Origin of the sequence: Nostoc sp. XA010, from assembly GCF_020829625.1 — a bacterium.
GTDB lineage: Bacteria > Cyanobacteriota > Cyanobacteriia > Cyanobacteriales > Nostocaceae > Nostoc.
This window is the reverse complement of sequence record NZ_JAIVFX010000011.1, coordinates 173015-230685: the sequence shown is the minus strand read 5'-3', so window position 1 is coordinate 230685 and position 57671 is coordinate 173015. Positions and strand designations below refer to the sequence as shown.

At 42.2% G+C, this 57671-nt stretch carries 48 protein-coding genes and 2 pseudogenes (1 of these 50 cut by a window edge); 23 read left to right on the top strand and 27 right to left on the bottom strand.

All coding sequences use genetic code 11. From position 1 onward, the window contains the following. A protein-coding gene (locus tag LC608_RS18400; protein WP_229554893.1) for an ATP-binding protein crosses the window boundary here: on the bottom strand, window positions 1–1415 show its 5' portion. Its footprint begins 1222 nt before the window's first position; only the first 1415 of its 2637 coding nucleotides appear in the window; its start codon is at window positions 1413–1415; its stop codon lies beyond the left edge, outside the window. Window positions 1416–1831: 416 nt separating this feature from the next. Then, entirely contained in the window at window positions 1832–3190 is a 1359-nt protein-coding gene (locus tag LC608_RS18395) for a sensor histidine kinase (RefSeq protein ID WP_229554892.1), read from the bottom strand. Between the two features lie 189 nt (window positions 3191–3379). Between LC608_RS18395 and LC608_RS18390 the strand changes: the two are divergent. The 3 genes and pseudogenes from LC608_RS18390 to LC608_RS18380 form a co-directional block, all read left to right on the top strand. Next, window positions 3380–3463 (top strand): annotated as a pseudogene (locus LC608_RS18390) (Uma2 family endonuclease); the annotation flags it as partial. 268 nt (window positions 3464–3731) lie between these two features. Further along, window positions 3732–4886 (top strand): S-layer homology domain-containing protein, encoded by a 1155-nt coding sequence (locus LC608_RS18385; RefSeq protein ID WP_229554891.1) that lies wholly within the window; start codon window positions 3732–3734, stop codon window positions 4884–4886. A 92-nt stretch (window positions 4887–4978) separates the two neighbouring features. Beyond that, a pseudogene (locus LC608_RS18380) lies at window positions 4979–5599 on the top strand (aldo/keto reductase); the annotation flags it as partial. A gap of 256 nt (window positions 5600–5855) precedes the next feature. Here the strand turns inward: LC608_RS18380 and LC608_RS18375 are convergent. From LC608_RS18375 to purC, 7 genes are all read right to left on the bottom strand, one after another. Then, complete coding sequence (locus LC608_RS18375; RefSeq protein ID WP_374108411.1) at window positions 5856–7109, bottom strand: DNA cytosine methyltransferase; 1254 nt, start codon at window positions 7107–7109, stop codon at window positions 5856–5858. Window positions 7110–7191: 82 nt separating this feature from the next. Then, window positions 7192–8361 (bottom strand): lipid-A-disaccharide synthase, encoded by a 1170-nt coding sequence (gene lpxB / locus LC608_RS18370; protein ID WP_229554908.1) that lies wholly within the window; start codon window positions 8359–8361, stop codon window positions 7192–7194. 162 nt (window positions 8362–8523) lie between these two features. After that, on the bottom strand, window positions 8524–9342 hold the full coding sequence (gene lpxA / locus LC608_RS18365) for an acyl-ACP--UDP-N-acetylglucosamine O-acyltransferase (protein ID WP_229554889.1): 819 nt from the start codon (window positions 9340–9342) through the stop codon (window positions 8524–8526). Window positions 9343–9655: 313 nt separating this feature from the next. Then, window positions 9656–10177, bottom strand: a complete 522-nt coding sequence (gene fabZ, locus LC608_RS18360) for a 3-hydroxyacyl-ACP dehydratase FabZ (RefSeq protein ID WP_229554888.1) — start codon at window positions 10175–10177, stop codon at window positions 9656–9658. A gap of 99 nt (window positions 10178–10276) precedes the next feature. Beyond that, complete coding sequence (gene lpxC / locus LC608_RS18355) at window positions 10277–11125, bottom strand: UDP-3-O-acyl-N-acetylglucosamine deacetylase (RefSeq protein ID WP_229554887.1); 849 nt, start codon at window positions 11123–11125, stop codon at window positions 10277–10279. Window positions 11126–11329: 204 nt separating this feature from the next. Then, on the bottom strand, window positions 11330–13906 hold the full coding sequence (locus LC608_RS18350; RefSeq protein WP_229554886.1) for a BamA/TamA family outer membrane protein: 2577 nt from the start codon (window positions 13904–13906) through the stop codon (window positions 11330–11332). Window positions 13907–14049: 143 nt separating this feature from the next. Beyond that, window positions 14050–14787, bottom strand: coding sequence for a phosphoribosylaminoimidazolesuccinocarboxamide synthase (gene purC, locus LC608_RS18345; RefSeq protein ID WP_229554885.1), 738 nt, complete (start codon window positions 14785–14787; stop codon window positions 14050–14052). 683 nt (window positions 14788–15470) lie between these two features. Between purC and LC608_RS18340 the strand changes: the two genes are divergently transcribed. Further along, window positions 15471–15746, top strand: a complete 276-nt coding sequence (locus tag LC608_RS18340) for a hypothetical protein (RefSeq protein WP_229554907.1) — start codon at window positions 15471–15473, stop codon at window positions 15744–15746. An 88-nt stretch (window positions 15747–15834) separates the two neighbouring features. On the opposite strand, the gene LC608_RS18335 is transcribed toward LC608_RS18340, so the two are convergent. The 3 genes from LC608_RS18335 to tnpA form a co-directional block, all read right to left on the bottom strand. After that, the gene (locus LC608_RS18335; protein WP_229554884.1) at window positions 15835–18432 is read right to left on the bottom strand and encodes an adenylate/guanylate cyclase domain-containing protein; all 2598 of its coding nucleotides are present in this window, start codon (window positions 18430–18432) and stop codon (window positions 15835–15837) included. A gap of 171 nt (window positions 18433–18603) precedes the next feature. Next, window positions 18604–19749, bottom strand: a complete 1146-nt coding sequence (locus LC608_RS18330; protein WP_229554883.1) for a glycosyltransferase family 1 protein — start codon at window positions 19747–19749, stop codon at window positions 18604–18606. A gap of 277 nt (window positions 19750–20026) precedes the next feature. Continuing rightward, window positions 20027–20437: an IS200/IS605 family transposase gene (tnpA, locus tag LC608_RS18325; RefSeq protein ID WP_229554882.1), complete on the bottom strand. Its 411-nt coding sequence runs from the start codon at window positions 20435–20437 to the stop codon at window positions 20027–20029. Between the two features lie 74 nt (window positions 20438–20511). On the opposite strand from tnpA, the gene LC608_RS18320 reads away from it, so the two are divergent. Next, on the top strand, window positions 20512–21939 hold the full coding sequence (locus tag LC608_RS18320) for a transposase (RefSeq protein ID WP_229554881.1): 1428 nt from the start codon (window positions 20512–20514) through the stop codon (window positions 21937–21939). Window positions 21940–22046: 107 nt separating this feature from the next. Here LC608_RS18320 and LC608_RS18315 read toward each other — a convergent pair whose 3' ends face one another. Both LC608_RS18315 and LC608_RS18310 read right to left on the bottom strand, forming a co-directional pair. Continuing rightward, window positions 22047–23201, bottom strand: coding sequence for an NAD-dependent epimerase/dehydratase family protein (locus tag LC608_RS18315; protein WP_100899423.1), 1155 nt, complete (start codon window positions 23199–23201; stop codon window positions 22047–22049). Window positions 23202–23350: 149 nt separating this feature from the next. After that, window positions 23351–23881 (bottom strand): hypothetical protein, encoded by a 531-nt coding sequence (locus LC608_RS18310; protein ID WP_229554880.1) that lies wholly within the window; start codon window positions 23879–23881, stop codon window positions 23351–23353. Window positions 23882–24217: 336 nt separating this feature from the next. Between LC608_RS18310 and LC608_RS18305 the strand changes: the two genes are divergently transcribed. The 4 genes from LC608_RS18305 (at window position 24218) to LC608_RS18290 (ending at window position 27174) form a co-directional block, all read left to right on the top strand. Continuing rightward, a complete protein-coding gene (locus tag LC608_RS18305; protein WP_229554879.1) occupies window positions 24218–24511 on the top strand; it encodes a hypothetical protein in 294 nt (97 codons plus the stop codon). A 226-nt stretch (window positions 24512–24737) separates the two neighbouring features. After that, window positions 24738–25091 carry a hypothetical protein gene (locus LC608_RS18300; protein WP_229554878.1) on the top strand — a complete coding sequence of 118 codons (354 nt, stop codon included), beginning with the start codon at window positions 24738–24740 and terminating at the stop codon, window positions 25089–25091. Between the two features lie 78 nt (window positions 25092–25169). Then, a complete protein-coding gene (locus tag LC608_RS18295) occupies window positions 25170–26684 on the top strand; it encodes an AAA family ATPase (protein WP_229554877.1) in 1515 nt (504 codons plus the stop codon). Window positions 26685–26823: 139 nt separating this feature from the next. Further along, window positions 26824–27174, top strand: coding sequence for a DUF1257 domain-containing protein (locus tag LC608_RS18290; RefSeq protein ID WP_012407317.1), 351 nt, complete (start codon window positions 26824–26826; stop codon window positions 27172–27174). A gap of 141 nt (window positions 27175–27315) precedes the next feature. On the opposite strand, the gene LC608_RS18285 is transcribed toward LC608_RS18290, so the two are convergent. The 7 genes from LC608_RS18285 to LC608_RS18255 form a co-directional block, all read right to left on the bottom strand. Continuing rightward, window positions 27316–27483 (bottom strand): element excision factor XisH family protein, encoded by a 168-nt coding sequence (locus tag LC608_RS18285; protein WP_374108410.1) that lies wholly within the window; start codon window positions 27481–27483, stop codon window positions 27316–27318. A 46-nt stretch (window positions 27484–27529) separates the two neighbouring features. Beyond that, window positions 27530–28135, bottom strand: a complete 606-nt coding sequence (locus LC608_RS18280) for a Uma2 family endonuclease (RefSeq protein WP_229554876.1) — start codon at window positions 28133–28135, stop codon at window positions 27530–27532. A 130-nt stretch (window positions 28136–28265) separates the two neighbouring features. Beyond that, complete coding sequence (locus tag LC608_RS18275; RefSeq protein WP_229554875.1) at window positions 28266–29879, bottom strand: NAD(P)H-quinone oxidoreductase subunit 4; 1614 nt, start codon at window positions 29877–29879, stop codon at window positions 28266–28268. Window positions 29880–30196: 317 nt separating this feature from the next. Further along, a complete protein-coding gene (locus LC608_RS18270; RefSeq protein ID WP_229554874.1) occupies window positions 30197–31078 on the bottom strand; it encodes a hypothetical protein in 882 nt (293 codons plus the stop codon). Window positions 31079–31359: 281 nt separating this feature from the next. Beyond that, the gene (locus tag LC608_RS18265; protein WP_229554873.1) at window positions 31360–31869 is read right to left on the bottom strand and encodes a hypothetical protein; all 510 of its coding nucleotides are present in this window, start codon (window positions 31867–31869) and stop codon (window positions 31360–31362) included. 42 nt (window positions 31870–31911) lie between these two features. Beyond that, window positions 31912–32826, bottom strand: coding sequence for a homoserine kinase (gene thrB, locus LC608_RS18260; RefSeq protein WP_229554872.1), 915 nt, complete (start codon window positions 32824–32826; stop codon window positions 31912–31914). Between the two features lie 125 nt (window positions 32827–32951). Next, complete coding sequence (locus LC608_RS18255) at window positions 32952–33749, bottom strand: serine protease (RefSeq protein WP_229554871.1); 798 nt, start codon at window positions 33747–33749, stop codon at window positions 32952–32954. Window positions 33750–34063: 314 nt separating this feature from the next. Here LC608_RS18255 and LC608_RS18250 point away from each other — a divergent pair, with 314 nt between their 5' ends. Continuing rightward, window positions 34064–34369 carry a hypothetical protein gene (locus LC608_RS18250; protein WP_229554870.1) on the top strand — a complete coding sequence of 102 codons (306 nt, stop codon included), beginning with the start codon at window positions 34064–34066 and terminating at the stop codon, window positions 34367–34369. A 112-nt stretch (window positions 34370–34481) separates the two neighbouring features. Here the strand turns inward: LC608_RS18250 and LC608_RS18245 are convergent, their stop codons facing one another. Both LC608_RS18245 and LC608_RS18240 read right to left on the bottom strand, forming a co-directional pair. Further along, entirely contained in the window at window positions 34482–36170 is a 1689-nt protein-coding gene (locus tag LC608_RS18245; RefSeq protein ID WP_229554869.1) for an NAD(P)H-quinone oxidoreductase subunit 4, read from the bottom strand. Between the two features lie 179 nt (window positions 36171–36349). Continuing rightward, window positions 36350–37069 carry a response regulator transcription factor gene (locus LC608_RS18240; RefSeq protein ID WP_229554868.1) on the bottom strand — a complete coding sequence of 240 codons (720 nt, stop codon included), beginning with the start codon at window positions 37067–37069 and terminating at the stop codon, window positions 36350–36352. Window positions 37070–37649: 580 nt separating this feature from the next. Between LC608_RS18240 and LC608_RS18235 the strand changes: the two genes are divergently transcribed. After that, complete coding sequence (locus tag LC608_RS18235; protein WP_229554867.1) at window positions 37650–38744, top strand: hybrid sensor histidine kinase/response regulator; 1095 nt, start codon at window positions 37650–37652, stop codon at window positions 38742–38744. Window positions 38745–39237: 493 nt separating this feature from the next. Here the strand turns inward: LC608_RS18235 and LC608_RS18230 are convergent, their stop codons facing one another. Next, window positions 39238–39420: a CsbD family protein gene (locus tag LC608_RS18230; RefSeq protein WP_229554866.1), complete on the bottom strand. Its 183-nt coding sequence runs from the start codon at window positions 39418–39420 to the stop codon at window positions 39238–39240. Window positions 39421–39866: 446 nt separating this feature from the next. Here LC608_RS18230 and LC608_RS18225 point away from each other — a divergent pair, with 446 nt between their 5' ends. The 8 genes from LC608_RS18225 (at window position 39867) to glp (ending at window position 47185) form a co-directional block, all read left to right on the top strand. Continuing rightward, window positions 39867–40037: a hypothetical protein gene (locus tag LC608_RS18225; protein WP_229554865.1), complete on the top strand. Its 171-nt coding sequence runs from the start codon at window positions 39867–39869 to the stop codon at window positions 40035–40037. A gap of 189 nt (window positions 40038–40226) precedes the next feature. Further along, the gene (locus LC608_RS18220; protein ID WP_229554864.1) at window positions 40227–40628 is read left to right on the top strand and encodes a hypothetical protein; all 402 of its coding nucleotides are present in this window, start codon (window positions 40227–40229) and stop codon (window positions 40626–40628) included. A 97-nt stretch (window positions 40629–40725) separates the two neighbouring features. Further along, a complete protein-coding gene (locus tag LC608_RS18215) occupies window positions 40726–42378 on the top strand; it encodes a hypothetical protein (RefSeq protein WP_229554863.1) in 1653 nt (550 codons plus the stop codon). Window positions 42379–42593: 215 nt separating this feature from the next. Continuing rightward, window positions 42594–42767, top strand: a complete 174-nt coding sequence (locus tag LC608_RS18210; RefSeq protein ID WP_229554862.1) for a hypothetical protein — start codon at window positions 42594–42596, stop codon at window positions 42765–42767. Window positions 42768–42946: 179 nt separating this feature from the next. Further along, window positions 42947–43270 (top strand): RNA-binding protein, encoded by a 324-nt coding sequence (locus LC608_RS18205; protein WP_229554861.1) that lies wholly within the window; start codon window positions 42947–42949, stop codon window positions 43268–43270. Window positions 43271–43386: 116 nt separating this feature from the next. Then, complete coding sequence (rpsU, locus tag LC608_RS18200; RefSeq protein WP_012407716.1) at window positions 43387–43575, top strand: 30S ribosomal protein S21; 189 nt, start codon at window positions 43387–43389, stop codon at window positions 43573–43575. Between the two features lie 249 nt (window positions 43576–43824). Then, window positions 43825–45585, top strand: a complete 1761-nt coding sequence (locus LC608_RS18195) for a serine/threonine-protein kinase (protein WP_229554860.1) — start codon at window positions 43825–43827, stop codon at window positions 45583–45585. A 337-nt stretch (window positions 45586–45922) separates the two neighbouring features. Further along, a complete protein-coding gene (gene glp, locus LC608_RS18190) occupies window positions 45923–47185 on the top strand; it encodes a gephyrin-like molybdotransferase Glp (RefSeq protein WP_229554859.1) in 1263 nt (420 codons plus the stop codon). Here the strand turns inward: glp and LC608_RS18185 are convergent. Next, entirely contained in the window at window positions 47182–48414 is a 1233-nt protein-coding gene (locus LC608_RS18185) for a cysteine desulfurase-like protein (protein WP_229554858.1), read from the bottom strand. The two genes, glp and LC608_RS18185, sit on opposite strands and share 4 nt — an antisense overlap. A 458-nt stretch (window positions 48415–48872) precedes the next feature. Here LC608_RS18185 and LC608_RS18180 point away from each other — a divergent pair, with 458 nt between their 5' ends. Further along, window positions 48873–49094 (top strand): DUF4327 family protein, encoded by a 222-nt coding sequence (locus tag LC608_RS18180; protein WP_229554857.1) that lies wholly within the window; start codon window positions 48873–48875, stop codon window positions 49092–49094. Window positions 49095–49503: 409 nt separating this feature from the next. Here the strand turns inward: LC608_RS18180 and LC608_RS18175 are convergent, their stop codons facing one another. Continuing rightward, window positions 49504–49755 carry a hypothetical protein gene (locus LC608_RS18175; RefSeq protein WP_229554856.1) on the bottom strand — a complete coding sequence of 84 codons (252 nt, stop codon included), beginning with the start codon at window positions 49753–49755 and terminating at the stop codon, window positions 49504–49506. A 205-nt stretch (window positions 49756–49960) separates the two neighbouring features. Between LC608_RS18175 and LC608_RS18170 the strand changes: the two genes are divergently transcribed. After that, the gene (locus tag LC608_RS18170) at window positions 49961–50140 is read left to right on the top strand and encodes a hypothetical protein (protein ID WP_229554855.1); all 180 of its coding nucleotides are present in this window, start codon (window positions 49961–49963) and stop codon (window positions 50138–50140) included. A 435-nt stretch (window positions 50141–50575) separates the two neighbouring features. Here LC608_RS18170 and LC608_RS18165 read toward each other — a convergent pair whose 3' ends face one another. Further along, a complete protein-coding gene (locus LC608_RS18165; protein WP_229554854.1) occupies window positions 50576–50737 on the bottom strand; it encodes a hypothetical protein in 162 nt (53 codons plus the stop codon). 347 nt (window positions 50738–51084) lie between these two features. On the opposite strand from LC608_RS18165, the gene LC608_RS18160 reads away from it, so the two are divergent. Both LC608_RS18160 and LC608_RS18155 read left to right on the top strand, forming a co-directional pair. Further along, window positions 51085–54936, top strand: a complete 3852-nt coding sequence (locus LC608_RS18160; RefSeq protein ID WP_229554853.1) for a PAS domain S-box protein — start codon at window positions 51085–51087, stop codon at window positions 54934–54936. 278 nt (window positions 54937–55214) lie between these two features. Further along, window positions 55215–57626, top strand: coding sequence for a sucrose synthase (locus LC608_RS18155; protein WP_229554852.1), 2412 nt, complete (start codon window positions 55215–55217; stop codon window positions 57624–57626). Window positions 57627–57671 lie beyond the last annotated feature (45 nt).

The following is a 57671-nucleotide window of genomic DNA, read 5'->3' as shown; positions in this document are numbered from 1 at the left end:
GCCAGTTCTGCCAACACCTGATGATGCTTTTCCAGTTTTTGCTCACTGTTAATCCGTACTTGAATCTCTTGCTGTAATTCTTGAGTTCGCTGCTTAACTTGCAATTCTAACTCTTCATTTTTGGTTATCTGTGCAGTAAAGGTTTTCCGTAACTGCTGCATCATCTCGTTAAAAGATGCACCCAGCACCTCTAGTTCTTTAATACCCTGTACTATTACCATTGAGTCTTTGCCATTAGTCAAATCTGCTAAATCTTTTGTCGCCATGCTGAAGTCCAAAATTGGCTGAGTTATCCAACGGGCGGTGATAATTCCCAGTAAAGTAGCTAATCCTAATGCTCCCAGACAGAGAAAAATTGTGGTTTGAGTGTTGCGCTCAATTTGTCCCATAAAGTCTGCTTCTGGAACAGCCACTACTATTAACCAATTGACATTTAGTTCATCCTCTAAAGGTCTAATTTCTAAAAATTGTCGTTTGCCGTCAAAGGAAAAATCTAGTTGCTGTAAACTTTGAATCTGGTCAAAATTACTAAATTTAGTTGCTAAATATTTAGTGCTTGCTTGAGTCAAAGAATTCCCGCTCTGGGAAGCTGGCAACCTAATGGGTTTACCATTTTGTAAGCGGAATGGTTCTTTGGTTGTGGAACTTGCGACTAATAGCCCCGATCGCTCGATAATAAAAACTTGTCCAGACTTGCCAACTTTAATATTTTGCAGCAAATCTCCAATTTCTGATATATGAGTTAGAGCGCTGTTGACACCGAGTAACTGACCTTGGGAATTATATATAGGTTGAGATGCGCTAATGAGAAGTGTTGGTTCGGTGAGGGGTGTAAAAATCTGACTAAAGCTGAATTTTTTGGCGGTAACTGCTGCTTGATAATCAGGACGCGATCGCGCATCATAGTTTTTGATCACCTCTGGAAGTTGGGTACGTTGACCAAGAGAGTCAATCTTGTAAGTGTAGAGGTCGTACCCAGTTGACTTGTCGGCTTTTCTGAGTAAAAATTGGCGATCGTTGAGCTTTTCCACCGCTAAGTGTTCTTGCTGTTCATTGCTTGCCGTCAAAGCGATGGCATCAGGAAAAATCTCTAACTGCTTTATTAAGTATGACTCCCAGGTTGCCAAATTTTCCATCTTCAGCAACCCGATGTCAATGATATTTTGATTACCGCGCAGTTCTTGACGCAAAGTTGAGAAATAAGTCTGTAACTTCTGCTCTACTCCATTAGCGACTTCATAACGCAATTCGCTAGCTACCTCATTGACTGCCTTTTGCCCATTGTGAATCGATAAATATCCAGTTAATCCTACAGTTAGCAAGATTTGCAGCAGAAACAAGGCTACCAAAATGCGACGTAAGGGTATGCCTTTAAACAAAGAAAAAACACCACTTTGCCCAGTATTTTTGTTCATCTGCCCACTCCCCTTGCCTGTCCTGTAGTACTAAGTACAACACCTCGACTTTGCTGTTCTGTGGGCTTATACATAGTTTGTACTCGGTCGGGGTCAAGAGCCAATATAGCACTTCTGGTAAAACAACAAAACGTTAGTTAACTGCACTGGTAGATTTTACCAGCCAAATATTACAATCTTCAAAAGAACTAGTACAGCACGCCATAAATAAACCTACTATTTCATTACAGGCAGAAAGCCCAAAATTAAAGCTTTTTGACTTCCCCGAACGCGAATTTATGTTGAGCGGAATCTAAACACAGCGTCTCCAAGAGTTGGGGCTGACTTTTGCAAAAGACTCCATGAGTTGCACTCACAAGGAGCAATGAAAATTTCTTGTTCCTACTCCCTACTCCCTATTTTCAAGACAGGTCTAATCAAACTAAAGGCAATAAGATTTCAAATTTTGTACCTATACCAGCCTGTGAATGAAAACTTAATTTACCACCATGTCTGACTGTTATAATTCGATAACTTACTGCTAAACTAGTATTTTTACTATTCTTTGTTTCAAGAGAAAAGGATTCTATAATTTGCTGTTGCAATTCTTGAGACATTCCAGGGCCATTGTCAGAAATGCGAATTAATATCCAGCGAGAATCTGGTGCATTTGGGCTGCTTGCTTCCTGAGAAATTACTTCTGTAGTAATCTCAATTCGGGGTTTTTGAACAGCTTTTATATCTTCTCGATTTAACTGCTGTCGCACTGCTTCATTGAGTAAAGTATCCACAACTTCGCTAAAAATATTCATCAAAACCTGGTTTAATTGCCCCATAAAGCAATACACTGGGGGTAATTGCCCGTAATATTTTACAATTTCAATTTCTCCTTGAAGACGGCTATTAATTAATAAAATAATACTATCTATACAAGCGTGTAAATCCACTGGCTTGGGATAAAGTTCATCGATATGACAGAAGTTTTGTAAACTGGTGACAAGTTTTTTTAATCTTTCCGCTCCATTGCGGATACTAGCAAGCGAACGCGACAAATCTTGTTCTAAAAAATCAAATTCAATCTCTTCTTTAATATCATTAATTGCTTGAGAAACTGATGGTAACTCTTTTTCATAAGCAGCTATCAGCTTGAGCAAATCTTGGCTGTAGCTTGAAACGTAAGTTATATTACCCCAAATAAAACCTACTGGGTCTAAAATTTCGTGCGCTACACCGTCTACCAAACGTCCCAAATTTGCCATTTTATCATTTTGAATCATTTGGGCTTGGCTGCGTTCATATCGTACCAGATTGTCAATTCCTCGAATTTGCCAAGAAATAATATTCAATTCTTGGACATCTAACAATCTATAAGCACCAGATTCTGTTTCTACTACAATTGGTTCTGCTAATAATTCTGGCGATCGCTTTAAGCTAAGTTGCATCGCAGTTAAAATCGATGCTGTATCAGCAAGCAGCAACATCGGTATCCGCGCATAGCTGTAGAGAACGGCTAATGGTTGCTGAACAAATAACTCTTGTCCGAATGGGCGAATCAAAAATTCCAGCAGTCGCCGCCGCGAAATCATCCCAAAAAACTTTCCCTGTTCTACCAAAATTACTCCTGGTAGCTGCGGGTATTTTTCCAAAAAACTAGCTACTTCCATACCAGTGTGATTGATTTCCACTGGGAAGTTGTACATTGGTAGTTCTTGAAGGGTTGAATTTAAATCGAGATCGCGATCGCTACCAAGAGACACAAATGGCGTTGAGATTTGGCAACTGAATTCTTCTGGCACTATACACCCTGATTTTTAGAAATATTAGGTAAACGATAAGTTAATATTTTACATTTTGTCACCCTCTAAATCCGATTTCGGTTTGGGTATCTACCGCAAGGCGGAAGTCCATCTTAAGCCAGTGCGCCTTTGCGACTCATCGCAAGCTACAGTAAAAACAACCTTTACAAAAAGTGCAAAAGTAGCATTATGACCTCTGCAACCAATCCATCCACCGCCCTCACTCCTTTCCCTGACCATACCCAGCTTCCAGAGTCTGATGGTACCTTCGTGGGATTTACAAGGTAATTTGTTGTTGAGTGGCGATGAAAGGGCTGAACAAGAACTTCAAAGAGCCGATAGCCTAGCTAGCTGCCCAATTGCGTAGACGCAAAGCAGCTTGTCGTTAGACATCGCTCGGCGTTGAACCAGAACCCTAATATTTTGCTCCGAATTACGAATTACGAATTACGAATTACGAATTAAAAAGGGGTGGTGTAAAAGAGTCATCTGTGGCTTAATTTGTTTAGACACAAATTTTACTCCTACCAGGGTAATCACGATGACAAATAGACCTCCTTCTGAACCGGAGTCATCCCAAAAAACTGCTCTTGGCTTTGATGAATTTATAGCCATACTGGTTGCCTTCGCCACTATTGGAGCGATTCTTTTTTGGTCATTGTCCCGCAGGGATTCTAGTTGGAATTTAAACGGGTTACTGTCGCCTTCGTCTACTCCCTCTAGAAGTGTTCAACCAAATCAAGTATTGCCCTTCCCTACTCCCAAGGTAGAACCAAATGTAGCCCCAAACAACGTTTTGCCGTCATCTCCACCAGAGGCTGTTGTTGAACCCAAGACACCTGCATTCCCAACTAACAGTGCAACTTCTTCTCGCGCAGTGTTACCATCTGCTCAGGTAATTCCAACTCAATCCCCACAACCACAGACACCTGTATCCTCTTCAACAGGGCTTGAGTCATCAATTACATTATCAGCTTTGCCTTTAGTAACTCCGGCAAAACAAAAATCTATTATTCCGCCACCAATTGCATTTAATGATGTGCCCAATAACTTTTGGGGTCGGCGTTTTATAGATGTTCTTTCTTCCCGTGGTATTCTCAAGGGGTTTCCTGATTATTCTTTTAGACCAAATCAGCCTGTAAACCGCGCTGAATTTGCTGCTATCCTGCAAAAAGCCTTTGAGCAAGAACCCTCTAAGACTGCGATCGCATTTCAAGATATACCAGCAAAATTTTGGGCTACTTCAGCAATTGACCAAGCCATCACTGCCGGATTTCTCAAAGGCTACCCGAAAAAAACCTTCAAACCACAACAAAATATTACGCGAGTGCAAGTTTTAGTTGCCCTTGTTAGTGGATTGAATTTGAAAGCACCCACTTCGCAAAATCAGATTTTAAGTGTCTATAAAGATGCTAAAAATATTCCAACCTATGCTAATAGCAAAATAGCTGCTGCTACAGCCAATGGTCTGGTAGTTAACTATCCAAATCCACAAATTCTTGCTCCCAATAAAGTAGCTACTAGGGCTGAAGTGGCGGCGATGATTCATCAAGCTTTGGTAAAACGGGGCAAATTGAAGGGAATTTCATCTCAAAACATAGTGCGTAGGCGTAGCCCGTCGCAGGCATCGGGTAGCGTGTCTCCAAAATTCTCGCCCACTCCAAGACAGAACCTAAAAAGTTCAAGTCAGAGATAGGTTCATCGAACTTACGTTAAACCGAAGGTCAGAGGAAGCGATCTCTAGAACTGGAGTTTAGACTAAAAGCAGGCGATCGTTAACAAAGGAGTTTAACAAGCAAGACTGATCAAAGAGATCGGGATGGTGCATGGCGAGAATTGGAGCGATCGCTTAAACGTCTCAATACAGATTATCTCGATTTGTGGCAGATGCATCATGTCTCTTTTTCTGAAGAACTCGACACCATCTTTAGTCCATCAGGCGCAATTAAAGCTTTAGAAGAAGCCATACAACAAAAACTGGTGCGCTTTGCAGGTATTACCGGACATCACGACCCTCAAGTGATTGCCGAAGGCTTGCGTCGCTATCCTTTCCACACTACACTGATTCCTATGAATGCCGCCGACAAACACCACCCGCGTCCATTTATCCCAGTGGTTCTACCAGTTGCTCAAGAAAAAAATGTCGGTGTGATTGCGATGAAAGTCCCAGCTTATGGTCGGCTATTTAAACCAGGCGGGTTGACAGGTATGGAGCAAGCTTTAGGTTATACAATGTCTCACCCTGGAGTTCATTGTTGTGTAATTGCCGCAGAGACCATTGCATAATTAGAGAAAAATGTCAAGATAGCGCAAGCTTTTGTACCTCTTAAAAAGGAAGAATTAACAGCGATCGCACAACGGGCTGCTAATATCTGGGAAGATAGTAGATTCTTCCGTGCTTGGACATAGTACACCTTTGCCTAAGTTCCTAGCAAATGGACTCAAACAAACTTTGCGCTCCTCTGCGCTATACTTTGCGCGACGGCAGTCGCTACAACGGGGAGCCACTGCGCTGGACGGGTTCCCCGGCATAAAGCAAGTGGCGTGGGAACCCCCACAACGCGCTGGCTCCCCTCTGCGTTTAAATTCCAACCCTCAATTCGCTACGATTTCACCTAAAGCCCTACTTAGCCCAACCTTGCACATATTACAGAGTGTATTCTTGCTAGTCACGCTGATAATATTGTGCCGCTTGCGACATATTAAATTGCAATAGCTTCTCTTCTCCCAACTTGTATTGCAAACTCGGCTTAAAAGGCGAAATATTCAAATTGCGAATAATTTCTGCCGCCACAGCCTTTGCTAGTAACGGTGGTACAGAGTTACCAACTTGTCGAAACCCGTGCCATTTAGTTACATGAAATCTAAACCAATCAGGGTAAGAATGCAATCTCGCCGCTTCTCTAACGGTGATACAGCGCGGCGTAATTGGATGAATCGGTCTAGGAGATGTAAAAGAACCCCTATACTTGTCTGTTCCGGCTCTTAAAGTATTACAGACACCAGCAGGATGCAGCTTATAGAAACGACTAATTTTTTCTCTCTCACCTTGTTGAGTATCCTGAAAACGTTGAATAGTTTCCGCAGAATGTTTTGTTCTTAAACTTGAAGAAAGTATTCGCAAATCATATTCTCGCTTATAAGAATAATCATCGTCTAGGCATTTGATACCGCGAAGTACATGAGCATAGTTACTAGGCTTTTGGTATTCTGCCACAACCCAATCTCTTGTTACTAACTCTGGATATTTTTCTATTTCTGGTAAATCTCCAATTGCATCCAATACTGTAGGACTCAATGGAATATCAGATATTATTTTATAATTTAAATTATTTGGTAATGCTTGTTTAGTAGTCGGCTGAGGATATTTCGGTAACTCTACATCCTCTCTTGCACCTATAAGAAATAATCTCTCACGGGATTGTGGTACTCCGTAATGTGCAGCGTTGAGAACTTGGTAATTTTCTTCTACTTTGTAGCCGTGAATTCTAAACTCGCTAATTAAGGATTGGAGGATTTGTTTATGTTCGCCAACTGTAATCCCCCGAACATTTTCCATTACAAAAAACTTTGGTTTTAGCTCAAAAACCAGCCGATGAAAGTGAAACACTAAAGAGTTTCGGGGATCATCAATAGCCCGTTTCCCAATTAGAGAAAACCCTTGACATGGTGAGCCACAAATTACCACATCAATTTCGCGATCGCCAATCTCAGACCGATTCCTAATTTCTTCCCCGGTTGTATCCACAACACTTTTACATAACACTGAGCAAAAAGGGAAGTTAAACTCATGTGTTGCACAATGAATCGGGTCAATCTCCACAGACGCTAGCACATCAAAGCCAGCTTGCTCAAAGCCAAGAGTCATACCCCCCGCGCCAGCGAATAAGTCAACTGCGATCGCTCTTTGTTTTTTCATCTCATAAGCCATGACACCTCTAAAGAGATTGGGATTGGGTATCACGTATCAAATATACAAAATTTTCCCTACTCCCCACTCCCTACTCCCCATTCCCCGCCACCATTTGCAAAATTTCTTGAGCAACGCGATCGCAAACCCCAACTTCTCCTAAACTTTGCCGCATTTCTTCATAATCCGCCAAAGTTTGCTCTCTGCGACTGGGATTGAGTAGCAGTTCCATCGCCGTTTGGATAATATTCTCTGGTGTGGCTTGCTCTTGTAAAAATTCTGGCACAATCGGCTTCATCACTACTAAATTAGGTGGTGATGCGAAGGTTATAGAACCTTTGAGGATTTTACGAGCTATCCAAGCAGTTAGGGAACTTAAGCGGTAAACTACAACTTGCGGCACATTTAACAGAGCAAGTTCTAGGTTGACAGTACCAGATTTACTAATGGCTAAATCAGCAGCAGCAAAAACTTCCATTTGTTGACCTGATATAATTGTCGCCCGTAAACCGTAACGCTCAATAGCCTGCTCAATTGGCTGTCTATAGACTTCCAGCGACAGGGGAATCCAGAAATGAACTTCAGGTAATTTAGCTTGAATCGTTTGGGCGGCTTGAAAAATAATTGGTAAAAGATATTTTAGTTCTTGGCGGCGAGAGGCGGGGAGAAGTGCGATCGCAATTTGTTCTGGTGCAATTCCCAGTGTTGCACGGGCTGCTTGGCGACTAGGAGCGTCTTGCATTCGGTCAACCAAAGGATGCCCTACCCAAGTAACTTTTGCCCCTTTTTCACGAAAGTAACGGGCTTCTTGTGGGAAAATTGCCAACAGCTTATGTGTAAAACCAACAATCCGGCTAGTTCTACGGAAACTTATTGACCAAGCCCACTCTTGGGGAGCAATGTAATACACTACAGGTACATCTGGTAATTGCTGTTTCATATAAGTCCCAATTTCCAGATTGGGAGTCATATAATCGATCAGCACCACTAAATCCGGTGGATTTCGTTTTAAGAAAGCGATCGCCTGACGTTGCACCTGGAGAGTCGGTAAAAGATAAGGCAACCCTTCTAAAATACCCATTGAGCCAATACTACTGGTATTTCCCAACAGAATTGCCCCAGCCTCCACCATTTTTTCGCCACCTAGTGCCACAATCTCTAATTCCAACCCAATCGCCACAGCTTGACGCTTCAGCGCTGTAATGAGCAGCGACCCTTGTAAATCGCCTGATACTTCGCCAGTGCTGATAAATATCCGCATTTGATAATTAAAGTTAGGAGTTAGGAAATAAATAGTTAGGAGTGAGGAGTTAAAAATTTGAGTCATCAACTTATAACTCATAACTTAAATAGTTAGGAGTGAGAAGTTAAAAATTTGAGTCATCAACTCATAACTCCTAACTCCTAACTCCTAACTTATAATTCACGATTCATCACTCACGCCTTTTCTCCCCCTACCGGGAATCAAACCACGCCTTCCTGGCATCTGAGAAAGTAGCAGAAAACGTCGCAAATGCTGCAAATGTTCGCTATTTTCTAACAGTTCCAACTCTTCTAAAGCATCCTTAAAGGGCAAATCAGAGCGGTAGAGAATGCGGAAGGCTTTTTTGAGCATTTGTAAATCCGTAGAGTCCATACCAGACCGTTTAAGTCCGACAAGGTTGAGGGTTCGTACCCGCGCCGGATTTCCCTCCACTAGCATATATGGGGCCACATCCCGGTCAATCCGTGCCATGCCTCCCACCATTGCCTGTCTACCAATATGCACAAATTGATGGACACCTAAAACCCCACTCAGCCTAGCGCGTGACTCTATATGGACATGACCTGCCAACGCCACAGAGTTAGCAATCACTACCTGGTCTTCAATCACGCAGTTATGAGCCACATGAACATAAGCCATCAGTAAGTTACCATCGCCAATCACCGTTGCTTCACCAGCACCAGTAGCGCGGTTAATGGTAACGTACTCACGAATCAAGTTGTTATCACCAATTTTGACCCAGGTCGGTTCTCCCACAAACTTGAGATCCTGGGGTTCCATGCCGATGGCTGCACCTGTAAAAATCTGATTTTGCGCCCCAATTTCACAAGGCCCCTCTAACACGGCATGAGCGCCGATTATTGTTTCAGGGCCCACTTTGACATGCGCTCCAATCACAGCATAGGCACCGACTTGCACTGTATGGTGGAGTTCCGATTTCGGATGAATTACAGCAGTTGGATGAATTAGCGTTTTCAAGGGTGAATCTCCAGAACTGTCTTGATAAGCCAGCGCCGGGTGGGGTTTTTAAAGCAGTGCGTTACCCTGGTTAAGAGAGTTATACTGACTGCCATCCCATTTGAGGCGACTGGCATTGTTGAGCGTTAAGTATTTCAGTGAACGAAAGTGTCGGGCAAAGCAAGTTAAGTGTGTTCGTGAGTGCGTCTCGTAAAGAGGGCGTCGAAAATCAATAAATTATTCAGATGCTGTTGTGGATTTTTTTAACTGCGATCCTTTTTCAGGATTCAGTAAGGGCATTTCACGGCTATGCCAATACCACGAAAGCAAACTTTTAATTAACTAGAGAAAACATTAATTCCCCTTCACAAGCAAGTTGACCGTCAACTTCGGCACGACCTTGCATCTTACCGAAACGACGTTGTTTTACCCATAACAGTTCCACCGTCATTACTAGTTGATCCCCCGGTACAACCTGGCGGCGAAAACGGACTTTATCGATACCAGCGAAGACGAACAGTGCGCCTTCTACCGAAGACATTTGAGTTAAAACAATGCCCCCAACTTGTGCCATTGCTTCGACAATTAGCACCCCTGGCATCAGTGGACGTCCTGGGAAATGTCCTGGAAAATGGGGTTCGTTGATAGTGACATTTTTAACACCAACAGCTTTTTTACCTGGAACGTAGTCAATTATTTTGTCTACAAGTAAAAATGGGTAACGGTGGGGTAGCAATTTCTGAATTTCTTCAGATGTAAAGGTTGTTTTAATCTCAGATATGATTGTAGTCTCATTTATAGCTTCTGATTCGGTAGATGTAGGTGTAATGATATTCACTTCAGTGAGGATTGACATTGGCCGTGTGGTTAATTTTTTATCTGAAAATTGAGTAGGCAGGCGTATATCGAAAGCCTTAATAATCTTGGATTGTAAACTTTAAATCAAATCTAAAATTTAAAATCCAAAATCTAAAATTTTCTGAGCCAGTTGAATGTGTAAATTGTGGCTGGCTTTATACGCTAAGAAATGAGCAATAGGAAAAGTTCCTAGTAAACTTAAATCTCCTACTAAATCCAGGATTTTATGACGGACTGGCTCATTTGCAAATCTTAATGGTGGATTTAGCCACCCTTCTGGCCCACAAACGAGTGCATTATCCAAACTGCCACCTTTAATTAACCCTGTTTTTTGTAAGTGTTCAATTTGATGGAGTAACCCAAAAGTCCGAGCGGGAGCAATTTCCGCAGCAAAGCTAGCAGAAGCTTTTTCTAGTTCAGTGGTTAGTGACCAACTGTGCCATTGATTACCAATGGCGGATAGGTCAAAATCGATACCGTAACTAAAGCGGGTTTCTGGTGCTGGGAGGGCACATACAAAGGCATCGCCTTGATAGACCCATATTGGTTCTGTAATAGCCTTGGGAACTTGGTTGTTAACGGGTTGTGATACTAAGCCAACTTGGGCAATGTTGGCTGTCCATACACTTGCTGAACCATCTAAAAGTGGAACTTCTGGACCATCAATTTCAATCCGGGCATTATCCACGCCCATACCCGAAAGCGCAGCCAACAAATGTTCTACCGTGCGAACGGATACCTCATCCTTGCCCAACTGAGTTGAGAGAACAGTGTGACTAACTGCCGCAACTTGGGCTGGAATGATCGGCAAATCCAGTAAATCTACCCGTACAAAGTAGCGTCCACTTCCCGCCTCAGCTGGTAGTATCCGCACCTGGGTACTAACACCGCTATGCAATCCCACCCCTATTTGGGTGATTTCCCCAGCTAGAGTGTGCTGTTGCATAGCCTAAAAGACAGTATATTTCCTTTAGTATTGTTCATCGTCTGTTTTGGTAAAATCCCTGATATTCCCCTAAAAATGTAATTAATTCCTTTATCGGAACAGTATTCAGGTAAATGTCAAATTTAGCAAGCTAATTAGGAAAAGAGAGTTGTCATTAGTCCTTTGTTATTTACCAATGACCAATGACTAATGACTAATGACAAATTAAAACCTTTCGCCAATACCGAAATTAATTCGGTTATCACCGTCATCGTTGATACCGAAGTCAATCCGAATTGGCCCCAGTGGAGACTGGACGCGAACGCCAAGACCATAGCCGAAGCCACTACCATTTTTATTCAAAACTTCAGCCGCCCTAGTACTAGTTCCCAGATCGCTGCCAAGATCAAAAAATAGTGCGCCACTGACTACTGAAAAAACTGGAAACCGATATTCTACTGATGCTTGCACATAAGAGCGTCCGCTGCTTAATGCTCCTTCTTCATAACCCCGGACGGAGTTGCTACCTCCAAGGGTAAAAGCTTCGTAAGGAGGCAAGTCACCAAGGATGGTTCCTGCTTGCAGATTAAATGCTAAGGTTTGTGCGCCTTTGGAGAGGCTAATCAGCTTGATGGGCAAATATTGGCTATAGCTTCCCCGAAATCTGGTGAGTAAGATGTTGCCTAGCCCGATGGGAACCGACTGATCAACTCCGAAGCGGAGATAAGAACCGCTAGTGGGTTGCAATGGGTTATTGCGGAGATCACGCTGTGCTCCCAATTGCAACAGTAGTAAATCGTCTTGACCGGCGCTAGATAAGGTTAGTGGAATTTCCTCGCTGATGCGGTTGCCGTTATCATCATCAAATACAGCTCCTGTTTTTCTGAGATTGCCATCAGCATCGCGTGCAGAAACTCGTTGATACTGTAAACCTGCTGAGGCAGTCCATACAGAAGCTTTGTAAGGATTGGCAGAAAGGGGACGGGTAAAGGTAACACCACCACCTACACGGAGAATCCGGGGGCGATCTTGATCATCTGTATTAGTAGGATTACCTGGGTCAAACGTCCTAATATCTTCATCTTTGCCATCAAAGATCAACGAAATGGAATTGCGGCGAAAAATATTGGTTGTGTAGGAAGTGCGGTAGGGATCTCCGGCAATCCAGGGGTCTGTGAACCGCAGGTCAAACAGCAGTTCCCGTTCTCCCACCTGTACTTCTGCTCCCAGTTTTTGGTTCCTACCGTTCAGGTTTTGCTGTTGATAGCTAACTGTTCCAAAAAGTCCGCTAGCAGAACTAATGCCTGCCCCAGCCGCAATAGAACCACTGCTGCGTTCAGCTACATTTACTACTACATCCACCTTGCTAGGATCAGTACCAGGGTCAAGGGAGACATTGACATCTTCAAACAGTCCTAGTCCATACACGCGCTGTAGGTCTTTTTGTACTGTGTTGCGATTGAATACTTGTCCTGGCTTCAACTCCAATTCTCGCGTAATGATGTAATCCTGCGTCCGTCCCCGAATTGGTTGTCCTTTCTCATTTGTCTCCTGACCATCTTTATTGCGAAACCGGACTCTAATATTCTCTACTACACCTTCTGCTACTTGCAAGGTCACAACTCCGTTTTCAGAGACTTGTGGCGCTCCAATCACGTTAGCTAGTACGTAACCTTGGTCTTGATATCGCTTGTTTAACTGCTTGATGCCTTCCTGCAAGTCACGCAAGTTAAGGATTTTGCCATACTGCTCCTTAAATACTTCATCCACAGTATTAGCTGGGAGTACTGAGGCAACACCAGTACCTGGATTGGCTTGCACTTCTACTTTGCTTAGGACGGGGTTAGGCTGTACAACAAAGCTCACCCGCACTCCCAAGGGGGTATCTTCTGGGGCTGCTTGCACGTTAGAGAAGAAACCAGTACCAAAGATGGCGTTAATATCTTCTTGCAGTTGGCTGCGGGTTGTCGTTCGCCCTGGTTGGGTACGAATTACTCTATAAACTTGGTCTTCCAGTCCTGCTGGTAGTTGCCCAGTCTGTGCTCTAACTACTACTTCCGACACCAATACGCGGGGGTCGTTGGCTTCTGGGGCTGTAGTATTGGGTTGAGCATTTTCTGGAGTTGTCGGCGGGTTAACATTCTGCGGACTGGGAGCAGTGCCTGGGCTTGGGGCAGGTGTATTGGGTTGAGTATTTCCCGGAGTTGTCGGCGGGTTAACATTCTGCGGACTGGGAGTCGCACCTGGGCTTGGGGCAGGTGTTCTTTGTTGACTACCTGGGAACGGAAGATCAGGAGTGGCAGATGGTTCTGGAGTTGTGGGTAATAAAGGCTGTGTTGTCGGTGGGTTGACATTTTCTGGGACTGGAATAGTCTCAGGAGTTGGAGAAGACGTTGGTTGTTGAATTTCTGGCGGTGGAATGTCTGGAGCGGGAGACGGCTGTTGAGTAGGGTTAGGATCTATTGGAGGGGTTTGTGCAGTTTTTGGCGTTGTGGAGGTTGGCACGATTACCTTTGGGGTTGCGTAGGCGTAGCCCGCCGCAGGCATCGCTTTTAGATTGACAGGGTAAACTGCGACAATGTGGGATTTATCCGCCTCCATCACCCTTGTGGGGTTAGGTCGAGATTCTAAACTTTTACTATCAACCTGATCTGTATTCTTTTCTGGCTGCTGATTTGTTTCTAGTGTCAAAACTTCTGTTGTCTGTTTTGAACTGTTGGCGGTTTCTGCATTTGCACTCAATGAACCGCCCAAAGGCACTGTAATTGCTACTGCTGCCAGCAACATGGGAGATAAACGCATTTTACTTATAATTCCTCTTCACGACCACACACACCATCACAAATAGTCATTAGTCATTAGTCATTAGCCGTTGGTGAATAACAAAGGACAACTGACAATTGGACTTTGGACAATCCACACGAGTTTAATTGATTTTTATCCACTTAATTATTACTCTCTACTGCTTTTAGCACTCTTTGTAAAACCTCCTGGTAGGCATCCTCTACATTTCCTAAGTCGCGGCGAAAGCGGTCTTTGTCCATTACCCGGCGGTTTGAGTCCTGTTCTGCGGTATCCCATAAACGGCAGGTGTCGGGGCTAATTTCATCTGCCAAGAGCAACTGCTGCTGTGAGTCCAAACCAAACTCTAGTTTGAAGTCTACTAGGGTAATGCCGCATCGTTGCCAAAAATTCTTGAGAAATTCATTGATTTGCAATGCTAGATGTGTAATTGCGTCTACTTGTTCCGCAGTCGCTAGTTCTAGCAGGTACAGGCGATCGCGTGTCAGCAAAGGATCTCCTAACTGATCGTTTTTGTAATAAAACTCTACCATTGGCTGTTTTAGAATTGTACCCACTGGTAAGCCTGTTTGCTGACACAAACTGCCAGCAGCAATATTTCTGATAACTACTTCTAAGGGTAAAATCTTTACTGCCTTCACCCGCATCTGATTCGGGGTAGGGCTGTCGATAAAGTGAGTCTTTATACCATTTGCCTCCAACTGTTTAAAAAGCTGGCTGGAAATGCTACAATTAATTTTTCCCTTCTCTTGGATACTGCCACGTTTTTGGGCGTTAAACGCCGTGGCGTCGTCTTTGAAATCGGCCAACAAGACTTCCGGATCGTCTGTTGTGTAGAGAATTTTGGCTTTGCCTTCGTATAACTTGGAATTAACAGACATGGTGGCAGGTAAAGTTCTAGGCGATGGACAAAAGTTGTCCTTTGAGGCTTCACCATTTTATCTTTAGTTATTAACTATTAGCCATTGGTGATTATTTAGGAGGGCGCAAGGACACGATTAATTGTGCAGAGGTCTATGGCAGGAACCCGTAACGCGGGAAGAAGGCAGATGGGCACAGAGAAAAATCTTCTTGCTCTGCTCTGCTTCTCCTTTGGCTGTTTTAGTCACGGCCCAGTAGAAAGTTGCTAAAGATTCACAACTGAATCTCTAACTTTTAACAGACGACAATTTGCTTTAACGATAGTATAATTGCCTAAGTACTTTTACCAACAAAAATCTGTAATTAATATAAATTAAAAGTATTTTTATTTACCTGCGACTCAGGGTTTAAACTGAAGTTAATTACAGTCAGAAATTCATAAATTAAGATGAGATAAATTGACGACTGGGAGGTAAGTAAAATATTCTCTTTAGTCACTTTAGCAGAAACTTTTTTTGTAAATTTTACTGTAAAAGTGTTTCAAGCTTTATTTTCTAGTCTCAAAATCCAAATCAACCAATTCCCGCATCATTAATTGGAAAAGGAGTTCGATGGTTGGAGTTACCGCAGTCTGACGATAGTTAAGATAGTGGTAGCTAATGATTCAGCTTTAAAGATTCAAACACAAGGGGAGTTGAATAAATTGGAGAACAAAATAGTGAACAAGGATGATTTTCTTTACCCTCGCGGCCGCTACTACGGTCAGGTAAAGCCAGAAAACTTGGTTTTTAATGCAAATCTACAAGAATTTGCCCAACGAGTAAGTTACATTTGCAACTTAGAAACAGGTGGAAAACTGCCTCCAGGTCAAGCTTACGAACAAATCAAGGATTTATGGAAACAATTGAAACGCTCAAAAAAAGAGCTAAGAATTGGCGAAGATCCGTTTCAGGATGACCAAGGAGAGGTTGAAGGTTGAAGGGGATGAGGGGGATGAGGGAGATGAGGGAGCAGGGGGAGCAGGGGAGGCAGGAGAAGAATAACTATTGCCCAATAATGCCCCATGACTACTTGGTAAGCATTGTCCAAACACCATCCCAGGATTCTGAGGGCGGCGCTTGTTGATAATTACGGGCACGTTCTAGATGGATATCAACAGCTTGGTCTTGGGGTTGGATGCATTTGGCGGCTTCAAAACAGGCGATCGCGTGGGAGAAGTTGCGCGATAAATAAGCCGCTCGTCCAGTATGATATTGGAATAAAAACTCTTGAGTGTTGGCATTTAGAGGGGTGCTGCGATCGCCAATTAACTCGTAGATATTAACTGCCTGGTGTTTCCCTTTGACTCGGATTTTATCTAACTGGCGCACCCAAATGCGATCGCTGCAAAGCTGATAAGTAAATTCGCTCAAAAGTATATCACAACCATAATCCTTAGTTACAGCTTCCAAACGCGAACTCAAATTTACGCCATCTCCAATTACGGTGTAATCCATCCGTTTGCGGGAACCAATATTACCCGAAACCACATCCCCAGAACTAATCCCAATGCCAATATGGATTTGTGGCTGCGCCTGGATAATTCGCCGTCGGTTAAATTCCTCTAACCGTTGTCGCATATCTAATGCTGACTGCACAGCCCTCCAAGCATGATTTTCTGTCAATGGTAACGGCGCACCAAATACTGCCATTAAGGCATCACCAATAAATTTATCGAGAGTGCCTTCGTGGTTAAAAACCGCCTCTACCATAGTTTCAAAATACTGATTGAGCAGCAACACCACTTCGGCTGCACCGAGATTTTCTGTAAGTGTGGTGTAGCCTCGGATATCAGAAAACAATATGGTTACTTCCTTGCGCTCACCCACCATTAAAGCATCTTCCCCCAAAGCCATAACTTGCTCGGCTACATGGGGCGTTAAGTAGCGGGACATGGTAGTTTTCATCCGTTTTTCCTGGCTGATGTCTTCCAACACCACCAAACCACCCCGCACACCGCCTTCTGGGTTAGTTAAGGGATTAACAGTTAGATTCGTGCTGCGTTCTAATTTTTGCACCTCATCAGCAGTAAGAAACTCAGATTGGGAAGTCAGGGGTAAATTCCAGGGAATGAAAACATCGGGGTTAGTGCGATCGCGGACTGCTAAAATTGAATCCAAACTGCTGGATTTTGATTCTTGAGTCTCACTTTTAACTTCTAACTCCTCACTCTTAACTTGAAAAATTCCTACTATCAAACTTTGCTCTGGCACATAATGTTTAGCTCCAGTTTTTAAACTATCTTCTAGCCGCATTTGGAGATTTTCAATTGGCACAACTTCCCAAACTAGGCGACCAATCAAATTTTGTTCCCACAAAAGCTTGTTGTTCTTACTATTAGCATTTTTTATAGGACAGCCTAGCAACTCTAGCGCCGCATCATTTATCGTAACGATGCGTCCTGCCATATCCGTAGAAATCACTGCATCTGATAGACTTTGTAAAATATCTTTTTGATACTGTTTTTCTAACAGCACATTTTCAAATAGGCGAGCATTTTCTAAAGCAACTCCTGCCTGAATATTAAAAGCCCGCATAAACTCTTCATCAGAAGCGGTAAAACTGCTTTGTTGCTTATTAATTAATTGTGTAACACCAATTAATTCATTTGCCGAATTAAATACTGGCAAACACAGAATATTGCGAGTTACATAGCCAGTTTTTCTATCTGTAGTCGGGTCAAATCGGGGATCTTTATAGGCATCGGAAATATTTAAGGCTTCACCAGTAGAAGCCACATAGCCAGCAATGCCACGGTTAGCAGGAATGCGGATTTCTATCAACTTTGTGCCATCCGCCGCCGCAGCAACTTTCGTCCAGAGTTCGCTCATCTCTTTACGATACAAAAACAGTGTGCTGCGGTCTGCTTGCATTAAAATTCGAGCTTGCTCCATGACTATCTGCAAAGTTGCTTCTAAATCCAGACTTTGCCCCAGTGTCTGAGTTGCCCGCAATAAAGCCGTTGCGCCTCTTTGATTACGAGCGGCTACATAAAAAGATTGGCAGCTTTCCAGAATAATACCAATAGAAGCGGCGAAGTCTCGAAACCGTTCTTCATCATCAGAATTAAACGGAACATTCCCGGTTTTATTAGCCAGTTGCACTACTGCTACAACCTGGTTTTTGCTACTGGTAACAGGCATACATAAAATATTATGGATTTTGTAGCCCATTTGTTTTTCAAGTTCTGGGCTAAATAAAGGATGAGTATAAGTTTCAGATATATTTAGATATTCACCTGTACTGGCAACATGACCGGGGATACCCACTGTGATGGGAGTCCGAATTTCTAAGAATTTTTGGGTATTATCTTGAGGAACTTTTGACCAGAGTTGACCTTTGTCATAGTCAACTAAAAAAATAGCTGTGTGTTCTGCTTGCAGGATTTGACCAATTTTGAGTGTGATAGCTTCTAGCACTTTCTCCAACATAGTTTCTAGAGCTTCATTATTGATCAGTTCAATAGCTCTAAGAAATTGCTGGAACTCAGCAGTTATGAAGTCGAGTAAGCAAACAAATTCATTAACAGATAAGTCTTTAACACGACGCAGTAGGGCGTGAGTACGATTAACTTGAGTCAGTTCAGTTAATGTAGCTAAGACGCTGCCAGAGTTGGGGAGTGTCACGTCGCTTCGCTCCGAATTCAAAATTCAAAATTCAAAATTAATAATCCCCATAAATAAATGGGCTTGTATCATGAGTCTGTTTCGGTCATGGGAATTTTAGATTTTAGATTTTAGATTTTGGGCATTGGTTATTAATTCTTCTCCCCTTGCTCCCCCTGCTCCCTCATCTCTCTACTCCCTACTCCCTGATTTTGCCAACTTTTCAGAAAATATTACCTTTTGATAGTAATCTAATAGCTGTCTGGTAGCAGATGGCCAACCCCAACTTTCTGCTTCCTGGCGAGCATTTTGACGGATGATGTCTCGTTGTTGTTTTTGTTCTAAGAGGCGAACAGTAGCAGCGATGGCTCCTTGAACATCTGCTGTTGGCTCAAAAAGATATCCATTTACTCCATCTGTGACAATATCGGGAATTCCCCCGGAACGGGCTGCTACTACTGGACAGCCAGCTGCCATTGCTTCTAGTAATACTAAACCTAGTGTTTCTGTACGGGAAGGAAAGATAAAAGCATCAGCACTCGCAAAGGCAGAACCTAACTCTTGCCCCATAAGATACCCAACAAAATAAGTGTTTGTGCCAGCAAAGTGTTTTTGCAATGCTTCACGGTGCGGGCCATCCCCAACCAATGCTAACCGCGCTTCGGGAATTGCTTCTAAAATTGGTTTGATGCGCTCAATTTCTTTTTCAGCAGAAAGTCGCCCCACGTAAAGTAGCAATGGACTTTCTGGATGATTTTTTGATAAGCGCGATCGCATCTCTACACTAGCTAAATCGGGGTGAAATAGTTCCGTATCCACCCCGCGTTGCCATAAATCTACACGTTCAATACCATGTGCTTTCAGTTCCTCCACCATTACTGTGGAGGTACACAGATTTAAAGCTGCTTGATTATGAGCGCCTTTGAGCAGTTCCCAAAGAAAACCCTCCAGCATTCCCAAGCCGTAATGCTGGAGATATTGGGGTAAATGCGTGTGATAAGACGCTACTAAGGGAATTTTGAGGATTTTGCTATAAAATATGCCAGATAAACCTAAAACTGCTGGGTTCACGACATGAATAATATCTGGCTTAAACTCTTCTAAAGCGTACCCAATGGCTGGGCGGGGAAGTGCCATTTTCAATTCTGGATACAATGGCAGAGGAAAGCCAGTAACGCCGTAAACTTTAGCGCCTTTGTGTTCTGTGATGCCTCCATCAGGGGCAATCACTAGCACTTGATTACCACTGCGCTGTAAATGGTCAACAGTATGGCGCAGGCGCGTTACAATGCCGTCAACCTTGGGTAAAAAGGTTTCGGTAAATAGGGCAATTCTCATAAAAACTATTCAGTCCAGGCAGATAATCTGAGCTTAGAATGCATTTTGCTATTAAACCAGAGTAAACTGTCTCGCGTGTTGTAATCAATTCTGCACAGTCAAAATAACTGTGGTAAACGCAAATTTAGCTCTTTGCGTCGTAAGCCGCGCACCATAATCCTCATAGGATTTGGTGTCGGGATATAAGACGATTAATTACGAAACCCCTCAATTACCAATATTAGCCGTAGAGTAATTCGGTAATTGGGGCAGTTGAGCAATTAATAATCTTGTTATTTTATTTTGGCTTGTCTTGGGATTCAACATATTTTTTGAGAGCTTCAACTGTGACACCTCCACAAGAGGCTATGAAGTAAGAACCATTCCATAGGACATCTTTGTAATAAAATTGATTAACTCTGTCAGGAAATTCTTTTCGTAAATAGCGACTTGTGACTGTTTTTATATTGTTAATAAATTTTGACAGGTCTGTTTGAGGTGTGTATTGAAACAATAGATGCACATGGTCAGATTCTCCATTAAAATCTACTACATTGCTATCCCACTTTAAAAGCAAGTCTTTCAGGATTTCACCTAATCTATCAATCATCTGTCCCGTCAATACCCGCTTACGGTATTTTGTTGTTAACACCAAATGAGCCTTGAGGTCTGAAACTCCTCTAGCGCGGGAGATATAATTACTGTTCATGGTTGACTCTAACTTCTAAATACCTTAAATTAATAGATGCCAACACTAAATACAAGCAAGTAAGTGATTCCCTTATGCTGCTTAGTTATCAGTATCGCGCTTATCCAGACACTAAGCAAAAAATACAGTTAAACGAGTGGTTAAGGATTGGACGATATTGGTACAATTATCAGCTAAGAGATAGATTTAATTGGTGGGAGCAAAACCGTGATTATGCCGTGTTTCCGCAAGGAGAGTTCTGTCAAATATCATGTTCTTTACCTCCATTGACCCTTCGAGATAATCCAAATTACTATAGCCAAAAAAAACTACTCCCATCATTAAAAAAAGACTTTGTAAAGGTCGGGTATTCAGGCGAATTGCTTGATTATACAAAGTTGCCATCTCAGACAATGCAAGATATTTCTCGGCGGGTAGGTATTGCCTTTGATAGGTTTTTGTCTGGTGATTCTAATAGTAACAGAAGTGGCAAACCTCGTTTTAAGAACACTGCTTCGTTTCGCACATTAAAGATAGAAGGACAAGCTATAACTATTGAGAGGACAGAGAATGACTGGCTATTCATCTCAGCTTCTAAACTTTCTGGTTGGTTAAAAATTCGCTTGCACAGACCGTTGCCACAAGGTTTTCAGTTAAAAAATATTCTTTTGACGCGTAAAGCCGATGGCTGGTATGCGACAATAGCACTTTTTGATCCAACCGTACCAACATTTAACCTTGACGACGTTATTCCAACTTGGGATAACTCGTTAGGGATGGATGCAGTACTATTTGAAGAAGACTATCTCGCTACTTCCCAAAATACCAAGTTGCCTTCTGTCAAATCGTTCCGTAAAAATCAGACGCGATTAGCTTCTGTTTCAAAGCGGAAGGCTACCAAGAAAAAAGGTTCTAAATCTAGAAGAAAGCTGGCATTACGTCAGAGCAGACAGCATCAACGTATTGCCCGTTCACGTAAAGACCATGCTTACAAAACTGCTCATGCAATAGTCAGGACTGGGAAAAAAGTTTTTTATCACGAAAATTTGAATTTGCGAGGATTAACCAAACGAAACAAAGTTAAAAAAGATGACGATGGAAAGTTTCTTCCCAATGGACAATCAGCTAAATCAGGACTAAATAAATCCTGGAATGATGCTGCATTTGGTCAATTCTTCGCTACGCTGGACTACATAGCCTCAAAAGCTGGAGCAGTAGTAGTTCATGTTAATCCTGCTTACACATCAATGTTATTGAGCTATCGAGATGAGTTTGTGTTTACTGATTGCTCAATCAGGAATTATTTTGACCCTCAAGAATCGCTTAATGTTGACCGGGATATTAATTCTGCGATGAACATTAAGCGCGTCGGGCTGGGACTATTCCCGACGATAAAACGCCGTAAAGGGAATCCTGTAGTGGGTGAATCTACTACTAATAGTACCTCGAAGGAAGTTCTGGCAGCATTCCGAGATGTACCAGAAGCCTATACCGTATTTGGTAATCCAAATCGGTGTAGGTAGTTCACTAATAGCTGGACGATACGCCTGATAAATAATAAATAATTGGTCGTCATATTGTGCTAAAACATGACGACCAGTGTTAAACCCATGATCTATTGGGGTTTATCCTAATTTCTGTGCCAAGAGACTTTGGGCAGAATTTGTTTGTGATCGACTCGCGTCTGATACTTGATGGCAAAGTTTAACAGAGAATCGAGTAAAGAATCAGAAAGCAAGTGAGGCTGTAAACCTAAATCGAGCAATTTAGTGTTTTTAGCGTTGAAGTAATGTTCTTCTTTCTCGACTCTGGGATTATCTAAGTGATTGATTTCTACATTCAATCCCATAGCGTTACCAGCTTTTTTCACCATCAATGCCAAGTCGCCGACGCTGAATTGTTCGGTAAATTGGTTAAATACGCGGAATTCACCAGCCTCGGCAGGGTTAGCGATCGCTAATTCTACACATCGGACTGTATCCCGAATATCCAAAAATCCGCGAGTTTGTCCACCTTTACCGTAGACAGTTAACGGATGTCCAATCGCTGCTTGAATACAAAAGCGGTTTAGTGCAGTACCAAACACACCATCGTAATCCAGCCGATTAATCAATAGTTCGTCCATCCCCGTTTCTTCGGTTAAGACGCCATAAACTACACCCTGATTTAAATCAGTTGCCCGCAATCCCCAAATCCGGCAAGCAAAGTGGATGTTATGACTATCATGAACTTTGCTTAAGTGGTACATCGAACCGGGCTGCTTGGGATAAGGTAGGGTATCCTTGCGTCCATTGTGTTCAATGGTGATATACCCTTCTTCGATGTCGATGTTGGGTGTACCGTATTCCCCCATCGTCCCCAGCTTCACCAAATGACAGTCGGGGAAATCTTCCCGCATGGCGTACAGCAAGTTCAACGTACCAACTACATTATTGACCTGGGTAACAACTGCATGTTCTCGGTCAATCATGGAAAATGGGGCCGAACGCTGTTCACCAAAATGCACCAGAGCATTTGGCTGAAATTGCTGTAATGTTTTATGGAGAAATTCGTAATTTGTAATATCGCCGATGAACAAATCGATAGATTTACCCGTCAAATCTTGCCAGCGCTGGAGACGTTGTTGAATTAGTGCGATCGGAGTGAGAGTTTCAACACCAAGTTCATTATCCCAGTGCCGCCGCACCAAACTATCTAAAATTCCAACTTCATAACCTCGATTGGAAAGGTAAAGAGCAGTTGCCCAACCGCAATATCCATCACCACCAATAACCAGGACTTTCATCTTCACCAGTTTTTACTCGCTGATAGCTAAATTTATCAGGTTTGTGTACCCTCTCAATCATCATTCTGGGAGAGATATGGATATTGGGAGCAGAGCCAGGGGAAAATGGGGGCAAATGAAAGGAATTCTCCTAACTCCTCACTCCTAACTCAGGACTTCGGAATGCGATACTGCTGGGCAATGTAATAAAAGAAACGATAGTAATCTTGAAATTCTTGGCTCTTGCTTCGTCCCTGCCAATAGTATTTTACTTGACTTTGAGTTAGTGTCAGTGTCATTGAACCTACTTGTTGATCAACTTCTACAACCAGCACCCCAGACACTCCTTGGGCGGTTTGAAAGTTGGGTTTTATCTTTTTCACAGATTCTTGATCTGTAACAATCGAATTTGGTAACTGCTGACTTGCCCACCCCCGAATTTCCACTGAGTTATCCTGTGGTGAAAGAAACGCAATTCCATCATCATTTGCTGGTGCTCCTAAAGAAGTCCAGTTACTCGGATATGGAAATTCAAAGCCATAACGGGAGTTGCTATAAGTTTTCCAGGCGATCGCTCCAGCGTTAAAATTATTTGCAGTACAACCCCACAAAATTATTAACAGGGCAATAACTCCGCTAACGCTGGCGGCAAACCGATAAATTCTTCGCCCCAAACTACAGATTTTATTAGCAGTAGCCATTTATATTACACATTTTGCCAAAGTTACTGATTTTATAGAAGTGCCAGAAACTCAGATCAATACCTTCGCCAATTTACTAGCTATTCTCGAATCCGTAAACTGCTGAAGAAATTGCATCACAAGAGCGCTCATTAAAAATTCAATAATATTCAGGATATTTACCATTCTCAGCAGCACTCTGCATCTGCCACAACAAATCCTCCGCCAAACTCCGCGCCCACAAAAATTACAGCGCCTACCATCGGCAAAGAAGAGGAACAAGTAATCCTTGCCAGTAAGCTCATTGGCTTAGGACTAATCCTCGCAGGCGTTACATTTTTAAGTACAAGTATTTATGTGAGCGTCTACTTACGCAGCACACCTGGAATTTTGCTGTGTATCGCAGGTGTAGTAGCTCTAAATTGGGCTGGGCGCGATAATCGGATATTGGGATGGGTGTTGATTGGCATAGGAATTGCTCTATTCCTTGCCAGTGGTGTTGTGATTGGCTCTGTGTCTCTTTTTTCTATGCTGGTGTCATTCGCTGGCATCTCTTGTGGATATCAGTTGTTTACAACCGGAAAGGTGTTCAACTTTAATCCGCTTACGCTGCAAATAGTTAAAAAATCAGCCAACTCAGGCAATCATTAAATTAGCGATCGCTAATTTCCATTGAGGTTTCAGGTTTTAAGTGCCTAAGTCCTGATTAATTCTGAGCGGTTTGTAGTCAGCTATTTATCACTCAATAAACAGTATTTCAACCTCAAGTGTAAACAAATGTAACAATATTGGCGTCAAAACGTTTTACTGTCTTGACAACCAATAGAAGAACCGATAATTTAATATACATACCCGGGTAAGACCGTTAAAGAGTTATATGCAAACGCAAACTAAGCAAAAGGTCACTTTGTATTTATCGCCAGAGTTGCACAAAAAATTGAAGATTCGTTCAGCAGTCGATTCAGAACCAATGTCAGAACTTGCCGAACGTGCCCTCGTTTTTTACTTATCTAATTCAGAATTGGTTGACGAGGTAGAAGATTCTTCTTATGGGCGGACTCATAGAGTTTATTCATGCCCAACTTGTGATAGCTCACTAGTATTACGTGATGGGGAACTGGTTGCTTTAGGCAATCAACCAGGAGTAGTTGGTCAAGGACATCTTTCCATTAATGAAATGGATGAGGATGAAACCTATCCCAAGGGTGAGGAAGAGTTAGTTCCTTGCTAGATAGATATTAATGATTCGGTTGTCTTTACCAGAAGCAATGTCTCTACTGTCTCTATAAGGTCTCAAGTAGGTCGAAGTATGAACCAAGAGCTCAAAATCCTAATTCAAGCTCAATACCCTTTAATCTACCTTGTGACCTCCGAGGAAGAGCGGGCCGAGCAAGCAATTTCCGCAATCGCCCAGTCCGAGTTAAAGCCCCAGCGTCGAGTATTTGTTTGGACAGTAACACACGGGATTGTAGAGTATGGTCAGCCCCGGAATGTTACCCAACACAATACCGTGTCTCCAGAGGCGGCGATTGAGTGGATAATTCGCCAGAAAGAACCTAGTATATTTATTCTTAAAGATTTACATCCTTTTATTGATGCGCCTGCAACAAACAGATCGTTACGTGATGCGATCGCTAGCTTTAAAGGTACGCAAAAGAACATCATTTTGATGTCACCGATGCAACAAGTACCTATAGAGTTAGAAAAAGAAGTTGTTGTTATCGATTTTACACTGCCAGATATGGCAGAGTTGAATAAAGTACTGACTCAGCACGTAGACCAAAATCGTGGTCGGCGGTTGACAACAGAAGCCAGAGAGAAGCTTCTTAGAGCAGCTTTAGGTCTAACTAAGGATGAAGCTGAGAAAGTCTACCGAAAGGCACAGGTAACAACGGGGCGTTTGACGGAAGATGAAGTAGATATCGTTTTATCTGAGAAAAAGCAACTAATTCGGCGCAATGGAATCTTAGAATACATTGAAGAAGATGAAACCATTGATGCTGTAGGTGGCTTAGAAGAGTTAAAAAGATGGCTCAAGCAACGCTCTAACGCTTTTACAGAAAGAGCGAGAGAGTATGGTTTGCCTCAACCAAAGGGAATGTTAATTTTAGGGGTTCCCGGTTGCGGTAAGTCATTAATTGCCAAAACTACTTCCCGACTGTGGGGTTTACCACTGTTGCGGTTGGATATGGGGCGAGTCTACGACGGCTCAATGGTGGGACGAAGTGAAGCAAACTTGCGAAACGCCCTGAAAACAGCAGAATCTATTTCCCCAGCGATTTTGTTTATAGATGAATTGGATAAATCCTTTGCTGGTAGTGGAGGTTCTTCCGATTCCGATGGGGGGACTTCAAGTAGAATATTCGGCTCCTTCCTCACATGGATGCAAGATAAGAAATCACCAGTGTTTGTGATGGCAACTGCCAACAGAGTAGAACGCTTACCTGGCGAGTTTCTGAGGAAAGGACGCTTTGATGAAATTTTCTTTGTGGATCTGCCAACGCCAGAAGAACGGCAGGATATTTTCAATATCCACCTGACCAAGCGCCGTGAAGACATCTCTCGATTCGATCTTGAGCAACTAGGCAAGATGTCTGATGGCTTTTCTGGAGCAGAAATTGAGCAAGCGATCGTTGCGGCAATGTATGAAGCTTTTGCCCAAGATCGGGAGTTCACCCAACTAGATATTATTGCTGCACTGAAGGCAACATTGCCGCTGTCTCGAACGATGCAAGAACAAGTAACGGCTCTGAGAGATTGGGCCAGACAGCGCGCACGCCCCGCAGCATCCTCCGTAGCTGAATATCAGCGAATGGAGTTCTAAAAGCTTTCCTCTGCCATCCCAGGGGGAAAGGCTAGCTCCCAATGCTAGCAGTTTAAAAAAAGCCGCATCCTGCTAACGCGGCTTCGCCCAAAACAAACCGTTGTCGTTTTTCTCAATCTTCTCATTGGAGGAAACCCAAATGTCTCACTTTAGCACCCTGCGTACCAAAATCACCGATGCCGAAATCCTCAAGGCTTCCTTGCGCGACCTCGGTATCAGCGTAAAGACTGAAGCTGATGTCCGTGGTTATAACGGTCAGCGTGTCCGTTCTGACATCGTTGCTATGTTGGATGGCGAATATGACCTCGGCTGGTCTCGCAACAGCGATGGTTCTTTTGACCTAATCGCTGACCTGTGGGGCGTTGCTAAGAAGCACAACCAAACCGAGTTGATCAACTCCATCAACCAAAAGTATGCCGTTAACAAAACTTTGGCTGAAGTAAAACAACGCGGTTTGCAAAACGCCAATGTGAAGTTGGTATTGCAATAACAATTTCTCTGCGCGTTCCCAAAGCTGCACGGGTTAACCATATCAATAGCGGTTAGCCCGCTTTTTTATCGGGACTGAGATGTATTTCTCAGTCCTGATTTTTATTTATTTTTTGGGACACATAACTTGAAGCCAGTTGAACTAGATATTCCCTAATTTCTTGAATCGTTTCGTCAAGGAACTTTTCCCATAGTATATTAGGATATCCAAACCACCAAAACGGAGAAAAAGCGGGTCATTAGTGATGAGCCAACCCTCTTTCTCTAAAGCGCGTTTTACTGCATCGTGGAATATGTCTTTCGCCGCCATAGATTCTTAAAATTTTGATTTCGCTACTATAAAACTAGCTTACTCCCTACCAAACTTGACTTAAATCCAAAACAAAACCAGGTAGTAAAGATTCACCATAAAGTGTCTTAGGATTATCTAATACCTCAACCGCAATATTAGGACAATAAATAAAAACTCGGCGCTGTTTTCTATCAATTAACCAACCAAGTTGTGTCCCATTATCAATATACTCTTGCATCTTGTCTTGCAAAATTCGTAAGTTATCGCTCTCTGAACGCAATTCAATCACAAACTCAGGACAAATCGGTGCAAATTTTTTTCGCAGTTCTGGTGGTATGGCTTCCCAGCGATCGCGTTTTATCCACGCTGCATCTGGCGAACGCACCGCACCATTCGCCAAAGTAAACCCACCACTGGAACCAAACCCAACGCCTGTACCATCTTGCTTTGTCCACACCCACAACTGCCCAACTAAGTTAAAGTTGCGTTCATCAGTTTCGGAACCAGTAGGGGGCATAATGACTAATTCTCCAGCAGCATTGCGTTCGATGCGAAAATCACCGTTTAGCTGACAAAATTCGTAAAACTGATCTTCGGTTAGTGCGATCGCTGGTTGCAATTGCAAGACCATTGGTATAATTTCTGTGGCTATAGGTAAGTTAATGGTCATAATTCATATTTTGGGGCTTTACCTGTCTTTAGGATATATCTTGGCAAAATTTTAGGGGTAGTTTCGTAACCACCCCTTCATTCCCCTCATATTTAGAATTTAGTTACAGCACCCTTAATGGGAAGTTAATTCACTCAGAAATATTAATTAAACTTTCAACTTGAGAATTAGCCAATGTTGGTGCAGAGAAAATCCGCGAGTACAGACTTGACGGTTGTTGATGAGCAACAACTGGTAGAACTTCACGAGCATGGGCAGCTAATTCCACTGCCTTCACATCATAAGTCTGCGTTGCCAATTTGGGATAAAACCCGATACCGATGATTGGCAGCAACAAACAAGCGGTAATAAATATTTCGCGGGGTTTGACATCAGATATTACAGCATCCAAGTGCAACTCCTGACTTTGCTCACCGTAGAACACTTGACGCAACATCGACAGTAAATAAATCGGTGTCAAAATCACGCCAACGGCTGACAGCAACACAACTACAACTTTAAAGCTGGAACTGTAAACATCACTGGTGGCGATACCGAGAAATACCATCAACTCACCCACAAAACCACTCATTCCGGGTAAGGCGAGAGAAGCCATTGAACCGATGGTAAACATAGCAAAGGTTTTGGGCATTAACTTCGCCATACCGCCCATTTTATCCATCATCAAGGTGTGGGTGCGATCGTAAGTCACGCCAGATAAGAAGAACAAGCTAGCAGCAATCAAGCCGTGGGAAACCATTTGTAGCACTGCACCGCTAATACCTAGTTCTGTGTAAGAGGAAATCCCAATCAGCACAAACCCCATGTGGGCTATTGAAGAGTAAGCCAAGCGGCGTTTGAGATTGGTTTGAGCGAAGGCACAGCAAGCACCGTAGACAATGTTAACCACACCTAAAATCGCTAACACTGGTGCAAAAGTCACATGGGCATTGGGCAACATTTCCACATTGAAGCGGATTAGAGCATAACCACCCATTTTTAACAAAACACCAGCCAAAATCATTGAACCGGGTGCTGATGCTTCACCGTGGGCATCAGGTAGCCAAGTATGTAAAGGGAAAATCGGTAACTTTACACCGAAGGCAATTAAGAAACCTGCATAAACTAACAATTCCAAGGTTTTGGGGTATTCTTTCATTCCCAGAGTCGCCATGTCGAAGGTGACGGTATCTCCAGAGAATGCCATTGCAAAACCGGCGATCAAGATAAATATTGATGCGGCGGCGGTGTAAAGAATGAATTTGGTAGCCGCATAACGGCGGTTTTGTCCTCCCCAGATGGAAATCAGCAGGTAAACCGGCACTAACTCGATTTCCCACATCAGGAAGAACAACAGCAAATCTTGGGCGACAAATACGCCAAGTTGGGCGCTGTACATCGCTAACATCAAACCATAAAATAATCGCGGCTTGATGGTAACTTTCCAAGCCGCGAAGATTGCGAGGGTATTTATTAAGCCTGTTAGAAGCAGCAAGGGCATCGATAAACCATCAACCCCCACAGCCCAATGCAAACCTAACTGCGGTATCCAAGGATAGTTTTCTACAAATTGAAGCTTTGAACTTTGGAAGTCGTACTTGTACCAAAAGGCATAAATCATCAGTGCAAAGTCAGCAAAAGCAACTCCCAGACCATACCACCGCACAGTTCTACCTTCTTTGTCTGGGATTAAGGGGATGGCTAAGGCAGCCACCAAGGGTAAGAGGATTGTGGCTGTTAGCCAGGGAAATTCAATAGCATTCATCACTTCTGACAATCAATTTGGCTTCTCGCTTTTAATTTGATTATATTAAGGAATCTATACTTTTGTAAATATTCTTTAACTCTAGAATATTAAATTTTTGGCATAGACAGGAATATATACTCATCGAATTTTAAATTATCAGGATAAATAAGAATAAATACTTATCTGATTTTGCCGATTCCATTCTAAATGTAAAGTTTTGCAACGTCAACAAAAAACGGCAGCTAAAGCCACCGTTACAAAACCGTCATATTTTCTAGCCCAATTGTCAGAGCTATTTACTGTCGGTTCGCTCATTTTCAACGGGTGAGAAGGAATTAAGTCTTGCACTGCCGACCATGTAGGAGATAAAGAGACTCGGGCAATTTCATCACTGAAAGGATGTGTCGCTGGAGAGGCGAAAGAGGAGAAGGTGGGTCGAGTACCCATTGTTTTAGTAACTGAGGGTGCTGTCCGCTCATGGGTACAGGGAAACAATAAATACCTCCTTTTGACGCAATCTGACCACGGGTTGCGATCGCTGCTGCCTTACAATCGGCTAAAAAGACAAACGAATTGTGTCCAATTACTTTTACCATTTGCTGCCAAGTAGGCCAATACAACGGATCATCGGCTCCATTACCTGGGAGAGTGGCACTAACTAATGGTATGCCCGCAGGGTCAAGGGTTCCTAGCAACTGACGGTACTGCAACAAGTCGGGACGCTTGTCTTTGGAATGCCCATAGCGTAATAGACTAGAGTGTTCTGATTTCTGTTGCTGGTGATTAACTGAAAAACTACTTGTGTCTGCTCGTGCAACTTCCCTGGGTAATTCATAAGCACGAATTAAATGCTGCCCCAATTTCACTTCTATCCGCCCGATTGCATCTTCCTGCTTGCCTAATTCTTCCACCACTCTTGCCAATCGGTCATCGCTGGTATCTTTTTCTCCAATCAACCACCCTGTACTCAACTCCAAAATCTGTTGATGTGCCTTCACCCAGGCTTCTACTGCACACAACCGATGATCCGCCTGCGTGATGATGTATGTTAATAGCAACACGCTTAATTGCCCATAGCTCAACCCCTGATGGTTTCCATGCAGTCGGCTCAAGTTTTTGTCCAGGAGTTTAGCTATCTCCATTTGCTTGAGCCATTCCACTATCACTGGAATATCATCAATCCGCTCCGAACTGATTTCTAAGAGTTCACTGGTCATCCGCACACCCATCTCAAGAAGATGTCCTCTAGACTACCGGGAAATGGTGCTAATAATGTTTGAGGATTTGTACAATTGCCCTATTCCTTTCTCCTCAAGGCATTAATTCTTCTTGTCATTCTCAAATGAGCGAACCGACAGTATTTAGTCTACGCTTCTAAGTTGAGTCATAGACCTAACCCCCAGCCCCTTCCCTATAAGAGAAGGGGAGTAAGATTCAAAGCCTCTCTCCTCTTAGAGAGAGGAATGGAAGTGAGGTCAAAAGTACTTGGGGCTGACCATTAAACAATCCGATTGACAATTGTCCACACTTCCCCATCAGAGCGGACATAAGGGACGGAGATTGTCTTGAACCCAGTAATGAAAGGCTTGTAATAAATCTGCCAATACATTGGACTGAGTTGATTGGCACAAGCTTTAAGAAAACGAACTTCTGCGGCCAGTTCTGCCGCCAGTTGATTAATGCGTTGAGCATGAACCTGTGCTACTTCTTTGGCTTCTTCTAGCTCCTGCTGTTGGATAAGTTCTTTTGATGCAACTTGCGATCGCACTAACTTACCTTGTTTTTGTTTTATCTGTCCTTCCAAGGCTGCGATCGCTGCATCTATGCCTTGGAGTTCAACTGATAATTGGGCATTTTCCCTGGCTTGACGGCGATACGCTTCCACCATTGCCTGGGGTGAATCATTCTCGGCAGAGATTACATTATTAATAGTCAGTGCAGCGCGTTCTTCTAGGAGAATCTGAATTTGAGATTTAAGCGCCGCCATTTCATCCTGAATTTGCTCCATAAATCGAGTTTTAAGTGCTGAGTAAAATAGTTATCGGATTTTTTAAAAGCTTTTTGCGCCTTGGGTATCGAGGGAAAGCGATCGCACCTCGGCTGTAATTCCTTCTTCTTGCCAAGCAGCTAACATCGCCGCCTCCACAGCCTCTGAGTGTAATTTATCTGTCAAAGCTAACAGTGTCGGCCCCGCACCACTAATCACCATACCATAAGCACCAGCACTAACGGCTGCGATGTTAAGAACATCATAACCAGGAATCAAAGCTTTACGATAGGGCTGATGCAATCTATCTTGTAAAGCTGTCTTTAACCATTGTCCGTTACCAGTTTCCAAGCCGCGCAATAATAACCCCAAATGTGCTGTATTGAAAATCGCATCGGCGCGACTCACTTCAGTTGGAAGAACGCCCCGCGCCTTTGAAGTGGAAAGTTCAAAATTAGGAATAGCTACAACTGGTACAATATCTTGATGCCAGGGAACATCACAAATTTCCCAAGCTGCACCACTAGTAGCAGCCAGACGACATCCTCCCAACAAAGCTGGAACTACATTATCAGGATGTCCTTCCATTGCGATCGCTAACTCCATCACCTGTGACTGAGAAAGAGTTGCACCCTCAAGTTGATTAGCAGCAACTAAGCCACCAACAATTGCTGTCGCCGAACTACCCAAACCCCTCGCCAACGGCACACCTAACTTGATCTCTATTTTCACAGTTGGCGGTGTCTGCTCTATATGTTGATAGAACTTGACGAACGCTTGGTAGAGGAGATTGCTCTCATCAGTTTGAACTCGTTCAGCTTCCGTACCAGTGACATGAATAGTTAACCCAGCCTCTTCTTGGCGAGTGAACTTGAACTCGTTGTACAGCTTTAATGCTGCACCGATGCAATCAAAACCAGGCCCCAAATTCGCAGTTGTGGCGGGAACGGTAACAGTGATGGCAGAAACAACAGACATTGGTAAAACTCACTAATCATCAACTAGCATCCCATGTAAACGGTTGATTTGCGAATGAATTCTGATAGTTTTTTGTATGTAAGTTGCTAAATTGAGGTTAAAGAATACTGATTGAATGCAGTGTATCAGCCTAAAGCTGTTCTAAACCCATCTGGAGTCATTTGAAATTTGAGTTTTGTAACACTATCAGACTGTTCGATACAAGCTTGTAGAAAATCTCGTAATGTTTCTGTAGGTATTGCACAACCATAACCTAAAATGTCTGTACGTCCTTCTGCTTCTGCTGGAAGTTGGCAAACTATACCCACGACTTTACCATATTGATTAATAACTGGACCTCCACTGTTACCGCCTTTTACTCTGGCACTGATTAGAAAGTAGTTTTGCTGATCCAAATAAGCTTTTTCCTTACCTATAATTTGTCCTGTTGTTGATTTGAGATGTCCAGCAATTTGTGCAGTTTCCGCAATCAATACAGATTCAAAACCAGGAATCGGCGGGTAGCCCATAGTTAAAATATTGTCTAATATATTGGCATTGCTAATATGAAAACTAGGTACTTTTGGAAAAGCATCTCCTCCAAATTCAATAACAGCTAAATCTGCTCTTTTGTCACTAAGTTTCCAGATATTTAAAATAGGTATATTGGCACAGTTCCATTCAGGAATACTTACTTCTTGCATATTCTCAATGCAATGCTTGGCAGTTACAAATAATGAATTTTCAAATGATGGATAATTAACTAAAAATCCAGAACCTATATCATCCGAGCCATCTATTTTCTTGACCACTACAGGCTTAACTGTAGTGACAAAATGATTACGAATATAAGGAAAACCAAAAACTAAAAACTCATAAGTGCCATAATCTCGTTCTACAGGTTCAACCTCTGAATACGAGTAGTATGTATCATGAAATAGCACAAGAGTACTTGGACTAAATCCAGCAGGAATCAGCTATCCTTCTTGAGTTAATCTCCTAATAATTTTTTTTACTTCACTACAGTTTTCAAATTGATCAGTCTCTTGGAGAAAAGACTCTACTGATTTTGGAGTTGAAGTAGTGTTTGCATATACAGAGAAAAAGTCGATTATATCTGCTGCTAAACCCAACTTAAAGTATCCTCACTGATAGTTTAAAATGTATTTAACACGGTTAAAAAATCATCTGAAGAGTAAATAAAGCTATTCGCATTTTGGCAGTCATAAATAATTTTTAATCACAAAGACATTGCACATTGATAATAGTTTCAATTACTATAATTTATAAAATTCAGCCAACATATATTTTAATATTAAATATTATGGCTTTTTACGTATTAATTTTAAAACAAAAGGAGGATGATATCGGCGTTACTTACCGCTTTGGGCCACATGGAGATCGTCTCGGCTCTTTGTGGATAGATAAATTTAGTGGGGAAGTTAAAGAACTTCAAGAAACACCAGAGCAAAACTCGCAGGCATTTTTTCAACGAGCAGCAGTAAAGGTTTGGCAAGATTGGAAAAAAGGATCTTTTCCAGAAAAAACATGTTGGGCATCCTGATAATGATTGGGGATTGACAGCCTATCTAGAGTGATAGGCTATCAATACTCTGTTATTCCTCAGAAAGATACCTAGCGATCGCTCTTTTCGACAAGTCTATTGGTCAAAAAGCTTACTTCAAAGTTCCTAAAACGGGCGCTGCCTCAACCTCGGAAATTTGTGGAACCAAGAATCCCTTAGCATAAATCTGGGGGTTTGTTTGCGAAACTATCGCATAGGACTGGCGAAGATTAGCATTGACTGCGACAGTCTTCACGTCATACATCTGCATCGCCATTTTGGGATAGAAACCAATACCAATAATCATTAGCAGAAAACAGGCAGCGATAAACACCTCACGGGGTCTAGCATCCTCGTATACTGCATCTTCTGGCACGAGACAGTCTGTACCAAAACAAACTGTTCCGTCATCTTCTTGATTTTCCAAGCCTGCATTATTAATGTCGCATAGCAGTGCTGCATCTTTACCATAAAATACCTCTCGCAGCATGGAAAGTAGATAGATAGGTGTGAGGATGACTCCAACTGCGGCGAGAAAAACTGTCACGGTGCAGAAAGTTGAACTGTAAACGTCACTGCTTGTCATACCAACAAATACCGATAGTTCGCCAGCAAAGCCGCTCATACCGGGAAGTGCTAGAGATGCCATTGCTGCGATTGTAAACAGGGCAAAGACTTTGGGCATGGCTTGACCAATACCGCCCATATCTTTCATTACCATTGTGTGGGTGCGATCGTAAGTAACGCCGGCTAAGAAGAACAACACCGATGCAATCAAACCATGCGAAATCATCTGCAACATCGCGCCGTTGATTCCCAAATCAGTGAACGACGCAATCCCAAGTAGCACAAACCCCATGTGAGAAATCGACGAATAAGCCAAACGCCGCTTCATATTCGTCTGAGCAAAGGAGTTCAATGCACCATAGATAATGTTGACAACACCGAGAATGGCTAGAACCGGCGCAAAGTAAATGTGTGCATCGGGAAGCAACTCAACATTCAGGCGAATCAGTCCGTATCCGCCCATCTTCAGCAATACACCAGCTAATATCATCGATACAGGAGATGATGCTTCGCCGTGAGCATCAGGCAACCAGGTATGCATTGGGAAAACAGCAAGTTTGACACCAAATGCAACCAATAACCCTGCATAAAGTAGCAGTTGTAATCCAAGAGGATATTCCTTCTTAGCCAAGGCAGTTATATCAAATGTCATATCACCGCCGCCGTATAGCCCCATTGCCAAGGCTGCCACCAAAATAAATATAGAGGCTGCTGCGGTATACAACAAAAATTTTGTAGCCGCATAACGTCGCCTTTGTCCACCCCAAATACAGACTAGTAGGTAGACGGGAATCAGCTCTACTTCCCACATAATGAAAAATAGCAGCAAGTCTTTGGCAACGAACACCCCTACCTGTGCCGAATACAGCACCAGCATTAAAAAATAGAAAAGGCGGGGACGGTGATCAACTTGCCAGGCCGAAAAAATCGAGAGTGTGGTGACAAATCCTGCTAGCAGCACAAGTGGCGCTGAAAGTCCATCGACTGATACTGCCCAGTTAAGACCCAACTGAGGCATCCACGCATAACTTTCCACCATTTGAAAACTAGCATTGCTGGCATCGTAATGCTTCCAAAAGGCGTAGCACATCAAGGCAAAGTCTGCGATACCTATACCCAATGCATACCACCGCACGCGCTTGCCATCTTTATCAGGCAGCACAGGGATAAGCAGGGAAGCAACGAGTGGCAGCAAGACAATTGCGGTAAGCCAAGGAAATTGATCCGCTATCATGTATATGAGAAAAAATACTTATTTGGGATGATGTCATTGTACTCAACTTTGTAACAATTTCTTCATAAGTATTTGTCCCAGTTAACCATAAATAATTTGTCCCAGTTAACCGCTTTGACTTAAAGACAATTGACTTGAAAATGGCGACTGGAAACTGGGGAAGAAAGATTTTTAGTTGCTCACGGTACTAATCCAGCCCGCAAGGCACGGACGGCAGCCTGTGTCCGGTCAGCAACACAGAGTTTATTGAGAATACCTCGAACATGAGTTTTTACAGTACCGACTGTTAAATAGAGCCTTTTAGCAATTTCTGCATTGTCACACCCGGCGACAATCAACTCTAAAACATCCATCTCCCTATGAGTTAAAGGATAGGTGACTATACTTTTCTCAACATCTGGGTCAATACCTTCAATTAAGACTCTTTTTCCAGATGCACCTCTGCTACCATCGGGGAAATCTTGACGTATTTGTTGTAGTACAAGGTCTGCGATCGCTGGATCGATCCATGAGCTACCTGCATGGGTCGTTCGCACAGCCTCAACTAGTCTTTCAGTTTCGATATCCTTCATGCAATAAGAATCTGCACCTGCTGCAAATGCTGCTAAAACTGCCTGTTCGCTGTTCTGCATGGTTAGAATTAGCAGTTTTGTAGTATAATCTCCATTCTCTGCTTGATATTGCCTAAATGTGCGTGTTAGCTCAATACCATCCATGTCAGGCAAACCGATGTCAATAGTAGCAACATCCGGCTTGAGACTTTTCAGAAGCTTAATACCTTCGGCTGCATTGGCTGCTTCACCAATAATTTTAAACTCTGGCTGGGTTTGTAAGGCAGCCCGTAAGCCGATTCTCGTAAGGTTGTGATCTTCAATCACGAGGATATTGATTTCATTCATAGTTACTTAACTTTACTGTTATCTATCTAAAGTACAGATTAAAATAATCTCGTTCTTCTATCTGGGATCTTATACAAAAAGCAATGTAGTTGGTATTGTTCCCTTAACTTCATCTACCATTAGACATAAATAACCTTATCTCGGAAGTTTTTCTAAAGCAAGAGTTTCGATATGACAATATTAAGTTAATTAAAAAACATTTTATACATTAATCTCAGGATAGGTATTTCATGGTAAACAATTTTTCATTGAAAATCCGGTAGCAAGCAAGAGTGGGTGACTATTAAATAGTTGTCCTTGCAGTGGCTACGATGATTTAAATAAAAGAGACTAACCTACCTCACTTTAAGATTCAGACACAGATATTGTTTGGATAACCAGACGGCTAAGATATTTGTTAAGACAATAGGATGCTAATACATATATTAAATAAAACGTCAGTGTAATCACTTAAAAAAGCTAGATTTTAATTTAGGAAACTTTAAACGAAAATATGAATCCTTAATAATCTTAGTGCTGGTGAAGTAAGCTATTACTAGATTTGCGAGGGATAGCCAAGCACTTCTTTTTTTATTTAGCCATGTCTTTAACTAAAACTGTCAAAAAAGATAAAATTCTCGTTGTCGATGATATTTTTGACAATTTACTAGTCTTAGAAGCTGTCCTAGAAGATGAGGGCTATGAAATTAGCTTAGTCGAAGATAGCAAAATTGCTCTGGCTATGGCTGAGGAGTCCCCACCAGACTTAATTCTGTTAGATGTAATGATGCCGGAGATAGATGGCTATGAATTTACTCGACGCATCCGGCAAAATCCGGCGTTGCCATTTATCCCCATTTTGCTGCTCACGGCTCACTATGCGTCTAGCGTTGTGGAAGGACTCGATGCTGGTGCAGATGACTTTATTCGTAAACCATTCGATCCTGATGAACTTCATGCACGAGTGCGATCGCTCCTGCGCCTCAAGCATAGTATCGACGAACGAGATCAGATGGCTAACCTCCGGGCAGATTTTGTCTCGCGTTTTACTCACGATTTACGCATACCACTAGTAGCCTCCAACCGGGTATTAAAATTATTGTTGGAAGGCAGATTTTGCGATGTTTCGCCACAATTACAAGAAATAATTGATACCATGATTGGCAGTAATCAAGACCTGCTGGAAATGGTAAATACCTTGCTAGAAGTTTATCGTCATGAAGCGGGCTGTAAAACCTTAAAAATTTCTCCCTACAATATTCAAGAATTAGTTAGTGAAGTTACTCAAGAATTAACTCCCTTAGCTGAAGAAAAAGGATTAACTGTAAATATTGATCTAGGTGAAACGCCAAGCACTGTCATGGGCGATCGCGTTGAACTGCGGCGAGTTTTAACAAATATTATTGGCAATGCCATCAAATTTACAGACAAAGGTTCTGTAGATATTCGCTGCTATCTTACTCCGGTAGCTGTGACTATTGATATCCAAGATACAGGGCCAGGAATTTCAAAACAAGACCAAGCAATATTATTCGAGCGATTTCGCCAAGGGAAACACCAGCGTTCTGGCAGTGGTTTAGGACTATATCTATCTCGCTGCATTATTGAAGCACATCAAGGCACAATTGATGTGACATCTGAACCAGGGAAGGGTAGTACATTCACTATCCGTCTACCTGTAGCAGGCGAAAACTAAAAGTAGGAATTCATCAGAAAACCCAATCTGGGCTAAAATTCTCCCTTGTTAAACTAAATTTAGCGCCATCTGTGTATGTTTAATATTATTTTTTGAAGTTAATCTTAATGCACATTTATGTGCCCTTAGTATAAAAAATAGGTGTTTTGCAATCAAAAATAGTGTTCACAGGCAAAATCCGTGAACACTAAGAGAGAAAACTAAGATATGAGAATCGTATTTGATTTTTGAAATTATCTACGTGCGCGGGGAGTGGGGAGTAGGGAATAAGGAATTAGGCTTTTCGCTCTGTACCGAGCTTTTTCAGAAATCAAACATTAGTTTTATATGGGAGGAAGCAGACAAAAATAAATATTTTTACTGATCAATTTCTGGAACAATATCGGGAAGGTATTGGCAGCCTGAAGCCCAAGGTAAAACATAGATTTGAAAAAGGGAGAAGGCTCAGTAAATAATTATTTTACTTACACCTTCTTCCTAAATAAAGTTCAGTTTAGTCTAAAGTCTTTTTAACTTCATCTTTGATATTCTCAGCAGTGTGGCGGACTTGAGCTTCAGCTTGTTTAGCTTTACCTTCAGCCTTATCTTTAGGATCGCCCGTTACTTCACCAACCGCCTCTTGGACTTTACCTTCGACATTTTTAGCAAAAGCTTTTGCTCTATCTTCGATACTCATATTCTTTTTTCCTAAGTATGTTAATTGTTGATTATTTTTTGTTGCTCGCTTGAAAAGCGTTGCAATGTTTATATATTACTTTTAGAAAAGTTTTAATTCTTCTATCTGACGATGTTTTTATGAAGGATATTTGTATCCGTTGTACATAACTATTTAAAGGTTAAATTCATCTTGAGAATTCAACTAATATCCAAAAGAGAGAAAGGTACCATTATATTGTTCAGTCTTAAGACAAGATAATTTATAACTTCAGGTAGATAGTGATGCTGATAAACCGCAACTTGGCTTATCACAACTGGATATGGTAAATATGTCAACAGTGTGCGGAGGCTTTCAGCTTGGTGGTGATAGTGCAATCTTAGTGAGCCTGTGTATTCAATTCCGGGTAAATGAGATGAGATGCTTTAAAATTATTTCGTCTTTAATCACTAAATGAGGTTAGTTAAATGTCTGAACTTACGGATGAACTTCAATATATTTTGAATTGGTTAAAATCTACCAATCATGATTTCTTTGATTGTTACAATCCAGGTTTAACTCGCCAGCAGATTGACGAAATTACAAAGGATTTACCATTCAGGTTATCCGAAGAAGTATACCAGGGCAAACGCATCTAAAGTATAAGAATCCTTTAATAGCAAGGGTTTCGGCGTTTTTAAATTTAGCCTATTTTTTCGTCAATATCCTTACCCAGTAAGGGTTTCAGAAATACCGTGCGTTCGCCCTGAGAAGTATACGAACTTTATCAATGGCGCAATGGAACTGCCGATCTTGGTTATAACAATGGCTATCTACCACTCTATTTTTTGTTTCCTGAACAATTAAGAGCCGATGTCATTTGTTCTTTTTGTTCCTTGCAAGATTCAGTTTATATTTACAAAACTATAGGAAAGGCTACTAACTATGATGATGCATATTGGAACCAAAAATGGTTTCCCATTGCTGCGTATGAGAATAAAAGAATGCTTTATGTAATTGGCGACCTCGATTCATCTCCGGTTTATCTTTGGGATGTTGGTTGCCTTGAGGATTCAGTAAGAATATATAAAAATCTGATCAGTATGATATCTGTAATTGCAGAGTGTTGTGAGTTTGGTTTATATCAACTCATCCCAGATGAAGATGGAGAGGAAGATGACATGATAATCCGAATAGATGAAGAAAAGCTAGAACTTGAAAAAGAGATATATCGAAAATATAACTCATAATTTAAAAAAATATGAAGCTGTATAAAAACAAATTGCTTCCTGAAAAAAACTGTGATATTTAAATATTAATAAAAAAAGAGTTTGAATAAAAAGAATAATGAAGTATTTATTTATAATTTGGCTGCTTATACTCTCTTTAATCGCTCCTAGTGCAGCGATCGCTGACGACAACCCGCTTTACGTCTACGCTCAAGCAAGACAGCCCTATAGTTTAATATCTGGAGTTGGGACAATCCACCATCCAGTTTCCACTTCTAATCCCCAAGCGCAAGAGTTTTTCGATCAGGGATTAAATTTGATTTACGCTTTCAATCATGATGAGGCAGTACGTTCTTTTCAATACGCTGCCAAACTCGATCCACATTTGGCGATCGCATATTGGGGTATCGCTCTAGCTCTAGGCCCTAATATTAACTTAGCAATTGACCCCAACCGAGAATTAGCTGCTTACCAAGCGGTACAGCAAGCTTTAGCACTTTCCACCCAAGCATCTGCCCAAGAGCGAGACTACATTACCGTCTTAGCAAAACGTTACTCCCAAGAGCCTAATGCAGATTTGTTTAAACTAGCGGTAGACTACGCAAAAGCAATGGCAATCCTAGTCAAGCGTTATCCCGATGATTTGGATGCGGCAACGCTTTACGCTGAAAGCTTGATGGATCTGCATCCTTGGCAGCACTGGACTAAAGATGGCAAGCCACAGCCAGATACAGAAAAAATTGTGGCTATTTTAGAATCAGTCCTCAAACGTAATCCGAATCATACCGGAGCTAATCATTACTATATCCATGCACTGGAAGCCTCACTTTCCCCAGAACGGGCCCTTGTGAGTGCCAAAAGACTCCCAAGCCTAGCACCAACAGCCGGACACTTGGTACACATGCCAAGTCATATTTATTTTCGTGTAGGAGATTATGAAGGGGCAATGCAGGCAAATGAGCAGGCGATCGCTCAAGATGATATTTACATCAAAAAATATCAAGTCCAGGGCACTTACGCCATGATGTACTACAACCACAACATACATTTTCTCATGGTGGCCAGTAGCATGGCAGGAAAATATAAAGATGCTCTCCAAGCCGCAGAGACGTTAGTCGCAAATGCTACTGCAATTGACCCGTATGCACCAATGCTTGAGGGTTTTCTGGGCAGCAAAATGCTGATTCAGACACGCTTCAGTGATTGGGATGCCATCTTAAAAACTCCGGCCCCCGATGCTAAATTGCCTACTACCACAGCACTTTGGCATTTTGCTCGCGGTATGGCAAGCGCAGCCACAGGCCAACTTGAAGATGCAGCAAATGAAAGTCGGGCATTACTTGCCGCCAAACGGGGAATTTCCACCGAAGCAACCATTGGCTTCAGTCCTGCCAGTCGCATTTTAGACATTGCCTCAAAAGTTTTAAACGCCAAAATTGCTAGAGAAAAGCATGATTATGAATCTGCCATTTTATTGTTAGAAAAAGCAGTGGCACTAGAAGATACCCTTGATTACGTGGAACCACCAGACTGGTATTTGCCGACGCGGGAATCTTTAGGCAGTGTGCTTTTGGCTAAAGGCGACTATGCACAGGCTGAAAAAGTCTTTCGTGCCGATCTAGAAAAGTATCCTCATAATGGGCGTTCTCTATTTGGCTTGCAGGCAAGTTTACAGGCACTGGGCAAAGATAACGCTCAAGTTGTCAAAGCCGAATTGGAAACAGCTTGGAAAGGTGATGATAAGCAACTTGCTATAGCGAACATGTATTGAGGGAACGCCAAAAAATCAATTATCCAATTTTTGGAATCAAAACCACTTTTTCTCCCCCTGCTCCCTGCTCCCTGCTCCCTGCTCCCTGCTCCCCTGCCCTAAAAGCGATGCACCAGAAAGCGGTTAGATAATTTTTATAACTCAAATTAGGATTGCTATACCCTTTATTTGTTGCCTGACTTTGCCTTTCATATTAAAATTTGGGAGTAATACTTTTGGTTAATACAGTCAAACGTTCAATTCGGATATTAAAGATGCGCCCCTGCATGTCAGATTTCCTTGATCACCCTACAGGATTTATCTTCTTCCATTTCCAACCCTTTTTTGCGGTGGGCTGTACTTATGGTAGGCGGGGGCAGGCGATCGCGTTGGTGCGATCGCATCACTAGTTAATTATCTGTTAACGATCTACTGGATGCAGAGAGTTGGCTCGTATGTCATCCTAGATTAGGAGAGTTAATTTGGTGATGTCTTTGATTTTAGTATTGAAAGGCTTTTTCCTTTTAGTATTTACAGACTACTCAGAGAAATTAAAATCTCTACACAGTGATGATTTTGGAGAGAATCGATGTCAATTTATGTAGGTAACCTCTCTTATGACGTTACACAAGAAGATTTAAGTGGTATTTTTGCAGAATATGGTACTGTAAAACGGGTTCAAGTACCTACTGACCGTGAAACAGGTCGTCCACGCGGCTTTGCTTTTGTGGAAATGGGAACTGAAGCTGAAGAAACAGCTGCCATTGAAGCTCTAGATGGTGCTGAGTGGATGGGTCGTGACCTGAAAGTGAATAAGGCTAAACCCAAAGAAGATAGAGGCGACAGAGGTTCCTTCGGTGGTGGTAGAGGAGGATACGGCGGTGGTGGCGGCGGTGGACGCAACCGCTACTAACGTTGGAAACAAAAAAACTTACCTAGAGTCTTAAGGTCAGACAAGGAGTCTGTCTTTTTTTTGTAATGTTAGTGCTTCCATAGCCATTGATGAAGTCAACTTAGTTAGGAGAGATAATGACCCAAGTAATTGTAGGTGACAATGAACACATTGAATCAGCCTTACGGCGATTCAAGCGAGAAGTTTCCAAGGCTGGAATTTTCCCAGACATGAGAAAGCATCGCCATTTTGAAACGCCCCTAGAAAAACGCAAGCGCAAAGAAGTTGCCAAGCACAGACAAAGTAAGAGAAGCTTTCGTAACTAAGGGCTGACATACAGCAGAATTCAGAATTCAGGAGTCAGAATGGGCTACGCCCCGCTACGCTAACAGAAGTAAAACAGGCTTTATACCTTGCTTTGAGACTTAGCTTGTGTAGTTCACCTCCCTTGAAATATGCTGTAAATATAAACGAATACCCTCATAAAATCTATGAGGGTTTTCCTTTTGGCTATTTTAAAATCAGGAAACCTAAAGAAACGCTAAAATCAACTCAGCCTTTGTATTGTAGCGGTTGTGTCTCACATCACTCAGAGGGCGGTTCACTGTATAAATCCTGATTGTCAACGTCCTTATCCTCAGCCTTGGGGAAACAAATTTTGCAACAGTTGTGGCGCACCGCTAGAACTGTTAGACCGCTATGTTCCACTTCAGGCTTTGGGGTCGGGAGGATTTGCTCAAATTTACACGGTTTGGGATGAAAAAACTCAAACAGAGAAAGTGCTAAAGGTGTTGGTAGAAGATTCACCAAAGGCACTGGAGTTATTTACCCAAGAAGCGGCGGTTTTATCTAGTTTGAACCATCCAGGTGTTCCCAGAGTCGATGCCGAAGGCTATTTTCAGGTACAACTGTTTAACCCCAAATCGCACCAATTGCCTTGTCTGGTAATGGAAAAAATTAATGGGCGGACTTTAGAGGAGATATTAAAAAAGTTTCCCCAAGGGTGTCCAGAAGATTTGGTTTTAAACTGGTTTTCCCAAGCTGTCGAGATTTTACAAGAATTACACAAACGTCAGATTCTTCACCGGGATATCAAACCTTCTAATTTAATGCTGGGAACTTCTTCGCCATCTTTAACCCCGTCGCAAGGGCAAACAGGGGGCGATCGCTTAGTACTAATTGATTTTGGCGGGGTAAAACAATTTAGCCCCTCTAAGCTGCGTTCTCAGTCTAGTTCCACCCGATTATTTTCTTCAGGCTACAGTCCACCAGAACAAGTGACAGGGGGGATTGTCGGGCCAAGTGCCGATTTTTATGCCCTTGGTCGAACCATGATTGAACTACTAACAGGCAAGTACCCACTAGAGTTGGAAGATCAGCAAACGGGGAAATTGCGCTGGCGAAGTACGGTAAATGTCAACCCCCAATTGGCAGATTTGGTGGATGAGATGGTGCAGGAAGATGTGCGATCGCGTCCAGCAAATGCAGCTATAATTCAAAAACGTTTGGCGAAGATTTCTCAACCATTACCGCCGCCAGGATTATTTGCCCAATTGCGAGACAACGTTAAACAAGTCTCAACGCAAGTTTCCCAAAGATTTACACAGCTAATACAAGCTATTGAACAAGTTTTAGCTAACTTTAGCCAAGGTGTAACTAAAACCGTTATTTTTATCGCTCAGACAATCATCAAAGTTTTCCAAGCTTGTTTGGCGACGATTTGGGCGATGATTCTGGCTTATGTTGGCGCTTGTTTTGGTGCGATCGCAGGTTTTATTTTGGCATATCACACAAGCTTGGGTCGTCAGATTGTGGAATTTATTTGGAATCAGCAAAACCAATTAGTGCCAAATACTCAACCCGTCTTCGGGGCAGATATTTTGGTATTCGTCGCCGCCGGCTGGGGAACTGCTTGGGGACTGACAGTATCCGGCTGTTTTGGTCAACATCGGCGCTTTTTAGTAGCATCATTGATGGGCATGATTAGCTATGGCTTCGGTTGGTTGATTTTGCAATTAATCACACCCAAAGATAGCGGTGAGGGCTTAGTGGCAGTAATTTTAGTGGGAGTTTGCCTACTTACCTTAAGTTTAGGACTTCGCAGCCATCACATAGTGTACGCTGTGTTCGCTGCCTTTGGTAGTGCGATCGCCTATGCAGTTTTGATTCTTTTGAGGTTAGCACCTCCGATTTTCCAATTCTCTAGTCAACCAGGCTGGTCAGAGTTACAGTTACCTCTGATTTTTTTTGGTTCTGTAGGCGTCTTTATTAGCTTCTGGTTAGGAGTGAGTTACTACCTAATTGTCCCTGGATTGCGGTTTTTAGGGTGGCGTTAAATCAGTGAACAGTGAACAGTTATTAATTTTTAGGGACTTCCAAGAAATAAATATATCCAAATAAACGAACGAACCACAGAGACACAGAGAACACAGAGAGAGAAGGAATAGAAAGAGTTTTTGCGTCAGTTTTGGAACATTTTTTTATTTGGAAGTCCCTTAACTGATATGACTTGAGCTTTCATTCTGTTTTTGAGAAATATTCAGGACTTACGCAAAATATCTCTCAAACTCTTATTACTCCGTGTTCTCTGTGCCTCTGTGGTTCGATTTTCCGTTATTTGTGCATAAGTCCTAAAATTGGTCAAAGGCATAAAAAAACTCGGAGGCGATCGCTATGGTATCAGTCAGCGATGCACAAACAATTATTTTAAATTTAGTACAACCGTTGGATCATCAGCGTGATACAGAAGTTGTCAATTTATTAGTAGCAGATAGTCGGATTTTGGCAGTACCTGTCACCAGTCCGCTAGATTTTCCCCATTGGGATAATTCGGCAATGGATGGCTACGCAGTTCGCTATGAAGATGTACAGCATAGCAGCAAAAACCCAGCCGTTTTAGAAATTGTTGAAGATATTCCGGCTGGGTATCAGTCCAAGTCTACAATTCAAGCAGGACAAGCCGCGCGGATTTTCACAGGTGCAGTGATCCCAGCAGGTGCGGATACTGTAGTCATGCAAGAAAAGACACGCCGCGAGGAAAACCGTGTATTTATTCTGGATGCGCCAAAACCGCAAGAATTTGTCAGACACAAAGCATCTTTTTATCAATCTGGAACACAATTACTACCAGCAGGAATTAAGTTAAATGCTCCAGAAATTGCCGTATTGGCAGCAGCACAATGTTCACAATTAAGTGTTTACCGCCGTCCGCGTGTGGCAATTTTTTCCACTGGTGATGAGTTGATGACAGTTGATCAACCGTTGCAACCAGGGCAAATTGTGGATTCTAATCAGTATGCGCTAGCAGCTTTGGTGAGACAAAGTGGCGCAGAACCAATACTTTTAGGCATAGTCAAAGATGATCCAATTGCTCTGGAGAAAGTTATTGCCCATGCCATTGCGATCGCTGATATAGTTCTCTCTTCTGGTGGTGTCTCAGTAGGAGATTATGACTATGTTGATAAAATTCTAGAGTCACTAAAAGCAAAAATCCATATTCGGGCTGTAGAAATGAGGCCAGGTAAACCCCTCACCGTCGCCACACTCCCCAGTAGAGACGCGATTAATCGCGTCTCTACCCACTCCCCACTCTACTTTGGTTTACCAGGAAACCCTGCTGCTGTATTGGTGACATTTTGGCGGTTTGTGCTACCAGCAATTAAGAAACTTTCGGGAATTATTGAAGGTTGGGAACCAGTGTTTTTGAAAGTGCGATCGCATCATGAGTTGCGATCAAATGGCAAACGCGAAACTTACCTTTGGGGTAAATTGCATTTAATTGATGGAGTTTACGAATTTTATCAAGCTGATGGTAGTCAAAGTTCCGGCAATTTAATTAATTTAGCTCAAACCAACGCTTTAGCTGTTCTTCCGGTGGGTAAAACATTAGTTTACCCACAAGAAGAGGTGCAAGTTTTGCAGCTTAATAACGGTTAAAATACCTGCTCAAAAGCCTCAATCAAACTGTTAACTTCTTCAAGGGTGTTGTAATGCACCATACTCACCCTGACTATTCCACCTTGCGACGCTAAACCCAGGTATTCAATCAGCCGTTTAGCATAAAAGTCACCGTAGCGAATCGCAATATAATGTTGGTCAATTTTTGCCGGAATGGTTGAGCTATTCATTCCATCTACTACAAAAGATATAGTTGGCACACGGGATTTACGATCAGCTTTTGATTGACCAATCACTCGCACATTAGACTTACTGTTGAGGTAATTTAAGAGGCGATCGCTAATATGTTCTTCATGTATGCTAATTAAATCAAACGCTTGCACCATTTGATTTCTCAAATCAGGTGCAGTTTGATCGCCGTAGTGCAGTTTTGCTAATTCACTTAGATAATCGCATAAACCCAACATTCCATAACTTAATTCAAAATTGACATTCCCTAACTGAAATTTATAAGGTATATCTGTCTGGTCAATAAAATAATGATTAAGACCAGGTAATCTTAATAAATGTTCTTCTTTGCCATAAAGTAAAGCATGATGTGGCCCGTAAACTTTATAACAACTCAAAGCATAGAAATCAACATCCAAATCTTGGACATCAACTAACCTGTGGGGTGCATAAGCTACACCATCCACACAAATCATCGCATTGCGATCGTGTACAAATGCAGCAATTTCTTTGATAGGATTGATGGTTCCCAGAACATTAGAAGCATGAGTCAAAGCTACTAGTTTTGTACGCTGACTCATCAATAATTCTAAATCTGCTAAATGAAGTTCCAAGCTATCTGGGCGAATTTGCCACACTTTAACCTTCATTCCTTGTTTTTCCAGAGCCACCCAAGCACCAATATTGGCCTCATGGTCACAATTAGTAACAATAATTTCATCGCCAGGTGTAAAGGTTTGACCAAGACAAATAGAAAGAACTTTCAACATCATTGTAGTAGATGGGCCCATAACCACTTCTTTATAAGAATTGGCGTTAATGAAAGTAGCCATTCCCCTAGTTGCTAAAGCCAATCGTTCTCCTGCAAGTTGAGAAACTGCATAAGAAGCTCCCAACTGAACATCAGAACTCAGGAGAAATTCGCTAATTCTATCTACTACTTTTTTCAGGGTTTGTGAGCCGCCAGCATTATCAAAAAAAGTCCATTCACCAGCTAGGGCGGGAAAATATTGCCGAACTTTATCAAGATTCAAAAGCATAGTATAAGTTTTTTGGAGAATGTTATTTACCCTAGCCTACCTTTTAGCGAGTCGCCTAGAGAGCATCTACACCCTCTCTTGGTGTTTACAGCTTGGTATGCCAACCTTCTTATTCTGCAAGAATCTCTCTAGAGAGGGGGTAAACTTAGTAACTCAAAGAGTATCTTAATAATATCTCTTACTTACAGCAAAAATTAATGTCTTGATTCTTCACAACTCTCGCCAGTTTTATTTGATAAGTTTAAGGTAGAGTCAAAGCAACTATACGACTACTATTCGATTTTTAAAAAGATAGGTAGGATATGTAGCTGCAAAAGTACGACATCAAATCCTTACGAATCGTGCATTACGGATTCCATCTTAACGCACCCTACAGTACCTAATTTTTTAAAAAATCAAATAGTAATCCTATATTGTTGTTATTTTTAATTCCTTGATTGAAAACAAAGGAACGAGCTATGAATACTAGGGTTAAATACGACATCGAGCTTATCAAGCAAGAAGCACTGCAACTTGTTAAAAAGAGACTTGTTAACCGTCAGCAGTCAATTTATACCCTCTGTAAATATATTCCTCGTTGTGACTGGGTTAATTTTGAACTTGAGTTAGAAAAAAACGAATTTTTACTCAGAGATAGAATTATCGATCTCCTGAACCACGAATCTTGGGAAGACGATTGAGGCTGCATTTAAAAGCTGAACCTTATTAGCAGCATCTCAATAAAATTAAAATTAGAAATTCATTTTTTATAAAAAACTCTCGAATTAAGTTGAGGGTTATAAACAAGAGATTATTAGAGGTTATTTATAAAGTAATACGCTTGGGCTAGCGCCAAAAATCTTAAACTGCGTAGGCTGGAGAGCTACTGCGCCCTTGCGGTTTCCTGACTTGTAAACTCTCTTTTAAGCAAGCTACGGTGGCATACACAAGTCTTCTAGAGTTGCCCCACTGGCTTTTGATTCCCCCAACCCCCCGATAAATTGTTGTGTCAGGTAATACCTCATGGGAGATCCACAGCCTGGCATTTTATGACGATTGATTGGTGGAATCAAGAAAAAATTATACTAAAGCAATTCCAGTTACTTAGGATTAGGCAGACAATTCTTCTACCCCTATCCATTCTGTGATAGATTGCCATTGGCTAGCGTAAACAGTAGTATTTCTACGTTTTTCTTGTTGAGCCTTTGTAGGTATTTTTGCCGTGACAGCCTCGGTAAATGAACTGGATTGGTTCAGATTATAAACAGGCATTTCTTGCCAGCAGTGGCGACAAAACCAGTAACTTTCTCCAGCGCGTACATGTTCTAAAAGTAGGCTTGAGCAGCAAGGGCAGTAATTCATATTTTCTCAAATCCTGTTAATAAAAGTTTTATCGCAAATCGGGGTAGCCACTTGACAAGCCCGTAGGTATTTAAAACGATGTGTTTATATTTTGACTATAGTCTTTAAATATGAGGAACTTGTGAGGGAATTTGAAACATTTAATAATCTCGTATGATTTATACATATTTCTTAAGTAATAGCATCAAAGCTATAGGACTCCTCTTTGATTTTTGAAAAAACTCGCCCTCAACTCGAAAGGGCTGATTCCCTACTCCCGTTTGGCTACGCTCACGGCAAGCCTACTACCCGCCTATCGCGCTTGCGCTGCGCTTCTCTGCGAGACGCTTCTCCTAATGGAGAGGCTTCTGTTTCAGAGACGCTAACGCGAACGCGCACCACGTAAATAAGCTCAAAAATAAAATCGGATTGTTATTTAGCCATAGTAGCCCTGAATCATTCGTAAAAATTTATATCTCTGACTTCTCTAAGAAGCCCGGAATTTGGACACCGCGAATTTTCACTAATCAATTGAAATTGTTATGTCTCTTCAGAAGCTCCTTAAATTATCTTTATATAAATATATAAATTTGTATAACTAGAAATGGGGGATTTGAGAGCAGCCTTACTTGTGGTTGCCACCTGCTAAATAGAATAAACTAAGTCAAATCCTCTTTACTTCTCACCGATGCCCTTTCCCTAATAAAGACGCGCAAGGGATGGGTGATACTCGTAGACACCATCGTTTTGACCCTTTGATGATACCATTTCACGAAAAATTTGATGCAGATGTAAACCCTGAAAGCCTTGCTGCATCTAAGTTTTTTAATTGCGAATTGCGTTAGCGTTCGCGCAGCGTCTCGTAGAGAGGAACGAGCGTCATTGCGAATTGTGAATTGGTATGATTTGCTTCTCCAGCAAGAACTGCCTCCTTCAACAAAACAACCGAAAGTACAACCTTTCTGGCGACGTTAGGAAACAAGGGTTTAATATTTAAACTCATCAATTAATTTCAAAGATTTCACACTAACAAAACTATCAAGATCATCAATTAAGTTAATCTCTTGAGAAAGATGATTTACTATCTTTAATTTGACAATAAAATAAGTTTGGCAACTCTGTAATTATATCTACTTCCTGCTGTAGTTAGTAACTTGTGTTATACCCCTTGTATTAGGTCTTCTAATTTTTGCAAGGTATATCAATCAAGATAGTTGATTGATACTTGAGTGGCAGTTGATAGTACCAAAAATCATCGCTGATTTTCAACAGTTTGCTTCCTCTGCCTTTTGCTAGCTTTTGCTAATTCGTTTTGATATCAGAAAGATCATAAAAACTGACAAATTAACCATGCGATTCAACGATCGACTGATTAACATACCAAGCTTAAATAATGTCATTAATCGTTCTCCCTTAACGATTAAGCCAGATAGTTTTGTAGTCGAAGCTATCTTCTTGATGAACCAGGAAAAATGTAGTAATTATGCACCTACAAACTTAAATTTTTCATTGGATTTAAACCCCGTCAATCAACCATTAACAGGTTGTGTCTTGGTTGTGGAGGGAGTAAATTTATTAGGCATTTTTACTGAAAAAGATGTAGTTAGACTTATAGCTTCTGGAATGGACTTATCCACGGTGACGATCGCACAAGTGATGACGCAGCCAGTGGTTACACTTAGACAATCAGATTCTCAGGATATTTTCATTGCCTTATCGTTATTGCGTCAGCATCAGACTCATTATTTGCCCGTTTTGGATGATCGCGGACAATTGCAAGGAATCATTACTGAGACTAGCTTATTACAAGCCTTTGACCTGGTAAAAATGGTTGGGGTTGTTGAAGGCTTGCAGCAATATTTACAAAAACCCAAAGATGAATCCAGACAGGTTAATCAGCACACAGAGATAGAACAAGTCAGCCACCAAACTCAAAATAACTTAAAAGTATGGGTTGAGGCACAATCGGCTGAAATCATGCAAGTTAATCAAGAACTTCAGCTAGCCCTCGAAGAACTCCAAGTAGTAGAAGAAGAACTGCGCGAACAAAATCAAGAGTTGACCATTGCCCGTGAGCTAGTAGAATTGGAGCGCCAGCGTTACCAAGATTTATTTGAGTTCGCTCCAGATGCTTACTTGGTCACTGATACAGCAGGTATTATCCAAGAGGCTAACCGAGCAGCAGCAACATTGCTGGCTGTCCGCCAAAAATATTTAGTAAACAAACCATTAATTTTATTTATTGCTCACCAAGACCGCCAGACTTTTACTATTCGACTAAATAATCCGCAGCAGCAACAAAAGTGGGAAGTTTACCTAAAACCACGGCAAGGTAAAGCTTTTCCAGGTAGCATTAGAGGGGCTGCCATGTACGATTCACAGGGTAAGCAAGTTGGTTGGCGATGGTTACTCTGCGATATTAGCGAACGCCAACAGGCAAAGGAATCACTGTGCCAAGGAAACCATGAGTTAGAACAACGAGTGGCAAAAGGCAGAGATATTACCGAACAGCAAGCGGCGCTACATGAACGCCAACTTGCAGAAGCAGCACTGCGCCAAAGCGAGAAGAAATTTCGGACTTTTTCCGAAAACACCCACGCAATGATCTGGATTGGTAGCCCAGATTCATTTGACCCCTTGTACATTAGTCCTGCTTATGAGAACATTTGGGGTCGATCTATCCAGGATCTGTTTGAGCAGCCAAAATCTTGGGTAGACATGGTTCATCCAGACGATCGCGATCAGGCCACGCAATCAATCGAGCAACTACTTAGTGGTAGTCAATCTATTTCAGTAGAATATCGGATTTTGCGACCTGATGGATCGGTGCGCTGGATTTGGAATCAAGGCTTTGCTGTCTATGATGAGCAAGGAAAACTTAACTATTATGCTGGCATTGTCGAAGATATCACCGAGCGCAAACTGGCAGAAGATTCACTGCGCCAGACTGAGGAGAAATTTCGCACTATTGCCGAAAATATCCACGCAGTCATTTGGATTGCTAGTGCAGATTCATTCCGAACCTTGTATGTTAGTCCGGCTTATGAAAAAATTTGGGGTCGCTCTTGCCAATATCTATTGGAGCATCCTGAGTCCTGGATAGACACCATTCATCCAGACGATCGCGAGCGAACAACCAGTGCAGCAAAACAACAGCTTAATGGTGAGTCAGCTTCAATAGAATATCGAATTTTGCGACCTGATGGATCGATGCGCTGGATCTGGGATCGGAGCTTTACTGTCTATGATGACCAAGGAAAAGTTCAGTACTATGGCGGTATAGGCGAAGATATCACCGAACGAAAACTAGCCGAAGAGTCACTGCAAGAAAGTGAAGCGCGATTGAGTTTAGCTTTGGAAGCTGGTCAAATGGGTATATGGGATCGCGACCTGATCGCCAATACTAGTGTTTGGTCTGCCAATATGGGGCCCCTTTATGGTCTACCGAGCGCTACCTTGTGTCCCACCATAGAAGATTATCTTAATTTAATCCATCCAGAAGACCGCGAAACTGTGGCTGCGGGTATACCTCGCATGATTGAGGAAGGAAGGGCAACTACAGATTATCGAGTCGTCTGGCCCGACGGCAGCCTACACTGGTTAAACTGCAAAGGTCAGGTCTACTATAACGAAGTCGGTCAGCCAATCAGGATAATCGGTACAAACAAGGATGTCACTGAGCGCAAGCTGGCGGAACAAAAAATCTTTGAACAAGCTGCTCTACTTGATATCGCCACCGACGCCATATTAGTTCGAGATTTCCAGTCTCATATCTTATTTTGGAATAAAGGTGCAGAGCGGATGTATGGTTGGCTTTCTCCAGAGGTTATAGGAAAAGACCTCCGGGAGATTTTTTACCTAGCAGCAACTCAGCAGCAACTAGAAGTACCGCTAAAAAGCGTAATTGAAAATGGCTCGTGGCAAGGTGAGCTATATAAAGTTACGAAATCCGGTAAGGAAATTGTTGTAGAAAGCCGTTGGACATTGATGCGTGATTCTAAGGGAGAACCCAAATCTATCCTTAGTGTTGACACTGACATCACCGAAAAGAAACAACTCGAAGAGCAGTTTCTTCGCACCCAGCGATTGGAAAGTCTTGGTACTCTTGCAGGTGGTATTGCCCACGACTTGAACAATATATTGACACCAATTTTGGCCGCGGCTCAATTCCTACAAGAAAAATTTTTCCAAGACGACGAGGAGCGTTCTGGGCAACTGCTGGCACTTGTAGGAACCAACGCCAAACGCGGAACAGCTTTAGTAAAGCAAATCTTGTCCTTTGCGCGAGGATATAAAGGAGAGCCGACAATTATTCAAGTCGAGTACCTGATTTCAGAAATTGTCCAAATTGCTAAACAGACATTTCCCAAATCTATTGAATTTTCCACGGTTATCCCAGAAGACATTTGGGCTGTCACTGGGCACACCACACAACTGCATCAAGTGCTGATGAATCTGGTAGTAAATGCCCGCGATGCTTTACCAAATGGTGGCAATATCAAGATTTCTGCGGAAAATAAGTTTATTGATGAAGCTTATACCAGAATGAATCTCGATGCTAAAGTTGGGCATTATATTGTGATTACCGTTGCCGATAACGGGATTGGGATACCGCCAGATATATTAGATAAAATTTTTGAGCCGTTTTTCACCACAAAAGATGTCAACACAGGTACGGGACTCGGACTTTCAACAGTGCTTGGCATTATTAGAAGCCATGATGGTTTTATCAAAGTGTCTAGCAGTGTTGGTAGAGGCAGCAAATTTGACCTGTTTTTTCCAGCAGTGCAAGCAACTCAAGCGTTCAGTATAGAAGAGATCGATCTGCTCTCAGGAGAGGGAGAATTGATTTTAGTTGTAGATGATGAAGCCCAAATTCGGGAGATTGCGACAATCATCTTAGAAAAGCACAACTACAAAATACTAGTTGCCAATAATGGTATAGAGGCGATCGCACTCTATGCCAAATACAAGCATCAAATCAATGCCGTATTGATGAATATAGTGATGCCGGAGATGGACGGAATCACCGCTATTCGCACCTTACAAAAAATGAACAAGCAGGTTCAAATTATTGTCTGTAGCGGTCTGAATTCAATGGAAGTCTTTGCTCAAGTGGCTGATAATGTGCAAGCAGTTTTATCAAAACCGTATACGACCAAAGAATTATTGCAAACTTTACACCACCTATTTAGAGGCTAGTACCGCAAGGCGGAAGCCAAAAGTCAAAAGTCAAAAGTTACGCTACGCAAAGAATTTATTTATCGGGTTCTCTCCCCTGCCCCCTGCCCCCTGCCCCCTTTCCTCTTTTATACTCCCTCATCCCATAAATTTGAAGCCCTCGCAGTGTCTCATCCCAGAGTTAGACGCGGGTAGTTTCCATATTTATGTAGCATTGAATGGGGAATGTGCCTCACAAAACCGGAGACTAGAGATAAAAATGAGGTCGTGACCTAGCTAAAGTTCTGGGATTCGTCATCATGTATGAACTAGTTCAAGCTGTCTTCAACGGTGATGAAAAAACTGCTCTGCATCAGTTGATTTATACGTTGAGTGCTTCAGGTAAGCGTTACTTCCTGAGAAATGAAATTTTACAAGCTTTTGCCGATTACTGTCATCAATCCCAAAAGCCAGCCTATTTTTACTATTCTTCTTCTGTGGGTAAACTGATACAGTACACCCACGAAATAATTCTTGAAGAAGAAAGTACCTGGTTCGTGGTTCGTCCCAGAATTGCTAGTCAGGAAGTTTGGAAACTGACAGCCGATTTTAATAGTTTCGAGCAGATGACGCCTCAAATGCTGCTAGATGTAAGAGATCGCCTAGTCAACCGCTACCAACCTCACATCCTGGAAATCGACCTCCACCCGTTTTACGAAAGTTCCCCAAGAATTGACGACCCTAGAAATATTGGTCAAGGTTTAGCCTTCCTCAACCGTTATCTGTGCAATCAATTGTTGACTGACCCCCAATATTGGGTGGAAATGTTATTTCAAGCATTACAGGGGCTGCAACACGATGGAATTCGGCTGTTGTTGAGCGATCGCATTCCTTCAGGTATTCATTTAGCCAAACAAATAAAGCTAGCGCTGAAATTACTGAATGAGCTTGAGCCTGATGAACCTTATGAAAAATTCCGCTTCGATCTCCAAGAACTCGGATTTGAGCCGGGTTGGGGTAATACTGCGGCGCGAGTCTCTGAAACACTTGAACTCTTAGACCGACTCATTTACTCCCCAGAACCTGGCATTTTAGAAACATTTGTGGCCCGCGTCCCCGCGATTTTTCGCGTCGTCCTCATTTCCATCCACGGCTGGGTGGGACAGGAAGATGTTTTGGGAAGAGATGAAACACTCGGTCAAGTTATCTACGTCCTTGAACAAGCCCGCAGCTTAGAAAACGAACTGCGTGAACAAATCAGACTTGCTGGCCTCGACGTGCTGGGTATGAAGCCACATGTGATTATTCTCACCCGGCTAATCCCTAACTGCGAAGGAACATTTTGCAACCTACGCTTAGAAAAAGTCCAAGATACTGAAAATGCTTGGATATTGCGCGTTCCTTTTGGTAAATTCAATCCCGAAATTACTAACAATTGGATTTCTAAATTTGAGATTTGGCCTTATTTAGAAAACTTTGCTCTAGATGCAGAAAAAGAATTGCTAGCTCAATTCCAAGGTAAACCTAATCTTCTTATCGGTAACTACAGCGACGGTAACTTAGTGGCTTTTCTTTTATCGCGCCGGATGAAAGTTACCCAGTGCAACATTGCTCATTCATTGGAAAAACCTAAACATCTATTTAGTAATTTATATTGGCAAGATTTAGAAGACCAATATCACTTCTCGGTACAATTTACCGCCGATTTGATTAGCATGAATGCAGCCGAGTTTATCATCACATCATCCTATCAAGAAATTGTCGGCACACCTGACACCATAGGTCAATACGAATCGTACAAATGCTTTACAATGCCGCATCTGTATCATGTGGTTGATGGCATTGATTTATTTAGTCCTAAATTCAACTTAGTGCCGCCGGGAGTAGATGAAAAGATTTTCTTTCCCTATAGCCAAAAAGAAGACCGAGATATCAAGCTTGGCAGACAAATTCACGACCTCCTCTTTACCCGCGAAGACCCCCAAATCTTTGGTCATTTAGATAACCTTAACAAGCAGCCAATCTTTGCCGTTGCTCCCATCACTTCAATCAAAAATCTCACTGGTTTAGCTGAATGTTTTGGTCAAAGTCAGAACTTACAAGAGCACTGTAACCTAATCCTTTTAAGTAGTAAACTGCATCCAGATGAAGCTACAAACCTAGAAGAAGCAGAAGAAATCCAAAAACTCCACGACATTATTGAGCAATATCATCTCAATGGCAAAATTCGCTGGGTGGGGATGCGTATCCCTAGCAAAAACATCGGTGAAGCCTACCGAGTAGTTGCAGATTCTCAGGGAATTTATGTCCACTTTGCCCGGTTTGAATCCTTCGGTAGGTCTATTTTGGAAGCGATGATTTCTGGCTTGCCAACTTTTGCTACTCAATTTGGCGGCTCTTTAGAAATTATCGAAAGCCAAGAGAATGAATTTAATGTTAATCCTACAGACTTAGAAGGTACAGCAAAGAAAATTTTGGGCTTTGTTGAACAATGCAATACTCAGGATGATTATTGGCAGGAAGTCTCAGAATGGATGAGTCAGCGAATTCATAATAGATACAATTGGCATTTACATAGTAATCAATTACTACAGCTTGCTAAAGTATTTAGTTTTTGGAACTTTGTTGCACCAGAAAATAATGAAGCCAGAGATCGTTATATGGAAGCCCTATTTCATCTCATTTATAAACCTAGAGCCGAAAAGATTTTGGAGAAACATAAGGGGGGATGAGGGAGTGGGGAGTGGGGAGTGGGGGAGCAGGGGAGCAGGGGAGCA

Coding starts and splice junctions, on each gene's coding strand:
- LC608_RS18290 (WP_012407317.1), top strand. CDS start 26,824: ATGTCTCACTTTAGCACCCTGCGTACCAAAATCACCGATGCCGAAATC.
- LC608_RS18295 (WP_229554877.1), top strand. CDS start 25,170: ATGAACCAAGAGCTCAAAATCCTAATTCAAGCTCAATACCCTTTAATC.
- lpxB (WP_229554908.1), bottom strand. CDS start 8,361: ATGCGGATATTTATCAGCACTGGCGAAGTATCAGGCGATTTACAAGGG.
- fabZ (WP_229554888.1), bottom strand. CDS start 10,177: ATGTCAATCCTCACTGAAGTGAATATCATTACACCTACATCTACCGAA.
- rpsU (WP_012407716.1), top strand. CDS start 43,387: ATGACCCAAGTAATTGTAGGTGACAATGAACACATTGAATCAGCCTTA.
- LC608_RS18215 (WP_229554863.1), top strand. CDS start 40,726: ATGAAGTATTTATTTATAATTTGGCTGCTTATACTCTCTTTAATCGCT.
- LC608_RS18270 (WP_229554874.1), bottom strand. CDS start 31,078: ATGACCAGTGAACTCTTAGAAATCAGTTCGGAGCGGATTGATGATATT.
- LC608_RS18240 (WP_229554868.1), bottom strand. CDS start 37,069: ATGAATGAAATCAATATCCTCGTGATTGAAGATCACAACCTTACGAGA.
- LC608_RS18310 (WP_229554880.1), bottom strand. CDS start 23,881: ATGGCTACTGCTAATAAAATCTGTAGTTTGGGGCGAAGAATTTATCGG.
- lpxC (WP_229554887.1), bottom strand. CDS start 11,125: ATGCAACAGCACACTCTAGCTGGGGAAATCACCCAAATAGGGGTGGGA.
- LC608_RS18385 (WP_229554891.1), top strand. CDS start 3,732: ATGACAAATAGACCTCCTTCTGAACCGGAGTCATCCCAAAAAACTGCT.
- LC608_RS18280 (WP_229554876.1), bottom strand. CDS start 28,135: ATGACCATTAACTTACCTATAGCCACAGAAATTATACCAATGGTCTTG.
- LC608_RS18350 (WP_229554886.1), bottom strand. CDS start 13,906: ATGCGTTTATCTCCCATGTTGCTGGCAGCAGTAGCAATTACAGTGCCT.
- LC608_RS18235 (WP_229554867.1), top strand. CDS start 37,650: ATGTCTTTAACTAAAACTGTCAAAAAAGATAAAATTCTCGTTGTCGAT.
- LC608_RS18180 (WP_229554857.1), top strand. CDS start 48,873: ATGAATACTAGGGTTAAATACGACATCGAGCTTATCAAGCAAGAAGCA.
- glp (WP_229554859.1), top strand. CDS start 45,923: ATGGTATCAGTCAGCGATGCACAAACAATTATTTTAAATTTAGTACAA.
- LC608_RS18330 (WP_229554883.1), bottom strand. CDS start 19,749: ATGAGAATTGCCCTATTTACCGAAACCTTTTTACCCAAGGTTGACGGC.
- LC608_RS18225 (WP_229554865.1), top strand. CDS start 39,867: ATGTCTGAACTTACGGATGAACTTCAATATATTTTGAATTGGTTAAAA.
- LC608_RS18315 (WP_100899423.1), bottom strand. CDS start 23,201: ATGAAAGTCCTGGTTATTGGTGGTGATGGATATTGCGGTTGGGCAACT.
- LC608_RS18155 (WP_229554852.1), top strand. CDS start 55,215: ATGTATGAACTAGTTCAAGCTGTCTTCAACGGTGATGAAAAAACTGCT.
- LC608_RS18285 (WP_374108410.1), bottom strand. CDS start 27,483: ATGGCGGCGAAAGACATATTCCACGATGCAGTAAAACGCGCTTTAGAG.
- LC608_RS18275 (WP_229554875.1), bottom strand. CDS start 29,879: ATGAATGCTATTGAATTTCCCTGGCTAACAGCCACAATCCTCTTACCC.
- LC608_RS18185 (WP_229554858.1), bottom strand. CDS start 48,414: ATGCTTTTGAATCTTGATAAAGTTCGGCAATATTTTCCCGCCCTAGCT.
- thrB (WP_229554872.1), bottom strand. CDS start 32,826: ATGTCTGTTGTTTCTGCCATCACTGTTACCGTTCCCGCCACAACTGCG.
- LC608_RS18245 (WP_229554869.1), bottom strand. CDS start 36,170: ATGATAGCGGATCAATTTCCTTGGCTTACCGCAATTGTCTTGCTGCCA.
- LC608_RS18265 (WP_229554873.1), bottom strand. CDS start 31,869: ATGGAGCAAATTCAGGATGAAATGGCGGCGCTTAAATCTCAAATTCAG.
- LC608_RS18230 (WP_229554866.1), bottom strand. CDS start 39,420: ATGAGTATCGAAGATAGAGCAAAAGCTTTTGCTAAAAATGTCGAAGGT.
- tnpA (WP_229554882.1), bottom strand. CDS start 20,437: ATGAACAGTAATTATATCTCCCGCGCTAGAGGAGTTTCAGACCTCAAG.
- LC608_RS18320 (WP_229554881.1), top strand. CDS start 20,512: ATGCTGCTTAGTTATCAGTATCGCGCTTATCCAGACACTAAGCAAAAA.
- LC608_RS18160 (WP_229554853.1), top strand. CDS start 51,085: ATGCGATTCAACGATCGACTGATTAACATACCAAGCTTAAATAATGTC.
- LC608_RS18300 (WP_229554878.1), top strand. CDS start 24,738: ATGCAAACGCAAACTAAGCAAAAGGTCACTTTGTATTTATCGCCAGAG.
- LC608_RS18165 (WP_229554854.1), bottom strand. CDS start 50,737: ATGAGTTTAAATATTAAACCCTTGTTTCCTAACGTCGCCAGAAAGGTT.
- LC608_RS18375 (WP_374108411.1), bottom strand. CDS start 7,109: ATGAAAAAACAAAGAGCGATCGCAGTTGACTTATTCGCTGGCGCGGGG.
- LC608_RS18175 (WP_229554856.1), bottom strand. CDS start 49,755: ATGAATTACTGCCCTTGCTGCTCAAGCCTACTTTTAGAACATGTACGC.
- LC608_RS18205 (WP_229554861.1), top strand. CDS start 42,947: ATGTCAATTTATGTAGGTAACCTCTCTTATGACGTTACACAAGAAGAT.
- purC (WP_229554885.1), bottom strand. CDS start 14,787: ATGTCTGTTAATTCCAAGTTATACGAAGGCAAAGCCAAAATTCTCTAC.